At 32.6% G+C, this 57,671-nt stretch carries 49 protein-coding genes, 1 riboswitch and 1 other annotated feature (1 of these 51 cut by a window edge); of the genes, 9 read left to right on the forward strand and 40 right to left on the reverse strand.

Annotated features, from left to right (window positions below):
- Nucleotides 1–5: 5 nt before the first annotated feature.
- From hemA to AC3WQX_RS05580, 22 genes are all read right to left on the reverse strand, one after another.
- The gene (hemA, locus tag AC3WQX_RS05475) at nucleotides 6–1,352 is read right to left on the reverse strand and encodes a glutamyl-tRNA reductase (protein ID WP_492739889.1); all 1,347 of its coding nucleotides are present in this window, start codon (nucleotides 1,350–1,352) and stop codon (nucleotides 6–8) included.
- 203 nt (nucleotides 1,353–1,555) lie between these two features.
- On the reverse strand, nucleotides 1,556–2,143 hold the full coding sequence (gene yihA, locus AC3WQX_RS05480; RefSeq protein ID WP_002453415.1) for a ribosome biogenesis GTP-binding protein YihA/YsxC: 588 nt from the start codon (nucleotides 2,141–2,143) through the stop codon (nucleotides 1,556–1,558).
- 145 nt (nucleotides 2,144–2,288) lie between these two features.
- A complete protein-coding gene (gene clpX, locus AC3WQX_RS05485) occupies nucleotides 2,289–3,551 on the reverse strand; it encodes an ATP-dependent Clp protease ATP-binding subunit ClpX (RefSeq protein WP_002436051.1) in 1,263 nt (420 codons plus the stop codon).
- Between the two features lie 389 nt (nucleotides 3,552–3,940).
- Nucleotides 3,941–5,242, reverse strand: a complete 1,302-nt coding sequence (tig, locus tag AC3WQX_RS05490; RefSeq protein ID WP_023350131.1) for a trigger factor — start codon at nucleotides 5,240–5,242, stop codon at nucleotides 3,941–3,943.
- Between the two features lie 163 nt (nucleotides 5,243–5,405).
- On the reverse strand, nucleotides 5,406–6,329 hold the full coding sequence (locus tag AC3WQX_RS05495; RefSeq protein ID WP_023350130.1) for a hypothetical protein: 924 nt from the start codon (nucleotides 6,327–6,329) through the stop codon (nucleotides 5,406–5,408).
- Between the two features lie 19 nt (nucleotides 6,330–6,348).
- On the reverse strand, nucleotides 6,349–6,957 hold the full coding sequence (locus AC3WQX_RS05500) for an NUDIX domain-containing protein (protein WP_023350129.1): 609 nt from the start codon (nucleotides 6,955–6,957) through the stop codon (nucleotides 6,349–6,351).
- Between the two features lie 180 nt (nucleotides 6,958–7,137).
- A complete protein-coding gene (gene rplT / locus AC3WQX_RS05505; protein ID WP_002436058.1) occupies nucleotides 7,138–7,494 on the reverse strand; it encodes a 50S ribosomal protein L20 in 357 nt (118 codons plus the stop codon).
- 48 nt (nucleotides 7,495–7,542) lie between these two features.
- Nucleotides 7,543–7,743 carry a 50S ribosomal protein L35 gene (gene rpmI, locus AC3WQX_RS05510; protein ID WP_001830767.1) on the reverse strand — a complete coding sequence of 67 codons (201 nt, stop codon included), beginning with the start codon at nucleotides 7,741–7,743 and terminating at the stop codon, nucleotides 7,543–7,545.
- A gap of 27 nt (nucleotides 7,744–7,770) precedes the next feature.
- A complete protein-coding gene (infC, locus tag AC3WQX_RS05515; RefSeq protein ID WP_002436083.1) occupies nucleotides 7,771–8,298 on the reverse strand; it encodes a translation initiation factor IF-3 in 528 nt (175 codons plus the stop codon).
- 27 nt (nucleotides 8,299–8,325) lie between these two features.
- Nucleotides 8,326–8,449: a sequence feature (ribosomal protein L20 leader region), on the reverse strand.
- Between the two features lie 60 nt (nucleotides 8,450–8,509).
- Nucleotides 8,510–10,009, reverse strand: coding sequence for an amino acid permease (locus AC3WQX_RS05520; RefSeq protein WP_023350128.1), 1,500 nt, complete (start codon nucleotides 10,007–10,009; stop codon nucleotides 8,510–8,512).
- A 220-nt stretch (nucleotides 10,010–10,229) separates the two neighbouring features.
- Nucleotides 10,230–10,405: riboswitch (Lysine riboswitch) on the reverse strand.
- 49 nt (nucleotides 10,406–10,454) lie between these two features.
- Nucleotides 10,455–12,392, reverse strand: a complete 1,938-nt coding sequence (thrS, locus tag AC3WQX_RS05525; protein ID WP_002453420.1) for a threonine--tRNA ligase — start codon at nucleotides 12,390–12,392, stop codon at nucleotides 10,455–10,457.
- A gap of 347 nt (nucleotides 12,393–12,739) precedes the next feature.
- Nucleotides 12,740–13,660, reverse strand: a complete 921-nt coding sequence (dnaI, locus tag AC3WQX_RS05530; RefSeq protein WP_002469660.1) for a primosomal protein DnaI — start codon at nucleotides 13,658–13,660, stop codon at nucleotides 12,740–12,742.
- Nucleotides 13,660–15,045: a replicative helicase loading/DNA remodeling protein DnaB gene (gene dnaB / locus AC3WQX_RS05535; protein ID WP_030058645.1), complete on the reverse strand. Its 1,386-nt coding sequence runs from the start codon at nucleotides 15,043–15,045 to the stop codon at nucleotides 13,660–13,662. Before dnaB ends, dnaI begins: the two co-directional genes overlap by 1 nt.
- Nucleotides 15,046–15,516 carry a transcriptional regulator NrdR gene (gene nrdR / locus AC3WQX_RS05540; RefSeq protein ID WP_002436018.1) on the reverse strand — a complete coding sequence of 157 codons (471 nt, stop codon included), beginning with the start codon at nucleotides 15,514–15,516 and terminating at the stop codon, nucleotides 15,046–15,048.
- Between the two features lie 355 nt (nucleotides 15,517–15,871).
- On the reverse strand, nucleotides 15,872–16,897 hold the full coding sequence (gene gap / locus AC3WQX_RS05545) for a type I glyceraldehyde-3-phosphate dehydrogenase (protein WP_023350126.1): 1,026 nt from the start codon (nucleotides 16,895–16,897) through the stop codon (nucleotides 15,872–15,874).
- Between the two features lie 196 nt (nucleotides 16,898–17,093).
- Complete coding sequence (gene coaE, locus AC3WQX_RS05550) at nucleotides 17,094–17,693, reverse strand: dephospho-CoA kinase (RefSeq protein ID WP_023350124.1); 600 nt, start codon at nucleotides 17,691–17,693, stop codon at nucleotides 17,094–17,096.
- Nucleotides 17,694–17,708: 15 nt separating this feature from the next.
- Entirely contained in the window at nucleotides 17,709–18,581 is an 873-nt protein-coding gene (gene mutM, locus AC3WQX_RS05555) for a bifunctional DNA-formamidopyrimidine glycosylase/DNA-(apurinic or apyrimidinic site) lyase (RefSeq protein ID WP_002436128.1), read from the reverse strand.
- Nucleotides 18,582–18,596: 15 nt separating this feature from the next.
- A complete protein-coding gene (gene polA / locus AC3WQX_RS05560; RefSeq protein ID WP_023350123.1) occupies nucleotides 18,597–21,227 on the reverse strand; it encodes a DNA polymerase I in 2,631 nt (876 codons plus the stop codon).
- A 292-nt stretch (nucleotides 21,228–21,519) separates the two neighbouring features.
- The gene (gene pnpS / locus AC3WQX_RS05565; protein WP_023350122.1) at nucleotides 21,520–23,217 is read right to left on the reverse strand and encodes a two-component system histidine kinase PnpS; all 1,698 of its coding nucleotides are present in this window, start codon (nucleotides 23,215–23,217) and stop codon (nucleotides 21,520–21,522) included.
- Nucleotides 23,217–23,927 (reverse strand): response regulator transcription factor, encoded by a 711-nt coding sequence (locus AC3WQX_RS05570; RefSeq protein ID WP_002434702.1) that lies wholly within the window; start codon nucleotides 23,925–23,927, stop codon nucleotides 23,217–23,219. Before AC3WQX_RS05570 ends, pnpS begins: the two co-directional genes overlap by 1 nt.
- Before the next feature lie 283 nt (nucleotides 23,928–24,210).
- A complete protein-coding gene (gene icd, locus AC3WQX_RS05575) occupies nucleotides 24,211–25,479 on the reverse strand; it encodes an NADP-dependent isocitrate dehydrogenase (RefSeq protein ID WP_023350121.1) in 1,269 nt (422 codons plus the stop codon).
- Between the two features lie 54 nt (nucleotides 25,480–25,533).
- Nucleotides 25,534–26,652 carry a citrate synthase gene (locus AC3WQX_RS05580; protein WP_023350120.1) on the reverse strand — a complete coding sequence of 373 codons (1,119 nt, stop codon included), beginning with the start codon at nucleotides 26,650–26,652 and terminating at the stop codon, nucleotides 25,534–25,536.
- A gap of 348 nt (nucleotides 26,653–27,000) precedes the next feature.
- On the opposite strand from AC3WQX_RS05580, the gene AC3WQX_RS05585 reads away from it, so the two are divergent.
- Nucleotides 27,001–28,356 carry an amino acid permease gene (locus AC3WQX_RS05585; protein ID WP_023350119.1) on the forward strand — a complete coding sequence of 452 codons (1,356 nt, stop codon included), beginning with the start codon at nucleotides 27,001–27,003 and terminating at the stop codon, nucleotides 28,354–28,356.
- A 136-nt stretch (nucleotides 28,357–28,492) separates the two neighbouring features.
- On the opposite strand, the gene pyk is transcribed toward AC3WQX_RS05585, so the two are convergent.
- The 8 genes from pyk to AC3WQX_RS05625 form a co-directional block, all read right to left on the reverse strand.
- A complete protein-coding gene (gene pyk / locus AC3WQX_RS05590; protein ID WP_002434667.1) occupies nucleotides 28,493–30,250 on the reverse strand; it encodes a pyruvate kinase in 1,758 nt (585 codons plus the stop codon).
- Between the two features lie 19 nt (nucleotides 30,251–30,269).
- The gene (gene pfkA, locus AC3WQX_RS05595) at nucleotides 30,270–31,238 is read right to left on the reverse strand and encodes a 6-phosphofructokinase (protein WP_002434701.1); all 969 of its coding nucleotides are present in this window, start codon (nucleotides 31,236–31,238) and stop codon (nucleotides 30,270–30,272) included.
- Nucleotides 31,239–31,416: 178 nt separating this feature from the next.
- Nucleotides 31,417–32,361 carry an acetyl-CoA carboxylase carboxyltransferase subunit alpha gene (locus AC3WQX_RS05600; RefSeq protein WP_023350118.1) on the reverse strand — a complete coding sequence of 315 codons (945 nt, stop codon included), beginning with the start codon at nucleotides 32,359–32,361 and terminating at the stop codon, nucleotides 31,417–31,419.
- Nucleotides 32,361–33,218 (reverse strand): acetyl-CoA carboxylase, carboxyltransferase subunit beta, encoded by an 858-nt coding sequence (accD, locus tag AC3WQX_RS05605; RefSeq protein WP_002434776.1) that lies wholly within the window; start codon nucleotides 33,216–33,218, stop codon nucleotides 32,361–32,363. Before accD ends, AC3WQX_RS05600 begins: the two co-directional genes overlap by 1 nt.
- 106 nt (nucleotides 33,219–33,324) lie before the next feature.
- Nucleotides 33,325–34,554 carry an NADP-dependent malic enzyme gene (ystJ, locus tag AC3WQX_RS05610; protein WP_492739894.1) on the reverse strand — a complete coding sequence of 410 codons (1,230 nt, stop codon included), beginning with the start codon at nucleotides 34,552–34,554 and terminating at the stop codon, nucleotides 33,325–33,327.
- A 329-nt stretch (nucleotides 34,555–34,883) separates the two neighbouring features.
- Nucleotides 34,884–38,087 carry a DNA polymerase III subunit alpha gene (locus tag AC3WQX_RS05615; protein WP_023350116.1) on the reverse strand — a complete coding sequence of 1,068 codons (3,204 nt, stop codon included), beginning with the start codon at nucleotides 38,085–38,087 and terminating at the stop codon, nucleotides 34,884–34,886.
- Between the two features lie 19 nt (nucleotides 38,088–38,106).
- Nucleotides 38,107–39,048, reverse strand: a complete 942-nt coding sequence (locus AC3WQX_RS05620) for a DHH family phosphoesterase (protein WP_023350115.1) — start codon at nucleotides 39,046–39,048, stop codon at nucleotides 38,107–38,109.
- A 34-nt stretch (nucleotides 39,049–39,082) separates the two neighbouring features.
- The gene (locus AC3WQX_RS05625) at nucleotides 39,083–40,381 is read right to left on the reverse strand and encodes a DRTGG domain-containing protein (RefSeq protein WP_002453438.1); all 1,299 of its coding nucleotides are present in this window, start codon (nucleotides 40,379–40,381) and stop codon (nucleotides 39,083–39,085) included.
- A gap of 208 nt (nucleotides 40,382–40,589) precedes the next feature.
- Here AC3WQX_RS05625 and AC3WQX_RS05630 point away from each other — a divergent pair, with 208 nt between their 5' ends.
- Nucleotides 40,590–41,003, forward strand: a complete 414-nt coding sequence (locus AC3WQX_RS05630) for a universal stress protein (protein ID WP_492739896.1) — start codon at nucleotides 40,590–40,592, stop codon at nucleotides 41,001–41,003.
- An 81-nt stretch (nucleotides 41,004–41,084) separates the two neighbouring features.
- Here AC3WQX_RS05630 and AC3WQX_RS05635 read toward each other — a convergent pair whose 3' ends face one another.
- A complete protein-coding gene (locus AC3WQX_RS05635; RefSeq protein ID WP_023350114.1) occupies nucleotides 41,085–41,774 on the reverse strand; it encodes a metal-dependent hydrolase in 690 nt (229 codons plus the stop codon).
- Nucleotides 41,775–41,944: 170 nt separating this feature from the next.
- Between AC3WQX_RS05635 and AC3WQX_RS05640 the strand changes: the two genes are divergently transcribed.
- The gene (locus AC3WQX_RS05640; RefSeq protein ID WP_492739898.1) at nucleotides 41,945–43,000 is read left to right on the forward strand and encodes a M24 family metallopeptidase; all 1,056 of its coding nucleotides are present in this window, start codon (nucleotides 41,945–41,947) and stop codon (nucleotides 42,998–43,000) included.
- Between the two features lie 56 nt (nucleotides 43,001–43,056).
- On the opposite strand, the gene ald is transcribed toward AC3WQX_RS05640, so the two are convergent.
- Nucleotides 43,057–44,175, reverse strand: a complete 1,119-nt coding sequence (ald, locus tag AC3WQX_RS05645) for an alanine dehydrogenase (protein ID WP_002469674.1) — start codon at nucleotides 44,173–44,175, stop codon at nucleotides 43,057–43,059.
- A gap of 142 nt (nucleotides 44,176–44,317) precedes the next feature.
- Here ald and AC3WQX_RS05650 point away from each other — a divergent pair, with 142 nt between their 5' ends.
- Nucleotides 44,318–44,818, forward strand: a complete 501-nt coding sequence (locus AC3WQX_RS05650; RefSeq protein WP_002434800.1) for a universal stress protein — start codon at nucleotides 44,318–44,320, stop codon at nucleotides 44,816–44,818.
- 166 nt (nucleotides 44,819–44,984) lie between these two features.
- On the opposite strand, the gene AC3WQX_RS05655 is transcribed toward AC3WQX_RS05650, so the two are convergent.
- The 7 genes from AC3WQX_RS05655 to ezrA form a co-directional block, all read right to left on the reverse strand.
- On the reverse strand, nucleotides 44,985–46,229 hold the full coding sequence (locus AC3WQX_RS05655; protein ID WP_002434682.1) for an acetate kinase: 1,245 nt from the start codon (nucleotides 46,227–46,229) through the stop codon (nucleotides 44,985–44,987).
- Nucleotides 46,230–46,318: 89 nt separating this feature from the next.
- Nucleotides 46,319–47,266, reverse strand: a complete 948-nt coding sequence (locus AC3WQX_RS05660; RefSeq protein WP_002453444.1) for a class I SAM-dependent methyltransferase — start codon at nucleotides 47,264–47,266, stop codon at nucleotides 46,319–46,321.
- Nucleotides 47,267–47,391: 125 nt separating this feature from the next.
- Complete coding sequence (tpx, locus tag AC3WQX_RS05665) at nucleotides 47,392–47,886, reverse strand: thiol peroxidase (protein ID WP_002434812.1); 495 nt, start codon at nucleotides 47,884–47,886, stop codon at nucleotides 47,392–47,394.
- Between the two features lie 192 nt (nucleotides 47,887–48,078).
- Nucleotides 48,079–48,852, reverse strand: coding sequence for a sulfite exporter TauE/SafE family protein (locus AC3WQX_RS05670; protein WP_023350112.1), 774 nt, complete (start codon nucleotides 48,850–48,852; stop codon nucleotides 48,079–48,081).
- A 53-nt stretch (nucleotides 48,853–48,905) separates the two neighbouring features.
- Nucleotides 48,906–50,129: a tRNA uracil 4-sulfurtransferase ThiI gene (gene thiI, locus AC3WQX_RS05675; protein ID WP_002453446.1), complete on the reverse strand. Its 1,224-nt coding sequence runs from the start codon at nucleotides 50,127–50,129 to the stop codon at nucleotides 48,906–48,908.
- Complete coding sequence (locus tag AC3WQX_RS05680; protein ID WP_023350111.1) at nucleotides 50,129–51,268, reverse strand: cysteine desulfurase family protein; 1,140 nt, start codon at nucleotides 51,266–51,268, stop codon at nucleotides 50,129–50,131. Before AC3WQX_RS05680 ends, thiI begins: the two co-directional genes overlap by 1 nt.
- Before the next feature lie 182 nt (nucleotides 51,269–51,450).
- Nucleotides 51,451–53,145 (reverse strand): septation ring formation regulator EzrA, encoded by a 1,695-nt coding sequence (ezrA, locus tag AC3WQX_RS05685; RefSeq protein WP_002434719.1) that lies wholly within the window; start codon nucleotides 53,143–53,145, stop codon nucleotides 51,451–51,453.
- Between the two features lie 135 nt (nucleotides 53,146–53,280).
- Here ezrA and AC3WQX_RS05690 point away from each other — a divergent pair, with 135 nt between their 5' ends.
- Nucleotides 53,281–53,751, forward strand: coding sequence for a GAF domain-containing protein (locus AC3WQX_RS05690; protein WP_002434826.1), 471 nt, complete (start codon nucleotides 53,281–53,283; stop codon nucleotides 53,749–53,751).
- Nucleotides 53,752–53,971: 220 nt separating this feature from the next.
- Nucleotides 53,972–54,574 (forward strand): 30S ribosomal protein S4, encoded by a 603-nt coding sequence (rpsD, locus tag AC3WQX_RS05695; RefSeq protein WP_002434877.1) that lies wholly within the window; start codon nucleotides 53,972–53,974, stop codon nucleotides 54,572–54,574.
- Between the two features lie 239 nt (nucleotides 54,575–54,813).
- On the opposite strand, the gene AC3WQX_RS05700 is transcribed toward rpsD, so the two are convergent.
- On the reverse strand, nucleotides 54,814–55,560 hold the full coding sequence (locus tag AC3WQX_RS05700) for a glycerophosphodiester phosphodiesterase (RefSeq protein WP_023350110.1): 747 nt from the start codon (nucleotides 55,558–55,560) through the stop codon (nucleotides 54,814–54,816).
- Between the two features lie 77 nt (nucleotides 55,561–55,637).
- Between AC3WQX_RS05700 and AC3WQX_RS05705 the strand changes: the two genes are divergently transcribed.
- The 3 genes from AC3WQX_RS05705 to serA all read left to right on the forward strand — a co-directional run.
- Entirely contained in the window at nucleotides 55,638–56,078 is a 441-nt protein-coding gene (locus AC3WQX_RS05705; protein WP_492739902.1) for an SACOL1771 family peroxiredoxin, read from the forward strand.
- Nucleotides 56,079–56,204: 126 nt separating this feature from the next.
- Nucleotides 56,205–57,368 carry a pyridoxal-phosphate-dependent aminotransferase family protein gene (locus tag AC3WQX_RS05710; protein ID WP_492739903.1) on the forward strand — a complete coding sequence of 388 codons (1,164 nt, stop codon included), beginning with the start codon at nucleotides 56,205–56,207 and terminating at the stop codon, nucleotides 57,366–57,368.
- Nucleotides 57,358–57,671, forward strand: the beginning of a protein-coding gene (gene serA / locus AC3WQX_RS05715; RefSeq protein WP_023350107.1) for a phosphoglycerate dehydrogenase. The gene runs 1,282 nt beyond the window's last position; 314 of the gene's 1,596 nt are visible here — the first part of the coding sequence; its start codon is at nucleotides 57,358–57,360; the stop codon falls past the right edge of the window. The genes AC3WQX_RS05710 and serA overlap by 11 nt, the downstream gene beginning before the upstream one ends.

A 57,671-nucleotide genomic window follows, 5' to 3' on the forward strand; every position in this document is an offset into this window, starting at 1 on the left:
TATGCTTATTCAAAACTAAAAATTCGACGAGCAGAGATCTCCTGTGCTTTACTCTCTTTTTCTAGCTTAGCCTTTTCTCTAGGATCTTCGGCTTCAATGTCAAAAATGTTTTGAAATAGCTCTAATTTTTCAGTACTTTTCTTATCACTACTTAATTCTTTAGCCTGTTTGATTGGATCTTTCAACATTTGATTAATAATACTTTTTGTATGCTTAGAAATTACTTTTCTTTCTCTTTCTGAAAGATGAGGTAATTTACGGTCAATACTATCCATCGTTTCTGATTGTATATCCATAGCTTTATCACGTAATGCTCGAATGACAGGTACGACACCTAACATATTAACCCATTCATTGTGTGAGTCAATTTCAGATGGAATTTGTTGTGCAATCGTTTCAGCTGCAAGTTGACGTTCTCTTAAATTAGCGTCAACTAAACCTTTTAAATCATCAACGTCATAGTTAAAAATATTAGTGATTGCATCGATACCTGGTTCAATATCACGAGGTACCGCTATATCAATCATAACCAATGAATCAACTTTTCTACGATCAGAAATTTGATTAATCATTTCATTAGTAATGATATAATCTTGAGAACTTGTAGAGCTGATTACAATATCAGTTTGCTCTAACAATGAAGGTAAAGCATCTAAAGAATCAAATGATACATTATGTTTATTAGCTAAAATTTCTGCTTTAGCTAGAGTACGATTGACAATAGTAATGTTTGAGATACCAGAACCTAAAAGATTTAAGAGTGATAATTCACTCATTTCCCCTGCACCAATAATGACAGCATGTTTACTTTTTAATTTACCGAATACCTTTTTAGCTAATTCAACTGCAGCGTATGAAACACTTACTGCATTATCTGCAATGTCTGTTTCACTATGTGCGCGTTTAGCAAAAGTAATTGCCTGTTTAAATAAATGATTAAATATCGTTCCAGTAGTACCTGTTTCTTGGGCAAGGAAGAATGCATCACGCATTTGACCTAAAATTTGAGTTTCACCAAGTACTATTGAATCAAGACCAGAAATCACACGCAATAAATGTTCTACTGCGTCGTCCCCCACTTTGACTTCTGACATTACTTTAATATCATCTACATCGAATCCAAATGAACGTGCTAAAAATCGTTGAATATAGTAGCGTCCTGTATGGATTTGATCAACAACGGCGTATACTTCAGTACGATTACATGTAGATAAAATGACATTTTCTAAAATAGATTTAGTTTCATATAAATCTTCATGGGCTAATCGCAAGGCATCATCTCTAAAAGCAACTTGCTCTCTTAATGCTACATCAGCAGTTCGATGATTTATGCTAATTGCAATAAAATGCATTTATAACGCCCTCCATATACTAACAATAATCCAAGTATAACACATTTATATACACATTTAAGTTGATTGCTCAAATAAATTAGAAATATTCTAATCTAACTTCAATTTTTTGTCAAAATCATTACAAGCATTAATATTATCTTCCATCAAATATAGTTCATATCTAAATTTGTACTCGTTTAAGCAATCTTAATCAATAATAATTATAAATAAGTTGAGATGAGATCCCAAATTTGTTGTTGCTTATTATTTTTAATAGAAGAATAACTAATAATACTGTCCTCAGGTTCTAATTCAAGTTTATCCTTAATATTTTTTAAATGCTTTTGCACTTTTCCTTTAGCGATTTTATCTTCTTTAGTGCAGATAACTAGAGTAGGTATATCAAAATGTTTGAGATAATTATACATAAGCACATCATCTTCAGTCGGATTATGTCTTAAATCAACGAGTTGTATGACAAGTCTTAGATTTTCTCGTTGAGTTAAATACTCTTCTATCATTTTTCCGAATTTTTCTCTTTGTGCTTTACTCACTTTTGCATAGCCATACCCTGGTACATCTACAAAGATAAGTTGTTCATCGATATTAAAGAAATTAAGTGTTTGAGTTTTACCAGGTTGTTGAGATGTTCGAGCCATATTTTTTCGTCCTATCATACTATTGATAAATGTTGATTTACCAACATTTGAACGACCGCTTAAAGCAACTTCTGACAAATTTGTCTCAGGATATTGAGCCTCTTGAACAGCACTAATTATTAATTCAATATTATTAGGATTAATATTCATGTTAGATCCTCTCTTTATCACTTAAATTTAACTTAACTCTAACATTATATATGATTTAGTGTCGATAAGATATATTTGATTATATATTTAAATCAACACATAAAAAAACAGTGTCACAGAAGTGTGACACTGTTTAGCTTTTAAATTAAGCAGAAGTTTTATCTTCATTAACAAGATTACCTTCTGAATCATATAATTCAGGTTCAATCTCTTCATTAATTGTATTTTCAGTTATAACAACTTTACTTACATTTTCAGTTGATGGCACGTCATACATAATATCAATAAGTGCTTCTTCAATAATAGAACGTAAACCACGAGCACCAGTCTTACGCTCAATAGCTTTTTCACTTATAGCAGATAACGCTTCTTCAGTGAATTCTAACTCAACATTATCTAACTCAAGCATTTTAGTATATTGTTTAACTAATGCATTTTTAGGTTGAGTTAAAATATTTTTAAGCGCTGCAACGTCTAATGTTTCAAGGTTTGCAACAATAGGAACACGTCCGATAAATTCCGGAATTAAACCATATGATTGTAAATCTTCAGGTCTAATTTGTTCTAATAGTGCTTCTTCATCGTATTTGTCTGCTTCATTACTAGCAAAGCCAATAACTTTTTCACCTAGACGACGTTTGATAACTTCATCAATACCATCAAAGGCACCGCCTAAAATAAATAATATATTTGTCGTATCAATTTGAATTAATTCTTGATTTGGATGTTTACGGCCACCTTGTGGAGGAACACTTGCAGTTGTACCTTCTAAAATTTTAAGTAATGCTTGTTGTACACCTTCACCTGAAACATCACGTGTAATTGAAGTATTTTCAGATTTACGAGCAATTTTATCAATCTCATCTACATAAATGATACCTTTTTCAGCTTTATCTATATCAAAGTCTGCAGCTTGGATTAAACGTAATAGTATATTTTCAACATCATCACCAACGTAACCGGCTTCAGTAAGACTTGTTGCATCAGCAATAGCAAAAGGTACATTAAGCGTTTTAGCTAATGTTTGAGCTAATAATGTTTTACCGCTACCCGTTGGACCTATTAAAGCGATGTTACTTTTCTGTAGTTCAACATCATCATCGCTTGGTCCTAATTGTTGAATTCGTTTGTAATGATTATATACAGCTACTGCTAATGATTTTTTAGCTTTTTCTTGGCCGATAACATATTCATTTAAATGATCCATTATTTCTTTAGGAGTTGGTAATTCAGTAAATCCTTCAGACGTATTTTGAGCTAATTCTTCTTCAACGATTTCAGAGCATAATTCAATACACTCATTACAAATATATACGCCACTTCCTGCGACTAATTTTTTAACTTGATCTTGGTCTTTACCGCAGAAAGAACATTTTAAATTTTCTTCATCTTCATTGAATTTGAACATTCTTATATACACCCCTATTCTTTAAAGACTATACTAGATTGTATTCTACAATGCAACTTTATACATTTACAATTTATCTGCTTACATAGTTATGAGGCTGGGACATGATTCATTGTCTCAGCCTCACTCAACATATTGGCAGTAGATGTCTGAATTGGAAGCGCGCTTATACCAAGATTCTTCCAACATATTCATCTTTGTCAACAGGGCCCAACATAGTGAATTTCATTTTAGCGAAATTCTACAAGTAGGGTAAGTTGGGAGAGGGACAATGAAAATAATTTTGACAAATTATATTTCGCCCCTCTCCCACTTTATGACATTAACATAGTATACGAACAATCAGTAATTGATTAAATAGCGCAAGTTAAATTAACTTTACTTGTTAATTAGTCTTCTTTTGTTGATTCAACATATTTAGCATTATCTCTTAATAAGTCAATAACTTTTTGGATACGAACATCATTTTTAACAATGTCAGTATTACCTAATGTTGATTTAATATCTTCAACTGAAATATTAAATTGTTCACTCATTTTTTCTAATTCTTTATCGATGTCTTCGTCTGAAACTTCAACATTTTCAGCATCAGCAATAGCAGTTAAAGTTAAGTTTGTTTTAACGCGTTGCTCTGCATCGTCTTTCATTTGTTCTCTTAGTTGATCTTCATTTTGACCTGAGATTTGATAATAAGTTTGTAAATCTAAACCTTGTTGTTGAATTCTTTGGCCAAACTCTTGAATCATACGATCTAATTCAGTGTTAACCATAGCCTCTGGAATGTCGATTGTAGTGTTCTCAGTTGCTTTGTTGATGGCTTCTTCTTTTTCAGTATTTTCAGCTTCAGTAGCTTTTTGTTCAGATAAACGTTTGCGTAAGTTTTCTTTATACTCATCTACTGTTTCAGCATTAGAATCTAATTCGTTCGCAATTTCATCATTAAGCTCTGGAACGTCTTTATATTTAATTTCATTGACTTTAGTTTTGAAAGTAGCTTCCTTACCAGCTAATTCTTCAGCATGGTATTCTTCTGGGAATGTAACGACTACATCTTTTTCTTCGCCAGTTTTCATACCTTCTAATTGTTCTTCAAATCCTGGAATGAATGAACCAGAACCAACTTCTAGGTCGTAACCTTCAGCTTGTCCACCTTCAAATTCTTCACCGTCAACAGAACCTGTGAAGTCGATGTTTACTGTATTGCCATTTTCAACAGCTCCATCTTCTTTAACAACCATTTCTGCTAAATGACCTAAACTATGATCAATTGATTCTTGCAATTCATCATCTGTAAGTTCAGTATCTTGTTTTTCAATTTCAAGACCTTTATAGTCGCCCAATTTAACTTCAGGTTCAACTGTTACTGTAGCATCGAAAATAAAGTCTTTACCTTTTTCAATTTGAGTAACGCTTACTTCAGGTTGCGCTACTGGGTTGATACCAGTTTCATCAATAGCTTCACCGTAAGCTTCAGGTAATAAGATATCAACTGCATCTTGGTATAATGCCTCTACACCAAAACGTTGTTCAAAAATTTGACGAGGCACTTTACCTTTACGGAAACCAGGCACATTAATTTGTTTAACTACTTTTTTGAATGCTTGATCTAATGCTTTGTCTACTTTTTCTGCTGGAACTGTAACTGTTAATACGCCTTCGTTACCTTCCTTTTTTTCCCAAGTTGCTGTCATGTATAAATACCTCCATGATTGACTAATTTATTTTTTCAACTTCCCTATTATATCATAGGTTCAAAACGTAAACAAACATTGAAAATACTGACTTTTTCATGTTTATTTGTTTTCAATAGATACTATATTAAAATTCTTTTAGCTAATTTGCAACAAATGAATTTTAGCTTTCAATATCTAAAGATTTTATGAATTCAAGTGTGTTTAAGTTTTCAACAGTTATATCTATACCAAGTAACGCTTTGAAATAAACATCGTATGCATTTATCCAATCTTCTATATCATACAAATCTTCAATATTTAATGGATATAGAAGAATCGAGTGATTATTCATGATATGATGAGCCTCATCTACAATATTCAAAGCCCCATCTTCAAGCCTTTGAATTACTTGAGGAATAACTAGTTTCTTCATTATTGTATGTTCAAGTCCACATAATTTCGATGGTATAACTTGTGCACTAAGACGATATTTGTTAATATCAATTGTTCGTTGATAACCCGCAAATCTTAAATATTCTAGCATCAAGCTTTTTATATTATTAGGTAAATCTAATGTTGTTAATAAATGAGCGATACTTTCTTTAAATTGATAATGACCGTTATCAATAAGTTGGAGGATTAGTGCTGTCTGTTCTCTACTATTGAACTCATCAAATTGAGATAAAGAAGTTGAAATCATTTTTCTATCTTGATCAAGTTTAGATTGTGCATATTCTTTCAATGGAAATAATTCCATTCTCGTTTTATGATTTTTAACTTCATCGATAATTTGATTAATTACTTCGACCGCTTGGTAATATTGACCTAATCCATTTAAACTTTTTATATAATAAATCATTAAATCGTCATAGCAATTTAATCCACGCTTTAATAATATAATTGCTTCTTCTCTTAATTCTAAAAAAGAGCTCATCTGATGAAGCATCCAACATTTTTTCAATGCTAATTCTTCACTAAGTTCAAAATGCATTTCATACTTCTCAAACAAATCATACATTAAATCAAGATCAAGACTCGTTTGAGCTTCATTAATTTGCTTTCTTATTTTCTCCTCTGATTGTGGAAATGGAATTACATTTGACATTGATTATGCACTCCAATCTTTATAAATCTTGAAGAATTAAAGCACTCCATGTCTCAAAATCATCATACGACTCAATACTACCCTTTTCTACCCATTTAATTCTAAGGGTATCTGTCTCTTTCGCTTCAACATCAGTAGTACTTACAGTTATTTTAAAAACAATGCCCATGTGAACTTTTCCTACTTCATTATTATCATCGTTAATAAATCCAAGATATTCCATGTTTTGAGAATCTTCTTTTGCAAGGCCAACTTCTTCTTCTAATTCTCTTTGAGCATTAACTCTTAGTACTTCATTGATAGAGTCTGCTCCCATAACATCGTTCATATGACCACCTACTCCTATAGAAGATTGACCATGCAACCTTTTTTCTCCTCCGCCAGATAAGCGCTCATATACAAGGATTTCACCTTTTTCATTTTCTAATAAACAATATGAAATAAGCTGTTTAAATGTGGAATCCTCTTCCATATCTCCACGTCTTTTTACTTCGTATTCATTTAGTGCATTAAAGATATCTTTACCTTTAATATTATTTTTATGTAAAAATCCATTAAAAGCATTTTTCTCATCATTAAATAGTACTTTTCGTGGAACAACGATAATTTGTTCATCAAATTTAGACATATTAATCTCCTTTAGGTATATACTTTTATATCAGTCATTTTAGCAAAAATCTACTTATTTTGCGATTTACTTTATTATGAAGTTTTAATAACAAAAATCTTAATGGCAATTGATAATGATACACAACTATGAATTGCCATAAAAAAAGAGATGACACCTGAGTCATCTCTTAATCTAATATTATTTTAAAGCTTCTTTAGCTTTAGTAACTAATTCACCGAAAGCTTTGTCATCTGAAATAGCAATTTCTGATAACATTTTACGGTTAATATCGATTTCAGCTTTTTTCAAACCGTTCATTAAACGAGAATAGCTGATGTCGTGTTGACGTGCAGCAGCGTTAATACGTGTAATCCATAATTTACGGAAGTCACGTTTACGTTGACGACGGTCACGGAAAGCATATTGACCTGATTTCATTACTTGTTGTTTAGCTACTTTATATAATGTATGTTTTGAACCGAAGTAACCTTTAGCTAATTTAATCGTTTTTTTACGACGTGCTCTTGTTACTGTTCCACCTTTAACTCGTGGCATAATAATTCCTCCTTAGATATTATCTATCTTGTAATTTCGTATTAAATATTATTTTTTGTAAGCTAATAATTGTTTTACGCGTTTCATATCACTTTTTGAAACTAATTTAGCTTTACGTAATTGACGCTTTTGTTTAGTGTTTTTGTTTGCGAATAAGTGAGATGTGAAAGCTCTTGAACGTTTTAATTGACCAGAACCAGTTCTTTTAACACGTTTAGCAGCTCCACGGTGAGTTTTCATTTTAGGCATGATTCATTTCCTCCTATTATTTAACGATTATTTTTCATTGATAGGCGCTAACATGATAAACATTTGACGCCCTTCCATTTTAGGCTTTTGTTCAACTGTTGCTATATCTTTACATTCATCTGCAAATTGTTCTAATACACGTTGACCAATTTCTTTATGCGTAATCGCACGACCTCTGAAACGAATAGAAACTTTACATTTGTCGCCTTTAGATAAGAATTTACGTCCATTTTTCAACTTAGTTTGGAAATCATGTTCCTCAATTGTTGGACTTAAACGTAATTCTTTAACATTAATGACTTTTTGTTTCTTCTTCATTTCTTTTTCTTTTTTCTGTTGTTCGAATTTATATTTACCGTAGTCCATAATTCTCGCAACAGGTGGTTTCGCATTTGGTGCGACAACAACTAAATCTAAATCAACTCGTTCAGCCATTTCTAAAGCTTCACGTTTCGATTTCACACCAATTTGATCACCATCTTGGCCGATTAAACGTAGTTCTTTTGCACGAATTCTCTCATTAACTTGAGTTTGATCTTTTGCTATGGTTGACACCTCCTAGAGTTTTACGAAATTGTCCCAAGCAAAAAAGAAGAGCGAGTAACAATACCCGCTCTTCTTCCACACATTTATTGTGTAACATGATTAACCTGCCAACTGCTATTGCGTCGCTACAGGTGAGAAGCGGGTGCTTCTACTTGGTTCGTTTCGTATTCAACGTTACTAATCATATCAATAATAAACATGTAAGTCAATTGTTTTTTTGTTATTTATTGTGATGTCTAATTTCATCCATCGAAACATCTTGTCTTAAATCAACTTTTTTAAGTGGAATCATTTTCGTTTTATAGCGTAGCTTATGGTAAATGAAGAATGCTAAGAAAACAGGTATTCCCATATAAGTAATAACAAAACGATTAAGATCAAAATGTCCTGTTTTTATAAAGTCTACATCTTGTCCGATGATAACAATTATACATAATATACCTGCAAATATAGGGCCAAATGGGAACAGCTTAGCCTTATATTTAAGTTTACTTTTATCATAATCTTGTTTATCAAATGCTCGTCTGAATCTATAGTGACTTATTGCTATACCTACCCAAGCGATAAACCCTGTCATACCACTAGCTGCAACAATATATTCATATGCATCTCCACTTATATGCTGTAAAGCAAAGATAATTACAACAAGTACACCAGTAGCAATTAATGATAAATAAGGTACGCCACTTTTGTTAGTCTTACCAAAAGAAGAAAATGCTAATTTGTCTTTACTCATTGAATATAACATACGAGTTGATGCATACATTCCTGAGTTACCAGCAGATAAAACAGACGTTAATATAACGGCGTTCATAAATGATGCTGCAAAAGCAAGACCAGCATTTTTGAACACAAGTGTAAATGGAGAAGTAGAAATGCTATCTCCACCGCCCATTAGAGACTTACTATCATAAGGAATTAACATACCTATTATGAATATTGCTAAAATGTAAAATAATAAGATACGCCAAAACACTTGCTTAATCGCTTTAGGGACGGCTCTTTCTGGATTTTCAGACTCACCAGCTGTGATACCTATTAATTCTGTTCCTTGGAATGAGAAACCTGCAACAAGGAATACTCCTAAAATTGATAATAGGCTACCACCTAAATTTCCACCTAGAATAGGACCATCACCTTTGGTAAATGTATCAAAACCGACGTATTTACCACCCATAATTCCAACAATTGTTAATAAACCAATGACAATAAATATAACTACAGTTATTACTTTTATTAAAGCGAACCAATATTCACTTTCACCATAAATTCTCACTGATAAAGAATTTAGGGCAAATATAATTACTAAAAAGATACAACTCCAAACCCACGCTGGTATACCTTGCATAGGTGACCAATACTGTATAACCTGTGCAGCAATGGTAACATCAGCAGCAACAGTTATTACCCAGTTAAACCAATAGTTCCAACCTAATGCAAATCCCAGTGATGGATCAACAAAGCGTGTAGCATATGTACTAAATGAACCGGAAACTGGTAAATAAGTAGCCATTTCCCCAAGAGATGTCATCAGGAAGAATACCATTGTACCAATAATTGCATAAGCAATTAAAGCACCTAACGCACCAGCATCATGAATAGCACCACCAGATGTCATGAATAGACCTGTACCAATACAACCGCCTATAGCGATCATTGAAATATGACGGTCTTTTAATCCTCTTTGGACACCGTCATTTTGATTTTCTTTTTTACTCATAGAAGCTCCCTTTCCTTGTCTTAGAGGCTAACATGTAACTATTTTTCTCTTTGTGTAATAAATATATATTTTAAATATGAAAGTTTGATTAAAAAATTTATAAGCAACAAACTTTGTAACAATAATAGCACTAAATCATTTATTAAGCTAAATACTACACAATACGAAAATAAAAAGTGGTTACATACCTTTAAGATATGCAACCACTTAGGTTTTATCTATATAAGGTAGCACATCACATTCTGTGACAGTACAGCTTCTTGTCGAAAACTGTCCCAACAATTATAAATTATGGTTTTACAATTGTTTCGGCATCGTTACCTTTCACTAATTCAACACATGTCCCATACGACTTCTGACTAGTTACTAATTAAAGATGCAACCTCTAACTCTAATTTTATTTCATTCATCTGTAATATACATGATACGACCTATCTTTTCAAGGTTATCTATGTTTTTTCAAACGAATTTCATCCACCAAATTCCAAATAAATTCATCTTTTTCAAGTGTTTCTTGATCTTGGGAACCATATTGTCTTACATTGACTTCATTATTTTCTACTTCTTTATCCCCTACAACAATTTGGTATGGTATTTTTTGCATTTGCGCTTCACGAATTTTATAACCCATTTTTTCATTACGATCATCAATCTCAACACGAACGCCTTGCGATTTAAGTTCATCTTGTAATTGGCGGGCGTAATCATAATGTAAATCTACATTAACTGGAATGATTTCGACTTGTTTTGGTGCTAACCATGTTGGGAAAGCTCCTTTAGTTTCTTCAGTAAGGAATGCGACGAAACGTTCCATTGTAGAAACAACACCTCGGTGAATAACTACTGGTCTATGTTGTTCACCATCACTACCAATATAAGTGAGTTCAAAACGTTCAGGTAGTAAGAAATCAAGCTGCGCAGTAGATAAAGTTTCTTCTTTACCCATCGCAGTTTTAACTTGAACATCAAGTTTAGGACCATAAAATGCCGCTTCACCAATAGCTTCTACATATGGTAGACCCATTTCATCAACTGCTTCTTTGAGCATTGATTCAGCTTTATTCCACATTTCATCATCATCCATATATTTTTCTTTATCTTCTGGGTCTCTGTAGCTTAATCTGAAAGTGTAATCCTTAAAACCGAAGTCTTCATAAACTTCTTGAATCATATTGACTACTCTTTTGAACTCTTCTTTAATTTGATCTGGTCTCACGAATATATGAGAATCGTTAAGAGTCATTCCACGAACACGTTGTAAACCTGAAACTGCACCACTTGCTTCATATCTATGCATAGTACCTAATTCCGCAATACGGATTGGTAATTCTCGGTAAGAGTGTGGTTTATTATTATAAATCATCATATGGTGTGGACAGTTCATTGGTCTTAATACCATTTCTTCAGTTTCATCTAATTTCATAGGTGGAAACATGTCATCTTGGTAATGATCCCAGTGACCAGAAGTTTTATATAAATCAACATTTGCTAATACTGGAGTATATACATGGTCATATCCCATGCTCACTTCTTTATCTACAATATAGCGTTCAATTTCACGTCTGATTGTAGCGCCATTTGGTAACCATAAAGGTAATCCAGCACCAACAAGTTGGCTATTAGTAAATAATTCTAAATCTTTACCGATTTTACGGTGATCTCTTTCACGACGTTCTTCAAGCATTTGTAAATGCGCTTTTAAATCCTTTTTATCAAAAAACGCAGTACCGTATATACGTTGTAACATTTTATTGTTACTGTCACCACGCCAATAAGCACCTGCAGTTGATAGTAATTTAAACTCTTTTATCTTAGAAGTCGAAGGTACATGTACACCACGACATAAATCAGTGAATTCACCTTGTGAGTATAAAGTAACGCTCTCATCTTCTGGAATTGCATCAATAAGTTCTAATTTATATGGATCATCTTTGAAGAATTCTTTAGCTTCATCTCTACTTACAACTTTTCGTTCTATTTTATAATTCTCATTAACGATTTGCTTCATCGTTTTTTCTATTTTTTCAAAATCATCTGATGATACTTTTTCATCCATATCAAAGTCATAGTAAAATCCGCCTTCAACCACCGGACCTACACCAAATTTCACATCACCATATAAACGCTTCAAAGCTTGTGCCATTAAATGCGCAGTAGAATGTCGTAAAACCTCTAAAGCCTCTTCACTACCTGGTGTAACAATCTCAATTGATCCATCTTCCTCAAGTGGTCTAGTTAAATCTACCATTTGACCATTAAATTTACCTGCTACAGCTTTCTTTCTTAAACCTGGGCTAATAGATTGAGCGATGTCTTCAGTAGTAGTACCTTTATCAAATTCTTTTGAATTACCATCTGGAAATTGAATATTAATTTGATCCATATTAAACCCTCCTAAATATTAAAAAGATCTGATCGTTGACTTATTGAATGATTAAGATAAATATCCACAAAACAAAAAACTCGCCCCCTATAACAAGGGACGAGTTTGTCGTGGTACCACCCTAGTTGCTCAGCTTTATAAAAATAATAACTAAGCTACTCTACATGAGATAACGGTCTCGAGCCGGATATTCATTACAAATATCATTATGAAGTAGTAATAATTTAATATATTAGCCATATTCTCATCAACTAATGACTTTCTGTGTAATAGTGATTAAATTATCTTATCTTCAATAGTTTCAACGATTAAGATTTAAGTCCATTATACACCTCATAAGATAAAATTCAATTGTTTCTATAATTTTTACCTTCTAAATAATATGGCGTAGATAGTGTTTTCACACGTTCAATAATTCTAGCTGCTTTAGTTTTCTCAGCTCCATCTCTCGTCATAGATAAATGATGCTCTAATTCACTATAGTCGAAGTTCGAACTGAAAAACGTAGGTAACTCATGAACCATTCTATAATGTAATAATGGTCCGATAATTTCATCTCTTACCCATGGTGTAACCTCTTCAGCACCTATATCATCAAGCATAAGTATATTAGCTTCACGCACACGTTCTAGTTTCTTTTCAAAACTACCGTCTTTGAAGCCACCTTTTAAAGTACGAATAAATTCAGGTAAGTAAACAATAGTGGATGAAATCTTCTTCGATTTGAGTTGATTAGCAACTGCACCTAATATAAATGACTTACCTGTTCCAAAAGGGCCATACAAATATAATCCTTTTACTTTTTCATTATTAGCTATATTTGTGCATATTTCATCTGCAGCCATCGCTACGTCCAAACGATCACGTTCAGTCATGTAAATATCTTTTAATTTTGCATCTAATGTATCACGTTGCATATGATGTGAGGTGATGAGTTGAGAGTTAAAGCGTTCTTCATCATGTTTAATTTTACATGGACATTTCAAATATCTAATCTTAATTCTTTCATTTTCTATATACAACTCAGGTACGTGCCCTTTAACAAAATTAGGACATTCTTCAAAACGATGACCATCATAATGCTTCTGTTGATCTTTATACTCTTGTAAAACATTTAAATCTTCATCAATCATTGCATTCGTAAGTTGAGATTGATGTTGCTCTAGAAACTCTTTAACATCTGGGTCTTTTATAACATTTTGCTTGATTTTCTCAATACGTTTATTTAAGTCGTCTGACGCACCCATTATGTTCTTGAAACTTTTCATTACTCATTGCCCTCCTCCCATTTTTTATTCAAACGTTCTAAGAATGCTTTTCGATCTTTTTCTAATTTTTCATCTTTTGTGGTTGAATCTTTTGTAGCTGATGAATTTGATTGAGCCTCTCTATTTTCAAGCCATTTTGGAGTTTTCTCTTTTGAAATAAGTTGCTTGTTTTGTCTGGAATAGTTTCTATTCCCTTTGAAATTTTGGTCATAACTTTTAGGTTGATTAACTTGAAGTGCATAGTTGTACGCTTGCTTAGCTGTTTTAATATCTTTTTTCTTCCAATTTGATGCAATTTCGAATATGTAAGATTTGGGTAACTTCATATCTTCTTTTAGCATAACAAATTGCAATAGTATATTAATCACACCGAAACTCATTTTTTCTCTATCAATTAATTCTTCAATCATACTTTTTTGTGATTGCGTAGGTTCAGAACCTGACCAACTCGCTAACATATCTATAGGACTAGTTTCGTCTAATAGTTGTAACCATTCATCAGTATTATCTAGGGGTGTATCTTTTTCTTGAGTTGATTTATCAAAAGACTCACCTTTCAATTGTAATTTAGGCAAATGATTTTCGTGTTCAATCAAATAATATGATCGTGCTTGCTTGCGCATTTCTTCAAATGATAATTGTTGTGCACTAGTAATTGAATTTAATATAACTTTTTTCATTCCATCGGCAGTCAAACCATATAACGTAGCCAATTGAATAATTAATTCTTTAGCATCTTTAGTTACGATTTCATTACTGATAAAGTGTTGATTTAACATATGGCTCAACATTTCGAAATCAAATGTCTCATTGGATAAATCAATACCACTATAGTGATTAGCTTGTTTAAGATTAGATAAATCTTGATTCAAAACCTTTTTGGGTACATTAAAAACTTCAGTAAACTTCCTAGTCGTTTGTTGATAATGACTTAAATCCTTTTTGTCTTTTTCAAAATGATTCTTTAAAGACTGATAACGATTTTTATCAACTTCACTATATAAAAAAACAGATAACATAGGATCATTAAAAAATTGATAAGCTGTAGGAGGTTGTATTAATTGATATACAAATCGTGTTTGCTGCTCTTCATGCTTAACAAAGGTTTTAATTAACCCGATAGCTTCTAAATAATCCATCTGCTTTCTAAAGTCTAAAAGATTGATTTTTAACTCATTCATAAATATGTAATGAGTGAGCGGATAATGATGATGGTCGTCTACAAATTGATTGATAAAGTGATAAAGCCCTATAGATTGCGGACCGATTAACGGCGTAAAGAGACGGTTCAATATTTCTAAATGTTCTGTCGTTAATTGAAATTCTTTGATGACTTCGAAGCTATCTTGAGGTCTTAACCCATACTCATACGACTGTAATCCCATTTAATAATCACTCCGTTTATTATCACTCAAGATTCCTTGCATTGAAGCAAGTAATTGGTCAACGTCCTTAAACTCTTTGTAGACAGATGCAAATCTAACATATGAGACTTGATCAACATGCATTAATAATTTCATAACATGCTCTCCTATATCTCTTGAGGATATTTCAGTTTGACCTTCGTCACGTAATTGCCATTCGACTTTATTGGTAATATCTTCCAATTGTTGGTATCTTACTGGTCTCTTTTCACAAGATCTCACTAACCCATTTAATATTTTTTCTCTTAAAAATTGTTCTCGAGTACCATCTTTTTTAACAACGATAAGCGGACTTACTTCAATGTGTTCAAAAGTAGTAAACCGAGTTCCACAATTTTCACATTCTCTTCTTCGTCTTATTGCATTTGCATCATCTGCGTGTCTAGAATCAACTACTCTAGAATGTGTTGAATTACATTTTGGGCATTTCATTTATGTCACCCTCTTAAGTTTGATTAACGTACATTATACTACATAATTGTATTGTAAAAAAGAAAGGTTATTTACGCTAGAATTTAGATTTTAATGCTATAAATATAGATTTTTAAATGATATTTTACTATAAAATTGAATCTTTGGATAAATGTTTAAAACAGAAATTTAAATTAAGTTAATTACGCTTTCTAATGTTTTTATTATAAAGATATAAGTCTTACTACAAATTTCCAAAAAGAAAGCTGTCAACAAAGGATAAAGATCAACCAATATGAGTTAGATGAATACTAACTTTATGATTGTTCATACTTTGTCGACAGCTTATAATTACATGTCTTATACTGTTTTTTAATTATACTGCTTTAACAGTGGCCACTTTCTCAATCAGTTCTCCAATTTGTTCAGCTACTTCTACAACACGATTAGAGTAACCCCATTCATTATCATACCAAGCAATTACTTTTACTTTATTCTCACCCATAACCATAGTAGATTGAGAATCTAAAACTGCAGAATTAGGATTCGTATTAAAGTCTACTGATACTAAAGGTGCATCTTCAACATCTAAAATGCCATCTAAGTCCGATTGTCTAAATGCTTCATTTACTTCTTCAGCAGTGACATTTTTTTCTAAATCAACGACTAAATCAACAAGTGAGACATTCTTAGTTGGAACACGTAAAGCCATTCCATGAAGTTTCCCTTCAACTTCTGGTAACACTTCTTTAAGCGCTTTAGCGGCACCAGTTGAAGTTGGAATAATACTTTCATTGCAAGAACGTGCTCTACGTAAATCCTTATGAGGATTATCAATATTTTTTTGATCGTTAGTAATGGCATGAACAGTTGTCATTAAACCATTTACAATGCCAAACTTATCATTCAAGACCTTTGCAACTGGACCGATACAATTGGTAGTACATGAAGCATTACTAAAGATGTCATATTGATTAATATCAAGTTTGTCATCATTAACACCTTTAACAATCATTTGTACCTCTCCACCTTTTGAAGGGCCTGTGAGTAATACTTTCTTTGCACCTGCATTAATATGAGCAATGGCTTTATCTCCATGATTAAATTTACCAGTAGCTTCAATAACAATGTCGATATCTAATTCATTCCATGGTAAGTTTTCTGGATTTCTATCAGAAACAAGTTTAATTTCATGATTATCTACTTTAATACCATTTTCTGTTGCTTCAACTTTTTTATCATATGTACCATGAGTTGTATCATAATTAATTAAATGTGCAATAGTTTCAGAAGGATAACTTGCATTAATCGCTACAACATTTAAGTTTTCGTTTTTTAAAGCTATACGTAGCACCATTCTTCCAATTCTACCCATTCCATTAATCGCGATATTCGTTGACATTAAAAAGCACCCCTTGAACATTTATTTATATGTTATACTTTATGAAATTAGTATAACATATTATCTGTCTTTTGAAAGCGTTTCCCTATACTCATGTTCGAACTTTTATCTATCATTTTAAATAAGTTATACTTATTATTTAACATACAAAAATAAAAAACGTACACAAAACAATGCTTTGTGTACGTTAACTTTATTAATCGATATAACCTTCTTCTTCAAGAAGTTGTTGTAAATTTTGTTTTAATTCAAGTTTATCACCTAGATTGTCTATGACATGATCCGCCATTCTACTTTTCTTATCAATAGATATTTGACTATACACACGTGCCTTAGCATCTTCTTGTGATAAATCATTTCTTTCCATTAAACGTTCAATTTGAATACTTTCAGAAGTGTAAACTACCCAAACTTCATCCACAGTATCTTGTAAATCATTTTCAAATAACAAAGGAATATCCATAATGACATTGTATCCCTCATTTAGGTAGTGATTCTTCTCTTCTTCCATTATTTCTCTAACAATAGGATGAACTATCTTATTAAGTTCTATTCGTTGTTCTGGATTATTAAAGACAAGTTCTCCAACATATTTACGATTCATCTCACCATTGTCGTCAATAGCTTCTTGACCAAATTTCTCTCTTATTTGATCTAATCCTTTTGAACCCTTCTTAACAGCTTTTCGAGATGCAACATCCGCATCAACAACCTTAAATCCATAAGCAGTTAATAATTCTGAGACTGTTGATTTACCAGTTGCGATTCCACCTGTTAGTCCAATAATCTTTGGCATATTTTCACGCTTCCTTTATTTCTGACAATTTGGGCAAAAATGACTATTTCTAGTGGCAATCACTTTTGTTTCTATTTCATGCCCACATGTTTTACAATATTTCTGTTTATAAACATTTAAATGCAATTGCATTTCTCCGGTTTTACCGTCAGCATGGCGATAATCAGAAATACTTGTTCCACCGTATTTAATACCCTCTTCAAGAACTTCTCGAACATAATAAAATAACATCTCTTTTTGTTGATGACTCAATGAGTTAGCAATTTTATCAGGTCGAATACCAGTTCTATAAAGTGCTTCACAAGCATAAATATTACCAGCACCGGCAATCACTTTATGATCTAAAATCATTTGTTTAATAGGTTTATTAGCGTATTTATTAATATCAAAACAACTCAGATAATGTATCATTGCTTCTTTATCAAATGGTTCTGGAGCTATTTCTAGAAAAGGAGGATAACTTTCATAATTGGCAATATTTCTAATTTCTCCAAAACGTCTAATATCTGAGTAAACTAATTTTTTACCATTGTTAAGTTCGAAAATCACTTGCCAATGTTTACGGTAATTTGGCGTTCCAATTTCTTCTAAATCATCTACTACAAAAAATCCTCCTGCCATACCTAAATGACTTATCAAAATTCTATGATCATTGTCTTTTTCAATATGAAAAACGATGTACTTACTACGCCTAAGAACTTCAGATATAACATAACCTTCAGTTAATTTTTTAAAACTATCTAACTCTATACCTTTTATAATTGTTTCTCTTTGATTATTTTTACCTTCGATTACCTTCTCTGAAAAAATAACTTTATCAATTTTTTCATTTATTACAAAAGGTTCTATACCTCTTTTAACATGTTCAACTTCTGGTAATTCTGGCATATTTTAATCCTTTCCTTATTTAGCGTCATACCATGTTGGTCCATAACTTGAATCTACTTTTAGAGGTACATCTAAATCTAAAGCTTGTTCCATAATTTCTTCAACAAACTTACTAAAATCTTCGACTTCAGATTTAGGCAACTCGAAAATCAATTCATCGTGAACTTGCAATAATAATGTCGCGTGATAATTAGTATCTTTAACTTTTTCATAAAACTTAACCATAGCTAATTTAATAATATCTGCTGCGCTACCTTGTATCGGGGTATTCATTGCTGTTCTTTCTGCAAAACTTCTTAAGTTGAAATTACGACTTGTAATATCTGGAATATAACGACGTCGATGTAGAAGTGTTTCAACATATCCATCTGCTTTTGCATCTTTAACAATGTCAGACATGTATTGTTTTACACCAGGAAAACTAGCTAAGTAATCATCTATAAAAGCTTTCGCTTTTTTACGTGTAATTCCTAAACTTTGACTTAAGCCATAATCACTAATTCCATACACAATACCAAAGTTTACTGCTTTGGCTTGTCTACGCATTAAACTATCTACTTCATTAGCTTCTACGTTAAATACTTTCATAGCTGTCGCAGTATGAATATCGTTACCATTAATAAATGCCTCTTTCAAACTTTCATCTTGAGTAATATGTGCAAGCACACGTAACTCTATTTGTGAATAGTCAGCCGATAAGATTACGCTATCCTTATCTGTAGGTTTAAAGGCTTTTCTAATTTTTCTTCCTTCTTCTAAACGAATAGGTATATTCTGTAAGTTTGGATCTACACTTGAAAGTCTACCTGTTTGTGCTAACGTTTGATTAAAACGTGTGTGAATTCTCTGATCTTTACTAATCACTTTTTGTAATCCTTCAACATAAGTTGATTGTAATTTTGACAATTGTCTATACTCCAATATATGTTCAATAATTGGATGCTCTCCCTGCAATTGTTCTAATACGTCTACTGCTGTTGAATAGCCTGTCTTAGTTTTCTTGATAACAGGTAGTTTTAGCGTTTCAAATAAAACTACTCCTAATTGTTTAGGAGAATTAATATTAAATTCTTCTCCTGCAGCTTCATGAATGTTTTTAATTAAAACATCTAATTTTTCTTGGATTTCGTTCTCCATTTGTTTTAAGTCTTCAACATCAGTATAAATACCAATTTCTTCCATTTCACTTAAAATTTTAGCAAGTGGTAATTCTAAATCTTTGAGTAACTCAACTTGATTATACTCTTCTAATTGAGCCTCCATTTCAGGTTTAGAGTTAGCAATTGCCTCTGTGATTGAAGCTACATGTTTATTTAATACTTCTTCTTCAGGAACTTGATGTTTTTTCCCCTTACCGTAAACTGACACATTATCTTTAACATAATTCTGTCCATAAAGTGAAACTACTGATTTTACATCATCTATTGAACGAGAAGGATCAATAATATAACTAGACAACATTACATCAAACTGCACATTTTGAATATCGATATTTAAACGATGCGCAGCCACATAAGTTTTTTTGGCATCGTATACAGTTTTAGTCGTATTTTTATCTTCTAACCATTGGACTAAATCTTGATATTGCTTAATATCTTCAGCATTAATGACCACATGTGAATCATCAGCATAAAAACCGAATTTTAGGATATTATCTTTAAGATAATTTGTGCCCTCTAATTCAAAATGAATAATTGCATGCTCTAAACTATCAAAGTTGATATGTTGAAAATCCGATTCAATTTCAAAGGTCTTTTCGTTAACTACATCGTTATTAGCTTCTTCATCAATATCTGCCAATAATTGTTTAAATTCAAGCTTTTTAAACAATTCTATTTTGTTAGTATTATCATCTTGATTTTCTAATTTTGTATCATTTAGATTAACATCAATGGGACTTTCAACATTAATTGTAGCTAAGTCTTTACTCATCAAGGCATCATCTTTACTATTCACGAGTTTTTCTTTTAATTTTTTAGCTGTGACATCATCAATATGTTCATAAACACCTTCTACAGAAGTAAATTGTTTAAGAAGTTTGATTGCAGTCTTTTCACCAACGCCAGCAACCCCTGGAATATTATCTGAAGTATCTCCCATGAGACCTTTCATATCAATGATTTGTTTCGGTTGTAGCCCATCATATTTTTCAGCTATAAAACTTGGCGTGTAGTGATCTACATCTGTCACACCTTTTTTTGTGTAATAAATTGTGACATTATCAGTAGCTAATTGTGTTAAATCTCGATCCCCTGTAATAATAATCGTTTCGAAACCAGCCTTATCAGCCTCTCTACTTAGCGTGCCAATAATGTCATCCGCTTCATAATTTTCTAATTCATAGTGTTTAATGTGATAAGCATCTAATAATTGACGAATATAAGGAAATTGTTCACTTAATTCTGGTGGTGTTTTTTGACGTCCACCTTTATATTCACTGTACTTAGAATGTCTGAAAGTAGTTTTACCAGCATCAAATGCAACTAAAAAGTGATTGGGTTGTTCTTCTTTAATAATTTTCTCAAGCAACATCGCAAAGCCATATATAGCATTTGTATGAATACCAGCTTTATTAGAAAGTAATGGTAAAGCATAAAACGCTCTAAAGCTTAAACTGTTACCATCTATTAACACTAATTTATCCAAAATACGTAACCTCCAGAACTGATTTACATACATTTTAGCATACATAGGAACGCTTAACGAATATAGAGTTTAGCGGTCCTTAGTGCATTTGCATCAGCAAATGTAATCCTTTACTAGCACAATTGAACATTGAAATACTTAGTACCACTTACGCATTAGTCTTTAGCTAATGTGTTCCTCTTTTTTACGCTTAACGAATTTAAGACTTCTAACATAAAGTTAAATGTATACAACAAAAAGCTTTTCAAAAGAAGAAACTGCAATGTCAAAAATGACATCGCAGTTTCTCAAATTATTCATCTATAAAAGTAACTTTGAAGGTCGAACCTTCTCCAAGTCTACTATTTATGTTGATTCGTCCGTTATGGGCTTCGACAATATGTTTAGTTATTGATAAACCTAAACCTGTACCGCCAGAATCTCTACTTCTCGCTTTATCTACTCTGTAGAAACGTTCAAAGATATGTTTTTGATCCTTGGCGCTAATACCAATTCCGAAATCTTGAATTTCTAAATTAACCTTTTTACCCTCTCTAAATACTCGTACAATTACCTTATTGTCCTCAAGAGAATAATTAATCGCATTTGAAAGTAAGTTAGTAATAACTTGAGCAATTTTATTTTCATGAGCTTCTATAATGACATCTTTTTCAATTTCAGGTTGAATTTCAATATTTTTATTTATAGCTTGAGTCTGCAAGTTATCAATCGTATTATAAGCTAATTCAGATAAATTCATATAATTCGTTTCAATCTCGGTTTGTTGTTCGATATGCGATAAATCCAATAAATCCATAACTAACGATTCTATTCTATTAGATTCTTTCAAAATGATGTTCAAGAACATATCAAGAGATTGCTCATCATTTTTAGCACCTTCTATAAGCGTCTCCGCAAAACCTTTAATAGAAGTAATTGGTGTTTTCAATTCATGTGACACATTAGCCACAAACTCTCTTCTAAGATTTTCTAATTTTTGAAGGTTAGTAATATCATGAAGTACGACAACCATACCTTGTAATTTCTTCTTAGATTTGGACAAAATTGGGACACATGATACATCAAAGTATTTAGTATGTACATTATTTATGTCTACTTCAATTTGATCATAGATTACCTTCTCAGTTCTAAAGCTTTCTATTATTAGCTTCTCAATACTATCATCTATAAAACCAATATAATTCTTATTTTCAACCTGTTGATCCGGACTAAATACTTCATAGTAAGCATGGTTCGCAACAACTATTTCGCCATGTTTATCAATCATTAAAACAGAACTTGGAATATTCTCAAGTGTTGTTTTCAAACGATTTGATTGTATTTTTTGACTATTGTTCAATTTCTGCAATCTTCTGGCTAGCTCATTCGTTGTTACAAAAAGTGCTCGTGTTTCCTTAACATTACTTTCAGGAACACGAACATGATAATAACCATCTGCCAATAATGATGTTGCATACGTCACTTCATTAATAGGTCTTATATATGTTCGATTGATACTTCTACTAGCTAAGTAAACTGTGAATAACACTATGACGCCTATTATAGAAAGGTATTTCCACATTTCTCTTTGTAAATCTATGATTTCATCATTAATTCCACTTATGTATACGGTTTTGTTACCTATATTATCTTTAAAAGTATAGCGTGTACCGATATTAGTTTTTTTAGTAATTAAGTTAGAAGGATTGGCTGCATTATCAATTCTACTATCTATCTTTTTACTATCACCTGATGAAAAAATGATGTGTCCATCAGCTTCGTTTTTTATAACAACGATATTTTGTTGATTATCAGCAAGGTTATCAATCTCTTCACCTTTTTTATGATTTAGTAAATTGACGTAATTATGTGCTTCATTTCTTAATTCATTGATTTGATTGCTAGTTAAAGTTTGATAAATTGTGTTGTGAATAATTGCACCTAAACCAATAAAACTAATTATTGTTATAGTACTAATTAATAATAATAGACGATGATGAAACTTTAGCATTAAGCTTTAGGTCTCTCCAATTTATAACCTAATCCTCGCACTGTTTTAATTAATTTAGGTTGTTTTGGATTCTCTTCCAATTTATCTCTTAAATGACTAATATGTACATCGACGATTCGAGAGTCGCCAGCAAATTCATAATTCCAAACTGAATTGAGCATATGCTCTCGTGTAATGACACGGCCTTGTCTTTCAATTAAGTATAATAATAATTCGAATTCTTTAGGAGTTAACTCTAATAATTCTTCATCTTTATATACTTCAAAGAATTCAGGACGTATACGAATTGAGTCGATGATGATGTCTTCCTCATCTGTGTCCTCTTTCTCAATTTCATTAACAAACTTAGAACGTCTTAAAATAGCCTTAACTCTTGCAACCACTTCTCTAGGTGAAAATGGCTTTGTCATGTAATCGTCAGCACCTAGTTCAAGTCCTAAAACACGATCGAACTCATCATCTTTTGCGGTTAACATTAAAATAGGTACTAAATTTTTGTCAGATCGAATTGATTTACACACCTCAATACCATCCTTCTTAGGTAACATGACGTCCAATACAATAAGTTCAGGTTGCTCTTCTTCAACCTTTTTTAATGCTTCCTCGCCGTCATACGCGACTTCAACTATGTATCCTGCTGTTTCTAAATTATACTTTAGTAAGGTCACGATTGATTGTTCATCATCAACCACTAATACTTTTTGTGACATGGTGTGCCTCCCTATTTTGTTATTACAATTTCATTATAACTGAAGTTCAAATAAAAATAACATAGCTACACATCAATTTTACATAAACTTAACAAAACAAATATATTTGCACATATATTAAGAAAATATTTGTTTAATATTGTCTTAACATTAATTAACCTATCATCTTTTGAAGTAAAAAGATAATGATAACTTACATTTTTACATAATCTTTAAAAAAAGGGTTGGCTTTCGCCAACCCAACAAAGATTAGAATCTTATTTATTTTTAACTCTAATTTAGTTTACTTTAAGTTTTTAATTAACTCGTCAGCGAACTCTGAAGTTGAAACTTCTTCAGCGCCATCCATTAAACGAGCAAAATCGTAAGTTACAATTTTAGAAGCGATAGTTGCTTCAATTGAATCAGTGATTTTATCAGCAGCTTCTTGCCAACCTAAGTGTTCTAACATTAGAACTGAACTTAAAATTTCTGATGATGGATTAACTTTATTTAATCCAGCGTATTTTGGAGCTGTACCATGAGTTGCTTCAAAGATAGCGTGGCCTGTTTCGTAGTTAATATTAGCACCTGGAGCGATACCAATACCGCCAACTTGTGCAGCTAAAGCATCTGAAATGTAGTCACCATTTAAGTTCATAGTTGCTACTACATCATGTTCAGCTGGACGAGTTAAGATTTGTTGTAAGAAGATATCAGCAATTGAATCTTTGATAATAATTTTGCCTTCTTTTTCAGCTTTATCTTGAGCTTCATTTGCTGCATCTTTACCTTCTTTTTCAACAATTTCATCATATTGTTGCCAAGTAAATACTTTATCACCAAATTCATTATGAGCTAAGTCATAACCCCATTGTTTGAATGAACCTTCAGTGAATTTCATAATGTTACCTTTATGCACTAAAGTCACAGATTTACGATTGTTATCTAAAGCATATTGAATAGCTGCTCTAACAAGACGTTCTGTACCTTCTTTAGATACAGGTTTAATACCAATACCTGAAGTTTCTGGGAAGCGGATGTTAGTAGCTCCCATCTCATTTTGTAAGAAATCAATTACTTTTTTAACTTCTGAAGTTCCTTCTTTAAATTCAATACCTGCGTAGATATCTTCAGTGTTTTCACGGAAAATAACCATATCTACATCTTCAGGACGTTTAACTGGAGATGGTACACCTTGGAACCAACGAACAGGACGTAAGCAAGTAAATAAATCTAATTCTTGTCTTAAAGCAACATTTAGTGAACGGATCCCGCCACCAATTGGCGTAGTTAAAGGTCCTTTAACAGCGATTAAATATTCTTTAATCGTGTCTAAAGTTTCTTGAGGTAACCATTCTCCTGTTTCATCATAAGCTTTTTGTCCAGCTAAAACTTCTTTCCATTCAATACGTTTTTCGCCGTTGTAAGCTTTTTCTACTGCTGCATCAATAACGCGACTTGCAGCTTTCCAAATATCTGGTCCAATTCCATCACCAATAATAAATGGAATAATTGGTTCGTTTGGTACATTTAAACCTTCATTAGTTTGAGTAATTTTTTCTGCTGACATAAATCTAACCTCCAAGTATATTTAAACTTTCACTAAATACTATATGTTATTTTATTATCTTTCTTCAATAGGAACATATTTACTATCTTTCTCACCAATATATTGAGCTCTTGGTCTCATAATTCTGTTGTCTCGATATTGTTCTAATATATGAGCAATCCAACCAGAAGTACGACTTACTGCAAAGATTGGTGTAAATAAATCATGAGGAATGTTCATACTGTGATAAACAGTTGCACTGAAGAAATCAACATTTGGAATTAAGCCTTTTTCATCTTTCATACGCTTTTCAATAGCTAATGAAATATCAAATAATTCGCTTTGACCAGTTTCTTCAGTAATTTTACGGCTCATTTCACGTAAATATTTAGCACGTGGATCACCATCTTTATATACACGGTGACCAAAGCCCATTACTTTATCTTTATTAGCGAATCTCTCATCAAGGTAACTATCAACATTATCAGTACTACCTACTTCTTTTAACATTGCCATTACACGTTCATTTGCACCACCGTGTAGAGGCCCTTTTAATGAACCTACAGCAGCAACTATACCTGAATACATATCAGAGAGTGATGAAACAGCACAACGAGCAGTGAATGCAGATGCGTTTAATTCATGATCGGCATGTAAAATTAAAGCTTTATTGAATGCTTCAACCTCAATGTCAGTTGGAAGTTCGCCTCTTAACATGTATAAGAAGTTCGCTGCATAACTTAATTCTGAATTAGGTTTAACAGGTTCTTTCCCTTCTCTTACTCTTGCGAAAGCCGTAACTAATGAAGCAATTTTTGCTTGAATACGAATTGCTCTTTCATACTTTTTATCTTCAGATTCATCTTCAGCATCTGGATCGAAATGAGCAATATAAGATACAGATGTACGTAACGCTGTCATAGGATGAACATCATCAGTTACATACTCTTCAAAGTGTTTATAAACTCTTTCGTTTAGAGTCATAAACTCAAATAATTTTTCTTTCAATTCTTTTAATTCTTCTTTATTTGGAAGTCTATAATTCCAAAGTAAGAAAATAATTTCTTCGAATTGGGCATTTTCTGCGAGATCATCAATATCATAGCCCGCATATGTCAATTGACTGTCAATTATTGAGCTGATCTTAGTTTCAGCTGCAATAACCCCTTCTAAACCTCTTTGTAATTCTGCCATGATAAATTTCCCCTTTACTATTTCTTTATGAAATGGCTTTCACCTAGTATTATAGCTAAATTCAAACAATTTGTGAAACATTATAAATAACTTTAAACATGTAAAAATGGTATATTAGCTTGACCTTAATGTATGTTAACATCTTTAAAAGAGCGTGAAATTAAACTTTACATAGTATATAACTCATCAAATTTCAAAAATATTGTGATGTTTTCGTTTAGTTATCAAGAATGATTACAAAATATAAATATACATTTTAGTGAATTTTCACACTTTTTTGCGAAAAGAATTGTATAAATAGCCTTATAAGTGCATAATATAAATATCTTATAGTAAGGGAGATGTCTTATGGCTGAAAATTTACAAAGAGAATTGAGCAATCGTCATGTTCAATTAATCGCCATTGGAGGCGCTATAGGAACGGGGTTATTCCTTGGTGCCGGTCAAACAATTGCAATGACGGGTCCCTCAATATTGCTTACCTATATCATTATAGGATTTATGTTATTCATGTTTATGCGTGGATTGGGAGAAATTATAATTCAAAACACTAATTTTAAATCATTTGCGGATGTTACTAATAAATACATAGGACCATTTGCTGGATTTATTACAGGGTGGACATATTGGTTATGTTGGATTATTACTGGTATGGCTGAAGTTACAGCGGTAGCTAAATATGTTAGTTTTTGGTTCCCTGAAATACCTAATTGGATTAGTGCTTTATTTTGTGTATTAATCTTAATGTCATTTAACCTACTAAGCGCCAAATTATTTGGTGAATTAGAATTTTGGTTTGCAATCATTAAAATTGCCACAATTATTGCTTTAATCGTTGTAGGTATTGTCATGATTCTTTTTGCTTTCAAAACACAATTCGGACATACAAGTTTAACTAATTTATACAACCATGGAATATTCCCTAAAGGGGCTTCAGGGTTCTTCATGTCATTCCAGATGGCACTATTTTCATTCGTAGGAATCGAAATGATTGGTGTTACTGCTGGAGAGACGAAAGATCCTGAACAAACTATACCAAAGGCAATCAATAGTGTACCTATTAGAATATTAATTTTCTATGTTGGGGCATTAGCAGTAATTATGTCAATCATTCCTTGGTACAAAGTTGATCCAGATAACAGCCCTTTCGTTAAATTATTCGCTTTAATTGGAGTACCATTTGCAGCTGGAATAATTAACTTTGTGGTTTTAACTGCTGCTGCATCATCATGTAATAGTGGTATATTTTCAAATAGTAGAATGCTGTACGGACTATCTAATCAAGAACAAGCTCCACCAGCCTTCTCTAAAACGAACAAAAACGGTGTACCACACACAGCTATTATAGCTTCGTCAGCATTATTGCTAATTGCAGCGTTGTTAAATTATATTTTCCCTGACGCTACTAAGGTATTTACTTATGTTACAACTATTTCAACTGTACTATTTTTAGTTGTATGGGCATTGATTATTATTGCTTATATCAATTACAGTAGAAATAATCCAGAGTTACATAAAAAGGCAACTTATAAATTACCTGGTGGTCTATATATGGGATATGCAATATTAATATTCTTCATTTTTGTCTTCGGCTTATTATTTGTAAATGTCGATACTAGAAGAGCTATCTATTTAACACCTATTTGGTTTATTATTTTAGGTCTCATGTACTTACGATACAAAAAGGTAAGCAAACACGCGTAATAATAATAATTAATACCAGCGTTAGAATTGAAATGTCTAACGCTGGTATTTTTTTATCACCATGCAAGTTTTAAAACACAAAAACTGAGACATTATAAATAATGCCTCAGTCATGTAAAATTATATTTAAATTAAATTATAGTACGTTAGCGTAGCCTTCAAAGATTTTTCCTTGAGCTGCATCAACAGTAACTAACATATCGTTCTTAATTTCTTTAGTAGCTTTTTCAACACCAACTACTGTTGGAATACCTTTTTCTAAACCAACGATTGCACTTGGTGAAGTGATACCGTTCTCTTCAGTAATTAAACCAATAGCATTTTCGACATAAGGTACTAACGTTTCATCAACAGAGTTAGTAACAATGACTTTATCAGATAAATCTTTACCTTCTAAGTCACTTGCACTATCAGCAACAATAGCATGGCCTACTACTGATCCACGACCTACACCTTGGCCACGAGCAATTTCATCACCTACTAAGTGAATTTTCATCATGTTTGTTGTACCTTTTTCACCAGTAGGTACACCTGCAGTAATAATGATTAAGTCTCCATTAGAAACTCTACCAGTCTCAACTGCAGTTGCTACTGCGTTATTAAGTAATGCATCAGTGTTTTTACGTCCTTCTTTAACTACAGGATTAACGCCCCAAACAATCGCACATTGACGTGCAGTTTCTTCACTAGGAGTAACAGCGATAATATCAGAGTGTGGACGATATTTTGAAATCGTACGTGCAGTTGATCCACTCTCTGTTGCAGCAACAATTGCTTTAACATTTAAATTAAGCGCTGTATGTGCTACAGAAACACCAATGGCATTAACAAGAGATGTTTCAACTAACTTAGTACGGTCAGATAATAATTTTTTATAATCTTGCGCTGCTTCAGCTGAAACTGCGATATTTCTCATCGTTTTAACTGCTTCTTCTGGGTATAATCCCGCTGCAGTTTCACCTGATAACATAACTGCATCAGTACCATCATAAATGGCATTAGCAACGTCACTTGCTTCCGCACGAGTTGCACGAGGATTACGTTGCATTGAATCTAACATTTGAGTTGCAGTAATAACTGGTTTACCTAATTTATTACATTTTCTAATTAAATCTTTTTGAACCATAGGTACTTTTTCTGGTGGTATTTCAACACCCATGTCACCACGAGCAACCATTAAACCATCAGAAACTTCTAATATTTCGTCAATATTATCGATACCTTCTTGGTTTTCAATTTTAGGGAAAATTGTGATATGAGCTTTTTCTTCTTCAAGAATTTGGCGAATATCTAAAACATCACTAGGACGTCTTACGAAACTTGCTGCGATAAAATCAACATTTTCTTTGATACCAAAGCGGATATCATCAGCATCTTTATCAGTGATACCTGGTAAATTAACTTTTACTCCTGGTAAGTTAACACCTTTTTTATTTTTTAATTCTCCTGTATTTAAGATATCACATTTAACTTCGCCTTTATCTTTATTAATTTCTTTAACTTGTAGTTCAACTAAACCGTCATCTAATAAGATATAAGAACCTTCATTTACATCGTTAATTAAGTCTTCATAAGTAACTGAGAATTTCTCAGGAGTACCTTCAACTTCATTCATACTTACAATAACTTCTTTACCTTTTTCTAATTCAATAACGCCATCTTTCATATTATGCGTACGAATTTCTGGCCCTTTAGTATCTAATAATAGTGCAACAGTTTTATCTAAGCGTTTAGCAACTTTACGTATTGTATCAATTCTTGCTTTATGTTCTTCATGACTACCATGAGAGAAGTTTAAACGCGCAACGTTCATACCCGCGTTAATTAATTTTTCAAGCATTTCTTCCGATTCAGAAGCTGGTCCTATAGTACATACAATTTTAGTCTTTCTCATTATATAATCCTCCCATAATTTATATTGATAATTCTTTAGCTAATTGATACATATCTTTATCAAATTTATGATTACTTTCTCCAAAGATATCATCAAATGGTGTAGCAGTTAATTGATTATTTTTAATACCCACACCTTTAGCAGTTTCACCTTGTTTAAGTAATTCTACAGCGTGTCCACCTAACCTTGAAGCCAACACACGGTCAGCTCCAGAAGGGCTTCCTCCACGCTGAATATGACCTAAAACTGATACTCGAGTATCAATATTGATGTATTTCATTAATTCATCAGCACATTCTTGGCCACTCATACATCCTTCAGCGACCATAACGATAGAATGTTTCTTACCTCTTTTTATACCCTGTTCAATCTTTTCTGCAACATCTTTAATGTCTGTATGAACTTCGGGTACTACAATCGTCTCTGCGCCAACAGACAATCCTGCCCATAACGCTAAATCACCACAGTCTCGACCCATAACTTCTACTATAAAAGTACGAGCATGACTTGATGCAGTATCTCTAATTTTATCGACCGATTCAATAATTGTATTCAAAGCAGTGTCAAAACCTATAGTGAAATCTGTACCATTAATATCATTATCAATAGTACCAGGTATTCCAATAGTTTGAATTTCCTTACATTCTTCACTAATACGTTGAGCACCGCGATAACTACCGTCGCCCCCAATGACAACTAAGCCTTCAATACCACGTTTACGAAGGTTTTCAATACCTTTCTTACGCACATCTTCTTCTTTAAATTGAGGGCACCTAGCTGAAAATAGGAACGTACCTCCACGTTGAATTGTATCCCCTACAGAGCCTAATTCAAGCTTGTGAATATCATCGTCAAGTAAACCTTGGTAACCATGATAAATCCCATAAACTTCAATATTATTGTAAATTGCTGTACGAACGACTGCTCGAACTGCAGCATTCATACCTGGTGAATCTCCACCGCTAGTTAAAACTGCAATTTTTTTCATGACGACATACCTTTCTTTAACTAGATTTATCTTTAACTCTAAATTACCACAATTTATTTTACTGTTCCATCAAAAGAAAGCCTTTCAACGGATGTAAACGTTTTAAATAATGAATTTTTTCTAAAATCATAAAAAAGAGCTAATAGCCTTTAAATCAAGACAATTAACTCTTAATAATTTATTCTACAACTGATCCTATGTGTCTAAATTTCTCGAAACGATCATTAGCTAAATCTTTACCAGATTTTTGGTTCAATTCATTTAGATGTTTCACAAAAACTTCTTTAATTGTTGAAGCTTGTGATTCTATATCTTTATGAGCACCACCTAAAGGTTCATTAATCACTTCATCAACAATATTTAAACCTTTAAGATCATTAGCTGTAATTTTCATAGTTTCAGCAGCAATTTTAGCTAAATTACTATCTTTCCAAAGTAAAGCAGCAGCGCCTTCAGGTGAAATAACTGAATAAGTACTATTCTCAAGCATAAGTACTTTATTAGATATACCTATACCAAGCGCACCACCACTACCGCCTTCACCAATAACGATTGCGATAACAGGGACTGTCAGTGATGCCATTTCAATTAGATTTTTAGCTATTGATTCACTCTGACCACGTTCTTCAGCTGCTTTACCTGGATAAGCACCTTTTGTATCAATAAAAGTAAAGATCGGACGGTTAAACTTTTCAGCTTGTTTCATTAAACGAAGAGCTTTACGATATCCCTCTGGATGAGCCATTCCAAAATTACGATAAATGTTATCTTTTGTATCTTTACCACGTTGCTGGCCGACTACAGTGACAGCTTGTCCGTTTAGATAACCAATTCCACCAATCATGGCAGGGTCATCTCTATAATTTCTATCTCCATGAAGCTCAATAAATGAGTCGAAAATATAAGGTATATAATCCAAAGTAGTTGGACGTTCTTGTAAGCGAGCAATCTGTACACGATCCCAAGGCTTCAAATTGGTATAAACTTTTTTAGTTTCTCTCTCAAGCGACGCTTCAAGCATATCTATTTCTTCTTGTAGATCAACTTCATTTTTCTCTTGAGATTCTTTTAACGATTCAATTTTATTTCTTATTTCAAAAAGTGGCTTTTCAAAATCTAACATTATTTACTCACCTCTTGATGGATATTTAAGATATTAGAAAGCGTTTCTTTCATATCTTTACGATGAATAACTTTATCTAATTGACCATGCTCTAATAAAAATTCAGCCGTTTGGAAGTCATCAGGTAACTTTTCATTAATAGTTTGTTCAATGACACGTCTACCAGCAAAACCTATAAGCGCTTTAGGTTCACTTAAATTAATATCTCCTACTGAAGCAAAACTTGCAGAAACCCCTCCAGTTGTCGGGTTAGTTATATATGAGATATATAATAAGCCTGCATCAGAATGACGTTTAAGTGATACACTTGTTTTTCCCATTTGCATAAGTGAAATAATGCCTTCTTGCATTCTGGCACCACCACTTGCTGAAAAGAGAATAAATGGTAGACGGTGTTCAGTACAGTAATCTATAATTCTGCAGATTTTTTCACCTACTACTGATCCCATGCTTCCCATTCTAAAACGGGCATCCATTACGGCCACTCCATATTTAATACCATCAAGTTCAGAAGTACCAGTAACTACAGCTTCATTTAATCCTGTCTTTTGTTGATCTTTCTCTACCTTTTCAATGTAGCCAGGGAAATCTAATGGATTCGCAGAGGTCATGCCCTTGTCGAATTCTACAAATGTCCCTTCATCTGAAATAGCTTCAATTCTCTTATGTGCAGTGAGTGCGATGTGGTGATCACAATTGAAGCACACATTTAGATTTTCAGCTAATTCTTTAGTGTACATAATTTTTTTACACTTTGGGCATTTAGTCATAATCCCAGCTGGCACATCATTTTGTTTAGAATCTTGAACTGTTAAATATTTCTTTTTCTTACTTCGATTAAAAAAATCTTTAAACATTGGTAAACCTCCAAATAACCTCTGTTACTACCATTTTTTAAATTTCCTGATTCAATATGCTCATGAATAAACTATATTCTAACCAGCATAGAAATCAACTTCAAAATTATTTTAAATCTGTCACTTTCATTGTTTTATCATAAATATCTTGAGGGTTAACTTCGATTCTTGCAACCCCTGATTCCATAGCAGCTTTGGCTACGCTTCTAGCAACAGATGGCGCAACTCTTTTATCAAAAGGTCCAGGAATACAATAATCAGGATTAAGTTCATCCTCTTCAATTAAGTCTGCGATTGCTTCTACAGCCGCTTTTTTCATATCTTCATTGATGTGAGTTGCTTCAACATCTAATGCACCTCTAAAAATACCAGGGAAAGCTAAGACATTATTAATCTGGTTAGGAAAATCTGAACGTCCTGTACCAATGACTTTAGCACCTGCTTCTTTAGCATTATCAGGTTTGATTTCAGGGTTAGGATTTGCCATAGCAAAGATAATTGGATCATCTGCCATGCTCTTAACCATATCTTTAGTTAATAAGTCTGCTACAGATACACCAATAAATACATCCGCATCTTTAATAACTTCTTCTAAAGAACCATAGATTTTATCTTTATTTGTCCAGTTAGCAACATAAGATTTAGTATCATTCATACCATGTTGTCGCCCTTCATAAATAGCTCCTTTAGAGTCGCACATAATCATGTCTCTAACACCATAAGAATATAAAAGTTTTACAATAGCAATTCCAGCAGCTCCAGCTCCATTTAGTACAACTTTAATATCTGATAAATCTTTATTAACAATTCTTAAAGCATTGATTAAACCAGCCATAGTAACAATTGCTGTACCATGTTGATCGTCATGGAATACTGGGATATTAGTTTCTTTTTTCAATGTTTCCTCTATTTCAAAACATCTCGGTGCTGAAATATCTTCAAGATTAATACCACCATAATTAGGCTGTAGTAATTTCACAGTATTAACAATTTCATCAGTGTCTGTCGTATCTAATGCAATAGGTACGCCGTTGATACCAGCAAAGCTTTTAAACAATACCGCTTTACCTTCCATAACAGGAATGCTAGCTTCTGCTCCAATATTACCTAAACCAAGAACAGCAGTCCCATCAGTTACCACAGCTACAGTGTTAGCCTTTATTGTATAATCATAAACTTTTCTTGAATCTTCATGAATTTCCTTACAAGGTTCAGCAACACCAGGTGAATAAGCTAAACTAAGCTCTTCTTTATTAGTTACTTTTATATTTGGTGTAATTTCTAATTTACCTTGATTCTCTTTGTGCATCTCTAATGCATCGTCTCTTAAAGACATGAAATCAACCCCTATTTTAAATAATTTTAAAGTTAAAAAATAACTGTACTTATTAGATAAAAATCGTGAATGTTGAATCTAGTATTTCTAATATTTAAAAACCCAATATACTTCATTTTAAGAATAGTTAGAAACGCATCTCATATGTAAATGAATACGTTAATTTAAATAATTCTTCGTGATACTATTCTTATTTATTAAAATTATTTTTTCTTCCGATTATAAGTTAAACAGTGTATAACCAAAACAAAAAATAATTACAAAGAAAAACTGATGGTTATTATCTTAACCATCAGTTAACTATACCATAGTTTAAAAATTGATAAAAGTTATATAAACCTAATATCACTAGGTTTTACAGACTCGATAAGTTGATAAATTGTCTCATCATCTTTATTTATATATCCTAAGTGTTTTATATCATTATTTTGTTCATTAAACGAACTAATCTCTAAAATGTTATTTTTCTCAATTGGTGTGTCTACTATCATTTCTTGCAACTTATCTGAAATCAATTGCGTATCACGTAGAATCACTTTTTTAGATGCTTTAATCTTTTGATTTTTAAATTCATTCACTTCAATGATCTGATTTATAATAAGTTGTAATTGTTGATTTCTTTTTTCAAATTTACCGATGACTATATACATTTCTTCATTAGATATTGAAGTTTCATATTTCTTGAATTTATCAGGAAATATCACACCGTCCATTAACAACATTCCATCATTAAGGGTTACGAAGGCCATGTTCTGTCCATTCTTAGTTCTTATTTGTTTAATTGCATCAAATTGAACTAATATAGGTTGGTGATTTTGAGCATTACCTAATTTATAAATTCCTAAGTATTGCTTTTTATCAAATTCTTTCTCAACAGGATGTTTAGATATGTAGAAGCCTAAATACTCTTTTTCATAATCACTAAGCATTTTATCAGGTAACTCTTCTTTATCTTCATAAGCTTGTTTCGGAGTTAATATGTCGAAAAGCATATCATCCTGCTCGACATCGGAGGCTGTATCTAAAACTTGATCAATAGTTTGTAATAGAGTAGCTCTATTTTTACCAAAATGATCAAACGCACCAACTAAAATTAAAGCTTCTAATAGTTTTCTACTTTTAACCCTTTTAGGAATTCTTCGTGTAAAATCAAAAAAATCTTTAAACTTGCCATTATTATATCTTTCATCAACAATCGTTTTTACACTCTGGTAACCTACACCTTTTATAGCTCCTAGAGATAAATAAATACCTTTTGAAGTTGCTTTATAATACCAATGACTTTCATTAATATTAGGTGGTAAAATATTTAATTTTTGATGCTTCGCTTCATCTATAATGGCAGAAGTTTTCTTTTCACTACCTATAACATTACTTAGAATATTGGCATAGAAATAGTTTGGATAATACACTTTTAAATAACTCATAATGTAGGCTATTTTAGAATAGCTCACTGCGTGCGCTCTAGGGAAACCGTAATCAGCAAATTTAAGTATTAAGTCAAAAATTTGTTTACTTATTTGTTCATTGTATCCATTTTGTTTGGCGCCATTAACAAAGTGTTGACGTTCATTTTCTAATACTGCACGGTTCTTCTTACTCATAGCTCTTCGTAAGATATCCGCTTCACCATAACTAAAGTTAGCGAATTTACTTGCAATTTGCATTATTTGCTCTTGATAAATAATGACACCATACGTACTTTTTAAAATGGATTCTAAGTCATTATGCAAATATTCTACTTTTGAAGGGTCATGTCTACGAGTAATATATGTTGGTATCTCTTCCATAGGTCCTGGACGATATAAAGATGTTACGGCAACAATATCCTCAAAATGCTCTGGTTGAAGTCTTTTTAGCACACTTCTAACGCCTTCTGATTCTAGTTGGAAAATACCTGTAGTATCACCTTGAGATAAAAGTTTAAAAACATTTTTATCATCAAACGGAATCGCTTCGACATCTATATCAACATCTAAATCTTTCTTAACTTGATTAACTATTTGATGAATAATAGATAAGTTACGTAAACCTAAAAAATCGATTTTTAATAAACCAATACGTTCCGCTTCTGTCATAGTCCATTGTGTTAATAAACCTGTATCACCCAATGTAAGTGGCGCGTATTTATATAAAGGTTGATCGTTAATAATAATTCCTGCTGCATGTGTTGATGTATGTCTAGGTAAGCCTTCTAATTTTTTACTCATTTCAAACCATAGTTCATTTCGGTGGTTTCGGTGAACAAAAGACTTAAAGTCCTCTTCTTGATATGCTTTATCTAGAGTAATCCCCAACTTGTGAGGAATTAATTTAGATATCTCATTTAAAGTCGTTTCATCAAAGCCCATAATTCTTCCGACATCACGCCCAACTGCTCTAGCAAGTAAATGACCAAATGTAACAATACCAGAAACATGGAGTTCACCATATTTTTCTTGAACATATTGAATCACTTTTTCACGTCTTGTATCTTCAAAGTCAATATCTATATCAGGCATAGTTACCCTCTCTGGATTTAAAAATCTTTCAAAGAGTAGGTTAAATTTAATTGGATCGATAGTTGTTATTTCTAATAAATAACTGACTAATGAACCAGCTGAAGAACCACGACCAGGTCCAACCATTACGTCATGTGTTTTAGCGTAATGTATAAGGTCACTAACTATAAGGAAATAATCTTCAAATCCCATTTTAGTTATAATTTCATATTCATGCTTAAGTCGATTTAAATATTGTTCATTATTCAGATTCCATTCATTCAATTTACGAATTAATACTGACCATAGATAATCTTTTGAAACTTCTCCATCAGGTGTGACATATTGAGGCAGTAACGATTGATGATATACCAATTCAGCTTTACATAAGTCTACGATGTCTTCAGTATTTTGTTTTATTTTCTCATCGATTTCTAACTCTTCAAATTCCTTCTGATCAGGAAAATGCTCACCAAAATCTTTACTATCGTTAATAATATCTAATTTAGAATTATCTTTGATGGCTTGTAAAGCAGAAATGGTATCAGCGTCTTCTCTATTCAAATATCTTGCTGACTTAAGCCATACTTTTTTTCTATTAACAATATCATTACTCGTATGATTGATATAAACATGTATTTTATCATTAAATGCTTCAATAATTTGTTTGTGAGTATTATCAATATCTTTGAAGATAATAATTAGATTTTTATCGTAACGTTTTAGCCATTCTAAAGGTACTTCCTCTTTTTCTTTCATCTTAATTGCAGAAGAAAGTTGATATAGCGCTTTTAACCCTCCATTATTTTGAGCTAATACGACTGTTTCAACTGTATATAAACCATCAGTTAATTTTATCGTCATGCCAAAAATCGGATGAATATCTTTTGCTATACACGCATCATAAAACTTAGGAAAGCCATATAAAACATGGGTATCTGTAATAGCAAGCGCACGATAACCTTCATTTTTAGCTTTATTGACCACATCTTCAATTTTCAAACTTGCGTTCAATAAATCGTATGCAGTATGAATATTTAAATGCGCAACCATGTTTGTATACTCCTTCCAGTTATTTAATCTTTTGTTTTAATGCATTAGCTAGATTATCAAATTCAGTCCAACTATATACAGAGACACCTGACGCATTCGGATGTCCACCACCACCAAAATCATTTGCTACATCATTAATAATGATTTTACCCTTTGAACGAATTCGACATCTAATTTGGTCTCCTTCATCTACACCAAACATCCAAATTTTCAAACCTTGAATATCAGCTATAGTATTTACAAATTGAGATGCTTCATTAGGTTGAATATTATATTCCTCTAAAATATCGCGAGTTATTTTAACCTGACAATAACCCACATTGTCTAATTCGAAATTCTGTAAAATGTAACCTTGGAAAGGTAAAAGTTTAGGATCTTTCTCTGACATTTTATTTAGTTCTGCATTAGGGTCAAAAGGAAAGGCAATTAATTTACTAGCCACTTCCATTGTGTGCGGAGTGGTATTGTTAAATAAGAATCTTCCTGTATCTCCCACAATGCCCAAATATAATACACGTGCAGTTTTTTCGTCTATAATACGCTCATCGTTAAAATGTGTAATAAAATCATAGATAATTTCACTTGTCGAAGACGCCTCTGTACTCACATAATTAATGTCGCCATATTGGTCTATCGCTGGATGATGGTCTATCTTCAATACTTTTAAACCATTCTGATAACGTTGGTCGTCAATACGCGGAGAATTTGCAGTGTCACAAACGATCACCAATGCTTCTTTATAAACTTCATCTGAAATTTCATCAAAAGTACCTATAAATTCTAAAGATGGTTCATTTTCTCCGACTGCATAAATATGCTTATTTGGATATTTAGCCTCTAAATAATATTTAAGTCCTAATTGTGATCCATAAGCGTCAGGGTCTGGTCTAACATGACGATGGATGATGATCGTATCGTTTTGTTCAATTTCTTGCATCATATCATTCATAATATTCTTCATTTTAAATTACTCCCTTAAAATACTCATTTATTGCTCAAAAGCCTTCAAACATTTGACAAATTACTAATGCGTTTGCAACCTTTTCGTTATTATTAATCATTGTTACTTCTAACTTAGCAAAATTTCTACCAACATCTAGCATTTCATAATGGACATCGATGGATGATTCAATAGGTACAGTTTTGATATAAACTATATTTAAGTTTTCAATCATTACATTACCTTTTTTGTATTTTCTCATCTCATGTCTAATCGTTTCTTCGATAATGCCCACAAAAACTGCTTTACTTAATGTGCCATAATGATTTGTTACTAGAGGAGAAACATCAACATTAATTCCATTTGAATTAATCGTAATATGCTTAGCAATTTGATCATTAATTGTATCACCAATTTGCGGCTGTCTTCCTAAAAGTTGCATTGACTTCAATACATCCTGTCTATTAATTACACCAATAGCTTTTTTATTATTATTAGTTACAGGCAGTAATTCAATGCCTTCCCATATCATCATATGCGCACAACTAGCCACTGTATTGGTAAGCTTTACACTAAGAGGATTACGTGTCATTATTTTCCCTAACTCATCCTCTTCATTCATATTGATAATTTCTCTACTTGTAACTATTCCTACTAATTTAAAATCCTCATTCACTATAGGAAATCTAGTGTGCCCTGTATCATTTGCTAACTTTTTATAGTCATTAATTTTCATGTAATCAAATAATACTGATAACTCATTAATAGGTTTGACAATATCCTCTACGACAAGAATTTCTTTACGAATTTTTTGATTATACATTGCTCTATTAATAATATTAGCGACTAGAAATGTATCATAACTTGATGAAATAATGGGCAGTTCGTGCTCATTTGCATATTCAACGACTTCTTTAGAAGGCTGAAATCCACCAGTTATTAATATTGCAGTGTCTCGTTTTAAGGCTTCCATTTGAACATCTGCGCGGTTTCCGACTATAAGCAATGTGTGACTTCCAATATATTTTAAAATATCTTGAAGTTCCATTGCTCCTATCGCAAATTTGGATACAGTTTTCCCTAATCCCTTCTTACCACCTAAAATTTGACCTTCAACAATGTTAGCAATTTCATTAAATGTTAAATTGTCTATATTATCCCTATTACGTTTCTCAATTCTTACTGTACCTACACGATCAATTGTAGCAACAATGCCAAGTTGACCTGCATCTTTAATCGCTCTATATGCTGTACCTTCAGAAACATCTAAAACTTTTGCAATCTTTCTAACAGAAATTTTAGAACCTACAGATAGTGATTCAATGTAATTTAAAATTTGCTCGTGTTTAGTCATCAAGTTACCTCTTTATTTCTATTGAACAGTGATAGCATTATTATAACTTTTAACCTCAAAAAAATCATGGCACAACTTCACTTAAAGTAAATTGAAATTCAAAACGATATACATAATTACTTTTTTATTTAATTTTGAATAGAAAAATGAATTTAAATGGAAATTCCATTAAAACTCTATTAAAATAAAGTTGAGGAGGGATGTACTTATGTATAAACATATTTTACTTGGTGTAGACACTCAATTAAAAAATGAAAAAGCATTAAAAGAAGTGTCTCTTTTAGCTGGTAAAGACACAGTTGTAACTATTCTAAATGCTATTAATGAACAAGATGCTCAAGCTTCTATCAAAGCAGGAGTTCACTTGGATGAACTAACTGAAGAAAGAAGCGAACGTTTAGAGAAAACAAGAAAAGCATTAGAGGACTACGGTATTGATTATGATCAAATCATTGTTAGAGGAAATCCTAAAGAAGAGTTATTGAAACATGCTAATAGTGGTAAATATGAAATTGTTGTTTTAAGTAACCGTAAAGCTGAAGATAAAAAGAAATTTGTACTCGGTAGCGTAAGTCATAAAGTAGCTAAACGAGCTACAATCCCTGTATTAATCGTTAAATAATTAATAGAAATTCCCGATTCTTCTTAAAAAGTTTAAGAATCGGGAATTTTTTATAAACATTAAATTATTCAAAATATCAAATTAAAATTCAACTGATTGACCTGGCTCTAGAATTTGAACTTCACCTACATTAACAGCATCCTTAAACTGATTTGGGTCCTGTTCGATTAATGGGAAAGTATTGTAGTGAATTGGTACACTGATTTGCGGTTTAATTAATTCATTTATCGCATAACTTGCGTCATCAATGCCCATTGTAAAATTATCTCCAATAGGTACGAAGCATACATCAACAGGATGTCTATCTGCAATTAATTTCATATCACTAAATAAGCCAGTATCTCCTGTGTGATAAATCGTTTTACCTTCAGCTTCGATAACAACTCCCATAGGCATACCTAAATATACTGGAATACCATCTTCATGTGTAAAACTAGAGCTGTGGAAAGCTTGAACAAATTTTACAGTACCAAAATCGAATTTAGCTTTACCACCGATATTCATACCATGTACATTTTCAACACCGTGATAAGTTGATAAGTAACCTTGTAATTCCGCAGAACCAATAACTACAGCGTGGTTTCTGTTCGCTAGTTCAACTACATCACCAAAATGATCTTCATGTCCATGAGTTAAAATAATGTAGTCTACATCTAAAGTTTGTTCATCTAAATCGCATTTGTCATTTCCAGAAATAAAAGGATCGACAATTACTTTTTTACCATTTCCTTCAAAATAGATTGTTGATTGACCATGAAATGAAAGTTTCATTTATATAGCCCTCCTCAAATTTTATCTGTAATCATTATACCCTAGCTACTCCCTCTTATAACACTGTATATCAAAATGACTACAAACATGTTTATCATGATTCGATTTTTGAAAACTAAGACTATTTAGAATAAAATTAAATTACATTAATACTATGGAGGCAAATTAAAATGACTAAAATAGATGAAATCATTAAAGTCTTACAACAACAAAATGCAGATGCAGCCTGGATTACGACGCCACTTAATATTTACTACTTCACTGGATACCGTAGTGAACCTCATGAACGTTTATTTGCCCTACTTATTCAAGCTGATGGGGAACCAGTACTATTTTGTCCAAAAATGGAAGTAGAAGAAGTAAAAGCTTCTCCATATGAGGGAAAAATTATTGGTTACCTAGATACTCAAAACCCCTTTGATTTATATCCTCAAACGTTTACTACATTACTGATTGAAAGTGTACATTTGACTGTTAAACGTCAACGTGAATTATCTCAAGCTTTCAATGTACAAGTTTATAGTGATATAGATCAATCTATTAAAGATTTAAGAAACATAAAATCCTATGAAGAAGTAACTAAAATTAAGAAAGCCGCTGAATTAGCTGATAAGTGTATAGAAATCGGCGTCGCTTATTTAAAAGAAGGTGTTGAAGAACGAGATGTCGTGAATCATATTGAAAATGAAATAAAAAAATATGGTGTTAACGAAATGAGTTTTGACACTATGGTACTATTCGGGGATCATGCTGCTTCTCCTCACGGAACACCTGGTAATAGAAAGTTAAAACAAAATGAGTATGTTTTATTTGATTTAGGTGTTGTTTACGAGCATTATTGTAGTGATATGACGAGAACGGTAAAATTTGGTAACCCTAGCGAAGATGCTCAAAATATTTATAAAACCGTATTGAAAGCTGAGCAATCTGCGATTGAGGCTATCAAACCTGGAGTAATGATTAAAAACATTGATAAAATTGCTCGAGATATTATTAGCGAAGCGGGATACGGCGACTATTTCCCTCATCGATTGGGCCACGGCTTAGGATTAGAAGAACACGAATATCAAGACGTTTCCAGTGCCAATGAGAACCCTTTAGAAGCGGGAATGGTGATAACTATAGAACCAGGCATTTACGTCCCTGATGTTGCAGGTGTTAGAATCGAAGACGATATACTAGTGACTGAAAACGGATATGAAATCCTTACAAAATATCAAAAATAATAATTTAAGCATTATAAAACTCGGCTAAGTTAGTACCTAGCCGAGTTTCTTTTTAATTATTGATTAAGCGCATCTTCAACAGAAGTATATTCTAAGTTAAACGCTTCAGCTACACCCTTATTCGTAACATGACCTTTGTAAGTATTTAATCCTAAGGATAACGCATGATTTGATTTAAACGCTTCACGATAACCTTTATTAGCTAAAGTTTGCGCAAAAGGTAATGTAGCATTATTTAAAGCTAATGTTGATGTACGTGGTACAGCGCCAGGCATATTAGCCACAGCATAGTGAACAACACCATGTTTTGTATAAGTAGGATCGTCATGTGTAGTAATTTTATCAGTTGTCTCGAAAATACCACCTTGGTCAATAGCGATATCTACTATCACTGATCCTGCTTTCATTTGCTTAATCATATCTTCAGTGACTAAGTTGGGAGCTTTAGCACCTGGAATAAGTACAGCACCAATAACTAAGTCACTATCTTTAACGAACATTTCAATATTTAGTGGATTGGACATAATTGTATGTACTCTTCCATTAAATAAGTCATCAAGTTCTTGTAAACGTTTTGGATTAACATCAAGCACAGTGACATCAGCGCCTAAGCCTAAAGCAATCTTAGCTGCGTTAGTACCGGCTTGACCTCCACCTATAATTGTTACTTTCCCTTTAGGTACACCTGGTACGCCACCGAGTAATATTCCCATGCCGCCGTTAACTTTTTGTAAGAACTCAGCTCCGATTTGAGTTGACATTCTTCCGGCAACTTCGCTCATAGGTGATAATAATGGTAATGATTTATCAGGTAATTGCACTGTTTCGTATGCAATACCAATAACTTTATTATCTACTAAAGCTTGAGTTAATTTCTCTTCATTAGCTAAATGTAAATAAGTGAAGAGAATTAACCCCTCTTTAAAGAATTGATATTCAGATTCTAATGGTTCTTTAACTTTGACTACCATATCTACATCCCATATTTTCGCCTGTTCAGATACGATCTCTGCTCCAGCTTCTTTGTAGTCAACGTCTTCAAAATATGAACCTAGTCCTGCGTTTGTTTCAACAAAGACTGTATGTCCTTGCTCTACAAGTGCATGTACGCCACTTGGTGATAAACTCACTCTGTTCTCGTTATTTTTTATCTCCTTTGGAATACCAATTTTCATTCCATCCACCTCCTCTTACATCCTAACGCGAAAGTATTGAAAGCGCAATCATAAAAAATACACAAATTTGTAATTATTGATAATTAAATATTCTGTCAATTATGTTAAAATAGAGTTAAGAAACATGAAGGGGGCACGAGCGATGATTACGTATAAAAATATTTTAATCGCAGTCGACGGTTCACACGAAGCAGAATGGGCTTTTAATAAAGCTGTAGGAGTTGCTAAACGTAACGATGCAAAATTAACAATTGTAAATGTAATCGATTCAAGAACATACTCTTCTTATGAAGTCTATGATGCTCAGTTCACTGAGAAATCTAAACATTTTTCTGAGGAGTTACTTAAAGGTTATAAAGAAGTAGCTTCAAATGCAGGAGTAAAAAATGTAGAAACACGTTTAGAATTTGGCTCACCTAAAGCGATTATCCCTAAAAAATTAGCACATGAAGTAGGTGCTGATTTAATCATGAGTGGTACTTCAGGTTTAAATGCTGTAGAACGTTTTATTGTAGGTTCAGTATCAGAAGCAATCGTACGCCACGCGCCATGTGATGTTTTAGTTGTACGTACAGAAGAAATTCCTGAAGATTTCCAACCACAAGTAGCTACGCCTAGATTACGTGAAAGATATCAAGATTAAATTTAATATTTAAAAGTAAGAATATATTCATTTAATAGCCTATCAACGTCATTATAAAAGTCGTTGATAGGCTTTCTTAATTTTATTTCTCTCTCTAGTTAAAAATTAAAAATCGCATAACCATTCATATGGTTATGCGATCACAAGTTATACTTTTACCTATTAATCAATTATTAGTTTCAGTGTTAACACTTTGTTCTTCAGATGATTCCTCTTTTAGCCCACCATATTTGATAACGTCACGAGAAATCATAACTTCCTCGTCAGTTGGTACAACTAATACTTTTACTGGGGAATGGGGATAGTTAATATACCCTTCATCTCCGTGAAGACTCTCATTTTTCTTCGGATCCCAATATACACCCATAAATTCAAGTCCCTCTAGAACTTTACCTCGAATAATATGAGAATTTTCTCCTATACCAGCTGTGAATACAATAACATCAACGCCATGCATTCTAGCCGCATAAGAGCCAATGTATTTATGAATCTTCGATGCAAATAAATCAAGTGCTACACGTGCACGATGACGTCCATGTTTAGCTTCTTCAGTTAAGTCTCGTAAATCACTTGACGTACCAGTTAAACCTAGTAAACCGGATTCTTTATTCAAAATATTTAATACTTCGTCTGCATTTTTACCAGTCTTTTCCATAATAAACGGAATCAACGCTGGGTCTAGATTACCTGAACGTGTACCCATTGTTACACCTGCTAATGGCGTGAAACCCATAGATGTATCAATTGATTCTCCGCCATCAATCGCAGCTATTGACGCACCATTACCAATGTGACAAGAAATAATTCTTAAATCTTCGATCGGTCTTCCTAAAATGTCTGCCGCTCTTCTAGATACATACTTATGACTTGTACCATGGAAGCCATATTTACGAATGCCATAATCTTCATAATAATGATAAGGTAAACTGTATAAATAAGCTTGTTCAGGCATTGTTTGGTGGAAAGATGTATCAAATACAGCTACATGAGGGATATTTGGTAATAACTTTTTAAAAGCTCTTATTCCCATTAGATTAGCTGGGTTATGCAGTGGAGCTAACTCACTTAACTCCTCAATTTGAGTCTCTACCTCATCCGTTACAACTACTGATTTTGGAAATTTCTCTCCCCCATGCACTACACGGTGACCTGTTCCTTCAATTTCATTGATATCTTCAATCATGTGATGTTCTTTAAAGCTTTCTAACATAATATTAACTGCTTCTTCATGATCATTTATATCTCTAACGTCAGTAAGCTTTTCCCCTTCAACTACAATCGTGAAAATAGAATCGCTTAAACCAATACGCTCGATGACGCCTTTGGTTACTAACTTTTCTTCCGGCATTCTGATTAACTGGAATTTCAAAGATGAACTACCAGCATTTACCGCCAAAATTAATTTTGACATAGGTCATTGTCCTCCATCATTTGTTTAGTTATATTTTTCACACAGTTCATTTTATCATTATTACAGTTTGAATACTATATTGTTACAGATTATTTTTTTGTATGATTTGTGTCCATCCATTGATTTAATTCACTAATAAACCCTTGAAATTGCTGTGGATTTTTAAAATCAGGAATATTAGCTAATAAGACTTCAACAGGTTTAGTCTCTTGAGGTTGTTTTTTCTGTAAAATAAGTATAGATTTTCGTGCTTTTTCATTTTTAAATAACGTTGTTGGTAGATTTAAAAATGCTTGCATTTCAGTATCTGTAGCAATAAATTTTTCTAACTGTTTCACTTTATCTCCAGTAAAAATGTTACTTGGAACGACTAAAAACGCATAACCTGCCCCTTTTAATGCATTTATAGCTTGTTCAATTAATAAATAATGAGAGTAACTGTGCCCCTCATCAAAGCCAAGTTTCATTTCTTTACTACGCTCATCTACTGGATAATAGCCAATTGGGAAGTCTCCAATTACCACATCTGCTTCTTCTAAAGGCAGTGGCATAATAGCATCTTGAGGGTATACATCAAATGGAATTTCTAAGAAGTTAGCTAAATGTACACTTACTCGAGATAACACTGGATCTACTTCAATGAGATGATGCATCGTTGTTTTATCCGAAAGTACCTCCTTAACAGAAGCACTTAGGTGTCCAGCACCACTAGCGATATCAACAACATGCATCTCCTCTTTATCTTGCATGAATCGTTCAACTAAGAAACCAAGTATTAAACCTATTGAATCAGGAGTAATTTGGTGGTTTGCTTGAATATTCTCTTCTTGCATTAAACTTAAATATGCAAATTGAAATGCTTTTCTTCTATCTTGAAGTGTAGCTTGTTCGAGTAAATCTCTTTTATTGGTATAAATTTCCTCCATAGCTAACCCTAAATTTTCAATGAAGCTTTGTCCATTCTCTTCATTTAAGGATTTAGCTTTTTCATCTAATGCATGGAATAAGCGTTCCATAATTGTATTTTCTTCAGTCATAAAAAACCCTCTCTAACCAAAAGTGCCCATTCATAATTTATAGAAATTAAACACTTTATCTAACTTTCAATTTCTTAAACAAGTATGGACACTTAGTTAATCACTGTCAATGATACGAATTCAACTTAAATGTTGCGATACGCTTCTAAAGCAGCATCAAAATCTGGGAAGTTAGTACCTTCACTAACAATTTCTTTATAAACAATTTTGTTACTTTCATCTAATACAAAAACTGAGCGTGCTAATAATCTTAATTCTTCCATAACTACCCCAAAGTTTTCACCGAAAGATAGGTCTCTGTGATCACTTAATGTAACAACATTTTCTAAACCATTAGACGCACACCATCTTTTCTGAGCGAATGGTAAATCAACAGAAATTGTTAATACTACACCATCTTCTTGAGATGCTTCTTCATTAAATTTACGTGTTTGTTGGTCACATACTCCTGTATCAATAGAAGGAACTACACTAATTAATTTCTTTTTCCCTTTATAATCTTCTAATGTTATTTGATTTAAACTATTGTCTAATACAGTAAAGTCGGGTGCAATGTCACCTTCTTTTACCTGTTGACCTGACAATGTAATAGGATCATTTTTAAAAGTAATTTCAGTCATTATGATGACCTCCTATATTTTAAGTATTTAATATTATCATACGACAAATTTTAGTAGTAATTCAATTTTTTAATGTAAACAATTTAATTTTCAAATGAGCATTAAACTCTTATAGGTATCATTAATTACATATACATCCAAAAAAACTGACATCTAGATTAAACGAATAATCTTAACGTCAGTTACTAAAGATTAGTGCATCAACTGCATTACATAATCATATATATTTTTTAATATAAGGACTGCAGTTACTAAAATAAATAAATTTTTAACGTATCCAACGCCCTTTTTCAAAGCAAAATGAGCACCAAAATAAGAACCTACAATCATACTTAATGCCATAATGAATCCATAAGTAAAATTGACCTGACCTAGCATGATAAAAAGTAATAACCCACCAATATTTGATGCAAAGTTCAGAACTTTTGCATTACCAGCTGCACTTAAAAAGTCAAACCCAAACATGAGTAAAGTAAATAACATGAATGAGCCCGTACCTCCACCTAAAAAGCCATCATAAAATCCTAAAATGATAAACATGATTGAAAAAATGAATGCCTTAATAAATGTAAATGAAGTGAAGCTTCTGACACTACCCCAATCTTTTTTTACAATAGTGTATACAATAACTATCGTTAAAACGACAATAATGAGTGGCTTTAATATATTCGCGGGTAAATAAGTTGCTAAGATTGCTCCTGCTCCTGATGCAATAAATATAAATGGGAAAAGCTTCCCGACTACTTTTAAATCTACTTTTCCAGAACGTATAAATTTAAAAGCACTTGTTAATGTACTAAATGAACTTGCAAATTTATTAGTTCCTAATGCAATTGAGGGTGGTAACCCTACTGCTAAAAGTGCAGGAGTAGAAATTAATCCACCGCCACCAACTACTGAATCAATAAACGAGGCGATAAACCCAAAAAACATAATAGTAACGATTACAGATAGATGCCAATCCACTTACTTCATTCTCCCCTTTATTATTAGATGGTTCGCTCGCCAATACTTAATTTTTAAAATAAATCTTCAATTAAAGCATCAGTTGATTGTTCTTTCTCACTTTTATAATTTTGATCGATAGTCATCGTTTCAATATTATCCACTGCTGTTTGAACCATATCATCAAAATTGAATACCCCTTCATATTTCTCAACTTTATCAAAGTCAGGTTCGGTTACAGGATTTTTAGGTGTAAAGATTGTACAGCAATCTTCAAATGGCTGGATAGATGTTTCATAAGTACCAATATCTCGAGCCTTTTTAATAATGTCTTCTTTATCGAGTGTTAATAATGGCCTTAAAACTGGTGTGGAAGTTACATGATTAATGGCATACATACTTTTTAGTGTTTGACTGGCAACTTGACCTAAATTTTCCCCATTAACGATGGCATTTGCACCAATTTTATGAACTAACGCATCGGAAACACGCATCATCATGCGTCGTGTTGAAGTCATTGTATATCGAGGGTGAACAACCTTATTAATTTGTTTCTGTAGTTCAGTAAAAGGAACAATGTGTAATTTAATAGGTCCTACACGCTCTGATAAAATACGTGTGAGTTCAATCACTTTATCTTTAGCTTTCTCACTTGTAAATGGTGGACTATGAAAGTGAATTGCCTCAATTGTAACCCCACGTTTCATTACTTCCATACCTGCCACCGGTGAATCGATACCGCCACTTAACATTAGTAACGTCTTGCCACCAGTTCCTACAGGTAAGCCTCCTGAACCTTGAATAATTTTTTCGAAGATATACACCGCATCCAAACGTATTTCAACTCTCACTTCATGGTCAGGTTGTTTAACATTAACCGAAACACCCTCAACATTCTTGAGTATCGCGCCACCAACTTCACGTTGTAAAGCATAGGTATCTAAATGAAAGGATTTATCTACACGTTTTACATCTATTTTAAAAGTAGAGCCTTCATCAAAATCACGAGCTAGCTGAATCGCTGCTTCATATATTGCTTCTTCTGTTTTATCGGTCTTAATCACAGGACTTATGGATTTAATTCCATAAACTTTAGTTAAACGATGAATAATTTCATTCATATCCGCATCTTGATCCATATCGACATACATGCGATCTCGTTTACCTTTTACATGGTACCCTTGTAAGGGAATTAACGCGCGTTTTACGTTATCCTTTAATTGATTAACGAACATTTTACGATTTGTACCTTTTAACGTCAATTCACCATATCTTACGAGCAAATGATCGTAGTGCATTATTTTAACAACTCCTTAACTTCTTCATATACTTGTTCAAATACTTCTTTAAATCTTTGAATATCCTCTTCAGTTGTATGAACTCCCATAGATATTCTTATACTAGCTTCTATTCTTGCATCAGGAACTCCCATTGCTAATAGCACTTCGTTAAGTTTCCCACGTTTAGATGAGCAAGCACTTGTTGTTGATATCATTACACCATGTTTTGAAAAAGCATTAACAAGCACTTCACCTTTAACACCTGGAAAGCTAACATTAATAATTTGGGGTGCACTATCCTTAGGGGAATTAATGTAAACGCCTCTAAATTCTTCTAAAAATGTTCTAACTGACTGATTCATTTTAATTAATTTACGACTGGCTTCATCTAAACGACCCATGGTAAGTTTGATTGATTTCACCATTGAAACAGCCATTGGCAAATTAACAGTGCCACTTCTCAAACCATACTCTTGACCGCCACCATGCACAACTGGCTCAATAGTTTGTATATTTTTAATAATTAAAAGTCCTTGCCCTTTTAAACCATTAAATTTATGTCCGCTTAAACTCAAGCTATCAACACCATTTAAATTCATAGACACTTTCCCAAGTGCTTGTACAGCATCTACATGTAAGTGTGCTCGTGGATAGTCTTTTAAGATATTAACAATATCTTGAATTGGTTGAATTTGGCCCATAATATTATTCACGTACATACATGTGACCAACCCAACTTTATCTGACATTAAAGATTTTAAATGTTCAGTATCAATTTTACCATCACTCTTAACATCAACATATTTAAGTTTAAAACCTTGTTTCTCCTCTAAATATCTCATCACTTCTAATACAGAGGGATGTTCTAAGACAGAGGTAATAATTTCATTAGCTGTTTCCCTTTTTCTATAAGCGATTCCTTTAAGAGCCATATTGTTAGATTCTGTAGCACCACTTGTAAATACGATATGGTACAGGTGATTTAAATTTAAAACACTGTCTATTTCTTCTTTAGCTTGCTTCAGTACTTGTTCAGCTTGTAAGCCAGCTTGATGAGGGCTATTAGGATTGAAGTACAATGATTGATTCACTTTAACGAAGGAATCAATAACATCTTGATCAGCTTTTGTAGTGGCTGCATTGTCTAAATAAATCACTGATAACACTTCTCTTTCACTTTAATAAATTCTTTAATCGGAAAATGATTACCCCGAACGCTAATCATTTTATAAATTTGGATACTCAAGCATTATACTATTTTCTAGCAAAATTAAAAGAGAGCAAGACAGAAATGATTCACTAAGAATAAAAATTCTGTCTTGCTCTTATAAAATATGACCTATTCTTTAATAACTTGTTCTTCAATATGTTTAGTAATTCCAGGTTCTACACTTTCAAGTGCTTGTTCTGAAATTTCGATAGAACGTTTGTAGCGATTATTTTTGAATAAACGCTCCGCTTCGTTAAGACTCTTATCAACACTATTATGATCTTTACGATATCTATTACCATATTGAATTAATTTTTCAGCGTATACTGCATTGACTAATACATCATTCGCTTCATCTTCAAACGTATTCATTTGAATAACGATTTTAGCAACTTTATCTTTTAGCTGTTTAACATGTATTGGGCGTTCACTAAATTGATTATTAACTTCACGCACTTCATTATCAATTTCATTTTTCATAATGATGAAACGTTCAGGAACACTTGTTAAGTTTGAAGCTAATAAACGTCTATATACTTCTTCTTTCTTAGATTGAACTCTTAATAAATTGTCTTCTGCTTCTGCTTCATCTTCACGCAATTTAATAAGATGATTTTGAAGTTTATCTTGTTTCTCATTGATAACTGAAACGTGATCTTCAAGATATTGTAAATTATCTTGAACTTCACTATATCTAACTGCCGACTTAGACATTTCTTTTAAGATGTCATCATAAACCGCAATGAGATTTTGAATTTCATTTTCAAATTGACGGACACTTTGTGCATCAGATTCATTAATATAATAATTTTCACGCACATATTCGATTTCAGTTTGAAGTGTATAGTTCATGTCTTTAGCTTTGAATAAATCGTCTGTAATGACATCTTTCGTTTCTTCGACTTCATTTTTAGCTTTTACTTCATGCTCTATTAGATCATACATCTCATCTAACTTATCATTAATACTTTCAAGCTTATCATTAGCTTGATCTAATTCTAGCCGACTTATCATAGGTTCTACAAAACTTAATTCGGTTTTTAAACTTTGTAAGTTTCCATCAACTTTAACATGATCTAAATCGTATCCTTCAACTTTCAAGTCTCTACAACCATATTTTAAATCTTGGAATTGACCTGGTAATTCTTTTTGAGTTTCGCGAATTAAATCAGGTATCTCTTCCATATAAGCTTTAAGACTATTCATCTCTTCGTGTAGAGCAGCTATATGATTATGAGCTTGAACATAATTCCCTTCTGATTTAAGTGTTTCATACTCATTTAATTTCGGTTCAAATTTCTCAATTTCTTTCTCTAAAGGCTGAGCAGCTTCTCCAAATTGATGACGATTAGCCAATACATCACGTTTCATTTCACGATGATCGACCTTACATTTATCGTATAATGCTTCGTTGTCTTTATGTAAAGCTAAAACTTCATCTACTTGAGATACTTGTTGATTATAATTGTTTTCATATTGATCCATAAGTTCATGCGCATCATCAATTTCAGTTTGCGCTGCAGAAAACTTAAATTTATCAAGGTATTCCTCAGCATTATGAATTTTTTCTTCAACGGGAGCTAAGTATTTATTTGTACTTTCTGTGTTGTCTTTTTTCATTGCATCATACTTAGTCTTAGTTTCACCTTTTAAGTTTAAATTTTGTAATTTTTTCAAGTTGTCATCAAAAGGTAGTTTTTCAATTTCATTTTTACGCTCTTCAGCTTTTTCAATTGAATTTCTCTTATTCGAGCGCATGTAGAACATTACGCCTATCGCAATTAATATAATTACGAGTATTGCTAATATGATAAATAACACCATATACTTCTCCTCCTATTTTATCATCTTTCATTATAACGTAAATTCTCTTTTCATTAAAATAGAAAATGTATTAATTGCTAGATTATTTTCAAAACTTTATACTTATTAAAAACTTTCGTATGAAGGGGTACAGTTATGACTAACGTAAAAGAAACAAATTATTTGATGCTTACCAAGCAATTAAAGAGTTTAATCGAGGATGAACATCATTTAATTGCAATTTTAAGCAACACTTCTGCCCTAATCAATGATCATTTAGATCAAGTTAATTGGGTCGGATTCTATTTAATAGAAGATAATGAACTTATCTTAGGTCCATTTCAAGGTCATCCGGCTTGTGTGCATATCGAAATAGGTAAAGGTGTATGTGGTACTGCTGTTTCTGAAGATGCTACACAACGTGTAAGTGATGTTCACCAATTCCCTGGGCATATCGCATGTGATGCGAATAGTAAATCAGAAATAGTAATACCTATTCATGTTAATGATAAAATTATTGGCGTCCTAGACATTGATGCACCGATAAAAGATAGATTTACTTGGGATGATCAAGAAGGCTTAGAGCAAGTCGTTCAAATTCTAGAAAAACAATTAAATCAATCATAAATAAGTGTTGACAGTTCTCAATAAACTGGTACAATGAAATTTGTGTGAATTAACGAAAATAGCAGTTGTATATTATCAAGCTCTATGTTGTTCCCGACGCGGACGTGTCACGTAACTGACGCTATAAGGTGAAGACACATAAAACAATATATCTCGATAAGCATATAACACTCTTTTTTGTTTTTTCATAACAACAAAAAAGAAAAAGGAGGAGTCTCACATGGCTCGATTCAGAGGTTCAAACTGGAAAAAATCTCGTCGTTTAGGTATCTCTTTAAGCGGTACTGGTAAAGAATTAGAAAAACGCCCTTACGCACCAGGACAACATGGTCCTAACCAACGTAAAAAATTATCAGAATATGGTTTACAATTACGTGAAAAACAAAAATTACGTTACTTATATGGAATGACTGAAAGACAATTCCGTAACACATTCGAAATTGCTGGTAAGCAATATGGTGTACACGGTGAAAACTTCATGATTTTACTTGCTAGTCGTTTAGACGCAGTAGTTTACTCATTAGGTTTAGCTCGTACACGTCGTCAAGCACGTCAATTAGTTAACCATGGTCACATTGAAGTAGATGGTGGACGCGTAGACATCCCATCTTATTCACTAAAACCTGGTCAAGTGATTACAGTACGTGAGAAATCACAAAACTTAAACATCATTAAAGAGTCTGTTGAAATCAACAACTTCGTACCAGAATATTTAGACTTCGATGCTGACAGCTTAAAAGGTACTTTCGTTCGCTTCCCAGAACGTAGCGAGTTACCAGCTGAAATCAATGAACAATTAATCGTTGAGTACTACTCAAGATAATCGATTTCTTCAAATTTTACCCCAATTCCTTTCCGGAATTGGGGTTTTTTTAATGCCACTTCCTCATCAATGAAGGTTAGTGGCATTTATGCATAAGCTTTAGCTTAGGCGTTCCTTTCTTTAACCAGTTATGAAATTACTGGTTCTTAGTGCATGAGCTTTAGCTCATGTATTCCTTTATAATTTTGAGGTTAGTGGCATTTATGCATAAGCTTTAGCTTAGGCGTTCATTGTTCGCCCTACAACTTAAACATTTCTTCAGGTATGTCTGAAATAATTCCATCTACTCCATAATGTAAAAGTTTCTTAGCCGCCTTAGGTTTATTAACTGTGTAAGGTAATACTTTTAACATTTCTTCATGGGCATGTTTCATAAATCTTTTAGTAACTAACTTATAATTTGGATTCGCATAATCTGCAATCTCCGCAATTTCTTTAAAGTCTGGTAATTTATACCAATATTTCTTTTTACTCAATAATACGCCTAATTCGTATTCTAAATTCATATTTGCTAACTTCTTAACACAATCAAAATCAAATGATTGCAATATCACTTTGTGAGAAGGCATATCTTTTTCTTTTAACTTATCTACAATCATCTCTTCAATACCTGGATATTGAGATGGTGTCTTGATTTCTATAAGTAGCTTTTTTGAAAAATTATTAACTAAATCAAGCACCTCATCAAATGTAGGTATACGTTCACCTTTGAACGCATCACCTCTTTTTACACCAAAATCAAATTCTCTTAACTCTTCTAAAGTATAGTCTTTGACTTTACCTTTCCCATTAGATGTACGATCAATAGTATCATCATGAATAATAACAAGTTGTTTATCCTTAGTATAATGTACATCAATTTCTAACATATCTATATGAAGCATAAGTGCATGTTTATATGCAATAAGTGTATTTTCAGGATAATCTTCAGGCAAACCTCTATGTGCTACGATTTGAAAAGTTTGATTTGGACGTGCAATTTTCATGAAAGTCACCTTTCTTTTAATCTTTTTTAAATTACTCTAAACTTAAATTACCACAATGACACAGGAGGTCAATCTAAATGGTAAAGCATGATTTCAAAGTAGTTACTCAGTGGAAAGGTGGACGGAATGAGATAGGCATTGTTCAAGGAGATTTGATTAACGAACAGATTTCAATCCCCTATTCTTTAGGTGGTCAAGGCATAGGTACAAATCCTGATGAAATGTTAGTATCAGCAGCTTCCTCATGCTATATTATTTCACTCGCTGCAACTTTAGAAAGAGCTGGATATAAAGATATACGCATTAATCAACAATCTGTTGGCACTGCCTCCTTTGAAAATGGAAAATTCAAAATGGAGTGTATTACACACTATCCTAAAATTAATGTCGACAACAATCATAAAGATAATCTAAAGAAGAGACTACTAAAACTCTTAAAAATTGCGGATAATAATTGTATGATTTCAAATGCTATAAAAAATAATGTTGAAGTGCGTATTGAACCAACTTTAGTTTAAATTGCAAAAGCTATCACAAATTGGAAACATGTAAACGTTTTATAAGTGTGATAGCTCGATATTTAGGGTTTTAAATATTCAGAATATTTGCTAAAATAGAAAAATCTTACAGTGGGAGGAATGTTTATGCAGTATTACCAACCTTTATTATTAACTCCAGGTCCAACGCCAGTTCCAAATTCAATTATGAGCGCGATTCAATTACCTATGGTCGGACATAGATCAAAAGATTTTGAAGACATAGCTGATGAAGCATTTAAAGGTTTGAAACCTATTTTCGGTACAAAGAATGAAGTACTCATATTAACTTCTAGTGGTACAAGTGTTCTTGAAGCAAGTATGCTGAATATCGTAAATCCAGATGATCACATCGTTATTATTGTCTCAGGTGCATTTGGAAATAGATTTAAACAAATCGCTGAGACATACTATAAAAATGTGCACGTTTACGATGTTACATGGGGAGAAGCTGTTGACGTTAATGATTTCATTAAATTTTTAAAACAATTAAATCATCGTGTTACAGCGGTATTCTCTCAGTTTTGTGAAACTTCTACAGGCGTATTACATCCTGTACATGAATTAGGTCATGCTCTTAAAAATTATGACAATTCACTGTACTTTGTCGTAGATGGTGTAAGTTGTATTGGTGCAGTTGAAGTTGATTTAATTAAAGATAAAATTGACGTTCTTGTTTCAGGTAGCCAAAAAGCCATCATGTTACCTCCTGGTGTTGCTTTTGTTGCTTATAGTGACAGAGCTAAAGATCGTTTTGCTGAAGTAACTACACCTCGATTTTATTTAGATTTAAATAAATATCTTAGCTCTCAAGAACAGAATTCTACACCTTTCACTCCTAATGTTGCTTTATTTAGAGGAGTTAATGCATATGTAGAATTGGTTAAACATGAGGGATTAAATCATGTTATAAAGCGCCATTATATCATACGTAACGCTTTACGTACTGCTTTAAAATCTCTTGATTTAGAGTTATTAGTTAAAGATGATTCATATGCCTCTCCTACTGTAACGTCTTTCGTACCTAAAGACAAAGAAGAATTAACTTATTTAAAAGATCAACTTAAATCACGTTTCAATATTACAATTGCTGGTGGTCAAGGACATTTGAAAGGTCATATATTACGCATTGGTCATATGGGGAAAGTGTCTCCATTTGATATCCTCTCTGTTGTTTCAGCAATAGAAATTCTTTTAACTGAATCTAGAAATAAAAATTATATCGGCAAAGGTATTGCTCAATTTATGGAGGTTATCAAACATGAGTCATAAAATTTTAGTATCAGATCCTATTTCTGAAGAAGGTTTAAAAAGTTTATTAGATAATAATGAATTTGAAGTGGATATTCAAACTGATTTATCGGAAGAAGAGTTAATCAATATCATCGGCAATTATGAAGGATTAATTGTACGTAGTCAGACTCAAGTCACTGATAAAATTATCAACTCAGCTTCACGTCTTAAAGTTATCGCTCGAGCGGGTGTTGGGGTTGATAATATTGATATTGAAGCTGCAACGTTAAAGGGTATCTTAGTGATTAATGCCCCTGATGGTAATACAATTTCTGCAACAGA

This window comes from Staphylococcus sp. FW104-15G4D, from assembly GCF_058790135.1.

What these genes read in the sequence shown, in the direction of transcription:
- hemA (WP_492739889.1), bottom strand. Translation starts at nt 1,352, where the DNA reads ATGCATTTTATTGCAATTAGCATAAATCATCGAACTGCTGATGTAGCA.
- yihA (WP_002453415.1), bottom strand. Translation starts at nt 2,143, where the DNA reads ATGAATATTAATCCTAATAATATTGAATTAATAATTAGTGCTGTTCAA.
- clpX (WP_002436051.1), bottom strand. Translation starts at nt 3,551, where the DNA reads ATGTTCAAATTCAATGAAGATGAAGAAAATTTAAAATGTTCTTTCTGC.
- tig (WP_023350131.1), bottom strand. Translation starts at nt 5,242, where the DNA reads ATGACAGCAACTTGGGAAAAAAAGGAAGGTAACGAAGGCGTATTAACA.
- AC3WQX_RS05495 (WP_023350130.1), bottom strand. Translation starts at nt 6,329, where the DNA reads ATGTCAAATGTAATTCCATTTCCACAATCAGAGGAGAAAATAAGAAAG.
- AC3WQX_RS05500 (WP_023350129.1), bottom strand. Translation starts at nt 6,957, where the DNA reads ATGTCTAAATTTGATGAACAAATTATCGTTGTTCCACGAAAAGTACTA.
- rplT (WP_002436058.1), bottom strand. Translation starts at nt 7,494, where the DNA reads ATGCCACGAGTTAAAGGTGGAACAGTAACAAGAGCACGTCGTAAAAAA.
- rpmI (WP_001830767.1), bottom strand. Translation starts at nt 7,743, where the DNA reads ATGCCTAAAATGAAAACTCACCGTGGAGCTGCTAAACGTGTTAAAAGA.
- AC3WQX_RS05520 (WP_023350128.1), bottom strand. Translation starts at nt 10,009, where the DNA reads ATGAGTAAAAAAGAAAATCAAAATGACGGTGTCCAAAGAGGATTAAAA.
- thrS (WP_002453420.1), bottom strand. Translation starts at nt 12,392, where the DNA reads ATGGATCAAATTAATATTCAATTTCCAGATGGTAATTCAAAAGAATTT.
- dnaI (WP_002469660.1), bottom strand. Translation starts at nt 13,660, where the DNA reads ATGAAAAGTTTCAAGAACATAATGGGTGCGTCAGACGACTTAAATAAA.
- dnaB (WP_030058645.1), bottom strand. Translation starts at nt 15,045, where the DNA reads ATGGGATTACAGTCGTATGAGTATGGGTTAAGACCTCAAGATAGCTTC.
- nrdR (WP_002436018.1), bottom strand. Translation starts at nt 15,516, where the DNA reads ATGAAATGCCCAAAATGTAATTCAACACATTCTAGAGTAGTTGATTCT.
- gap (WP_023350126.1), bottom strand. Translation starts at nt 16,897, where the DNA reads ATGTCAACGAATATCGCGATTAATGGAATGGGTAGAATTGGAAGAATG.
- coaE (WP_023350124.1), bottom strand. Translation starts at nt 17,693, where the DNA reads ATGCCAAAGATTATTGGACTAACAGGTGGAATCGCAACTGGTAAATCA.
- mutM (WP_002436128.1), bottom strand. Translation starts at nt 18,581, where the DNA reads ATGCCAGAATTACCAGAAGTTGAACATGTTAAAAGAGGTATAGAACCT.
- pnpS (WP_023350122.1), bottom strand. Translation starts at nt 23,217, where the DNA reads ATGCTAAAGTTTCATCATCGTCTATTATTATTAATTAGTACTATAACA.
- AC3WQX_RS05570 (WP_002434702.1), bottom strand. Translation starts at nt 23,927, where the DNA reads ATGTCACAAAAAGTATTAGTGGTTGATGATGAACAATCAATCGTGACC.
- icd (WP_023350121.1), bottom strand. Translation starts at nt 25,479, where the DNA reads ATGTCAGCAGAAAAAATTACTCAAACTAATGAAGGTTTAAATGTACCA.
- AC3WQX_RS05580 (WP_023350120.1), bottom strand. Translation starts at nt 26,652, where the DNA reads ATGGCAGAATTACAAAGAGGTTTAGAAGGGGTTATTGCAGCTGAAACT.
- AC3WQX_RS05585 (WP_023350119.1), top strand. Translation starts at nt 27,001, where the DNA reads ATGGCTGAAAATTTACAAAGAGAATTGAGCAATCGTCATGTTCAATTA.
- pyk (WP_002434667.1), bottom strand. Translation starts at nt 30,250, where the DNA reads ATGAGAAAGACTAAAATTGTATGTACTATAGGACCAGCTTCTGAATCG.
- pfkA (WP_002434701.1), bottom strand. Translation starts at nt 31,238, where the DNA reads ATGAAAAAAATTGCAGTTTTAACTAGCGGTGGAGATTCACCAGGTATG.
- AC3WQX_RS05600 (WP_023350118.1), bottom strand. Translation starts at nt 32,361, where the DNA reads ATGTTAGATTTTGAAAAGCCACTTTTTGAAATAAGAAATAAAATTGAA.
- accD (WP_002434776.1), bottom strand. Translation starts at nt 33,218, where the DNA reads ATGTTTAAAGATTTTTTTAATCGAAGTAAGAAAAAGAAATATTTAACA.
- ystJ (WP_492739894.1), bottom strand. Translation starts at nt 34,554, where the DNA reads ATGTCTTTAAGAGACGATGCATTAGAGATGCACAAAGAGAATCAAGGT.
- AC3WQX_RS05615 (WP_023350116.1), bottom strand. Translation starts at nt 38,087, where the DNA reads ATGGTTGCGCATTTAAATATTCATACTGCATACGATTTATTGAACGCA.
- AC3WQX_RS05620 (WP_023350115.1), bottom strand. Translation starts at nt 39,048, where the DNA reads ATGAAGAATATTATGAATGATATGATGCAAGAAATTGAACAAAACGAT.
- AC3WQX_RS05625 (WP_002453438.1), bottom strand. Translation starts at nt 40,381, where the DNA reads ATGACTAAACACGAGCAAATTTTAAATTACATTGAATCACTATCTGTA.
- AC3WQX_RS05630 (WP_492739896.1), top strand. Translation starts at nt 40,590, where the DNA reads ATGTATAAACATATTTTACTTGGTGTAGACACTCAATTAAAAAATGAA.
- AC3WQX_RS05635 (WP_023350114.1), bottom strand. Translation starts at nt 41,774, where the DNA reads ATGAAACTTTCATTTCATGGTCAATCAACAATCTATTTTGAAGGAAAT.
- AC3WQX_RS05640 (WP_492739898.1), top strand. Translation starts at nt 41,945, where the DNA reads ATGACTAAAATAGATGAAATCATTAAAGTCTTACAACAACAAAATGCA.
- ald (WP_002469674.1), bottom strand. Translation starts at nt 44,175, where the DNA reads ATGAAAATTGGTATTCCAAAGGAGATAAAAAATAACGAGAACAGAGTG.
- AC3WQX_RS05650 (WP_002434800.1), top strand. Translation starts at nt 44,318, where the DNA reads ATGATTACGTATAAAAATATTTTAATCGCAGTCGACGGTTCACACGAA.
- AC3WQX_RS05655 (WP_002434682.1), bottom strand. Translation starts at nt 46,229, where the DNA reads ATGTCAAAATTAATTTTGGCGGTAAATGCTGGTAGTTCATCTTTGAAA.
- AC3WQX_RS05660 (WP_002453444.1), bottom strand. Translation starts at nt 47,266, where the DNA reads ATGACTGAAGAAAATACAATTATGGAACGCTTATTCCATGCATTAGAT.
- tpx (WP_002434812.1), bottom strand. Translation starts at nt 47,886, where the DNA reads ATGACTGAAATTACTTTTAAAAATGATCCTATTACATTGTCAGGTCAA.
- thiI (WP_002453446.1), bottom strand. Translation starts at nt 50,129, where the DNA reads ATGCACTACGATCATTTGCTCGTAAGATATGGTGAATTGACGTTAAAA.
- ezrA (WP_002434719.1), bottom strand. Translation starts at nt 53,145, where the DNA reads ATGGTGTTATTTATCATATTAGCAATACTCGTAATTATATTAATTGCG.
- AC3WQX_RS05690 (WP_002434826.1), top strand. Translation starts at nt 53,281, where the DNA reads ATGACTAACGTAAAAGAAACAAATTATTTGATGCTTACCAAGCAATTA.
- rpsD (WP_002434877.1), top strand. Translation starts at nt 53,972, where the DNA reads ATGGCTCGATTCAGAGGTTCAAACTGGAAAAAATCTCGTCGTTTAGGT.
- AC3WQX_RS05700 (WP_023350110.1), bottom strand. Translation starts at nt 55,560, where the DNA reads ATGAAAATTGCACGTCCAAATCAAACTTTTCAAATCGTAGCACATAGA.
- AC3WQX_RS05705 (WP_492739902.1), top strand. Translation starts at nt 55,638, where the DNA reads ATGGTAAAGCATGATTTCAAAGTAGTTACTCAGTGGAAAGGTGGACGG.
- AC3WQX_RS05710 (WP_492739903.1), top strand. Translation starts at nt 56,205, where the DNA reads ATGCAGTATTACCAACCTTTATTATTAACTCCAGGTCCAACGCCAGTT.